The organism is Pedobacter planticolens, from assembly GCF_014172375.1.
GTDB classification, from domain to species: Bacteria; Bacteroidota; Bacteroidia; order Sphingobacteriales; family Sphingobacteriaceae; genus Pedobacter; species Pedobacter planticolens.
Genome location: NZ_WNXD01000001.1, coordinates 1,672,472 through 1,730,142 on the forward strand (window position 1 = coordinate 1,672,472; position 57,671 = coordinate 1,730,142).

Genomic DNA, 57,671 nt, shown 5'->3' on the forward strand with positions numbered 1-57,671 from the left:
AAATAAATTAATGAGCAGAGAACGGTTTATGAATGCTTATTACTTAATTGATGAGCCTTCCCAACAAATCAATTGGAAGATTACAAAAGATACTACAAGTTTTAATGGTGTGCATTGCAAAAAAGCAACCGCTACTTTTAAAGGTAGAAACTGGATTGCTTGGTATGCTCCAGAATTACCATTTCAAAGTGGTCCTTGGAAATTAAATGGACTTCCTGGACTGATTATACAAGCTAATGATGATAAAAAGGAAGTTCAGTTTTTATTTGATGGAATTGATAATCTCAAGAAGGAAAATCTTAGTGCCGAACAGATAGAATTAGCTAAGGTTTATGATAAAAGCTTTTTCTTTAGTACTGAAATCGCACTGCAAAAAGATGCCAAAATAACAGCTAGAGCTGAATTTGATAAAATTATGGATCTCTTTAAAAAAGACCCAAAAGGTTTTATCGCTGCAGCGAGCGGCACACCGAGAGATAAAGTATTTATAGGCGGAAGTATGACAGGTGTCAGTCATACCACTATTAATAATCCAATAGAACTACCTGAAAAGAAATAAATCGGTAATAAGTGAATAGTTAAAATATGTTAAACCGTTTTGCTAATTACGAAATATTCGTAGATTTACGAATAATTAATTGATTTAAACCCAAAAAACATTATGAAAATTTTACTAACCACATTCTTCGCTATTGCAACAACTTCAATTGCATTAGCTCAAAACCCTGATAAAGCTTTATCTAGGGTAAAATACACGTTTACTCATATTCAAGATACCATGCAAAGAGATAAGCCATTTACCGAAAATATGTTATTAGTAATTGGTAAAAATGCCTCTGTTTTTACAAGTTATGATAAAATTAATCGTGAATTAGAAACGCAAAAACAAATTCAAGAACAAGTTAAAAACCAAGCTGGAAGTGGTCAAATGAGTATTAAAATTACTGGTCAAGGTCCTAGAGCTTCTTCCCTACCAGATTATTTCTTTTTCGCTAAAGAAAATAAATTTTTCACCCAAGAGCGGATTTTCAATAACTACCTAATTGAAGAAGTGGCACCTCAAATAAACTGGAAACTTACTAAAGATACAAATAGCTTTTCTGGTGTAAAATGCCAAATGGCCACTACTTATTTTAAAGGCAGAAATTGGATTGCTTGGTACGCTCCAGAGCTTCCGTTTCAAAGCGGACCATGGAAATTAAATGGCTTACCAGGATTAATTATTGAAGCTTATGATGAAACCAAAACCGTTCAGTTCCAATTTGCGGGGATGGATAATGTGGTTCCAGAAGAAACAAAAGCTACAGAAAAAAGTGATGGAATTAAAATTGTTGGTCCAAATGGTTCGGTGAACGCAGTAAATGTGATGGGTATAGGTGGTGGCACTGCGTATTTAGGAAACGAAGTAAAACTTCCCGCAGATGCGATTAGAACAACAAGAAAAGAGCTAGATAAACTTAAAGAAGCTAGAGATAAAGACCCACAAGGTTTTATGAATGCTCAAATGGCAGCACAAGGCGTGCAAATGGGTGTATCTAGAAGTGTTAGAGTTGCTTCTGGTGGTCCAACCGCTAACAAAATAGTCATCAATAATCCGATAGAGTTGCCTGAGAAAGAGAAATAGTCATTAGTTCATAAGTTAAAAAACACACAAATGAAAAAGTACTATTTAATTACTTTGCTCTGCTTTTTAGTGGGCATTTCATCCGCCTATGCGCAAAAGCAACTAAAAGGGAAAGTAAAGGATGCAAAAGGCACACCCATCGAATCAGCAAGCATCAATTTAAAAGATGCAACAGGTAATATTTTAAGTTTTACGAGAACGAATGAAAAAGGCGAGTATATTTTATCTTTTTCTGAAGAGAATAAAGATTTGACAATTGAGGCCACCACCATAGGCTATACAAAAAAAGTGGTCGAGATTACAGAACTCAGTAAAAGTTATGATTTAACATTACAAGAAAGTGCGACTAACCTTAAAACTGTAGTGGTTAAAAACAAACCAACGCTCACCGTAAATGGCGATACGTTAAACTACAAAACATCAGATTTTGCCGATAAACAAGATAGAAGTATTGGCGATGTGCTTAGAAAAATGCCAGGTATTACGGTAGAAGAAAGCGGTAAAGTGAGCTATAATGGAAAACCTATTTCGGCTTTATACATTGATGGCGATAATGTTTTAGATGACAAATATTCAATTGGAACTAAGAGTATTCCTCATGGAGCAGTAGATAAAGTTCAGGTGATAGAAAAAGATCAGCCTATTAAAATGTTGCGCAAAAATAACACGAGCGAAGATGTAGCTTTAAATTTAGTGATTAAAGATGAGGCGAAAATTAAAGTATTGGGAGATGTAAGAGCTGGTGCAGGAACTCCGAATAGATTTGATGCAAACGCCAATGCGATGATGTTTAAAAAGAAAGCAAAATTCATCAATAACATAAAAGGAAATAATATTGGCATTGATCCAGGATTGGATTTAACCTCTTTTAACTTTGAAGATTATCTTAAAAGATTAGATAATGATAAACCAAGTGGTTTTTTATCTGCTGGAGCTGCTGGTGTACCTACCCTGCCTCAAAAACGAACACTATTTAATAAAGCAGGTTTAGCTAATTTAAATAACCTGTATAAATTTAATGAGGATTTTCAGATAAGAGCCAATGTATCTTATTTGTATGATCAGAGAGATCAACAGTACAGCAAATTTTCTGAAACATATTTATCTGGTCAGACGATTACCTATAATGAGCTTCAAGAAAATGCAATTAATCCACAAAAATTACAGACTAAGTTTAATGTGCTCGCAAATGCTGACAACTATTATTTCAATGATAATTTAATAGTTAATTATGGTACAACTAAAACAAATTCTGGTGTTGTAACTAATGGCATTGGCGCAAATCAATCCTTAAAGCAAGAAACTTTTGACATTTCTAATGAATTGAACTATAGGAAAAAGCTTAAATCTGAAAATACATTTAACTTTTATTCCTATATCAGTAAATCAACACAACCAGAAGTTCTAAACATTAACCCTGGTTTAAATGAAGACATTTTAAATAATGGAAATCCTTATGCAGGATTAAATCAGTATGTTAAACTACCTACTTTGTACGCCAATAATTACACCTCATTTGCATTTGTAAGCAGTAAATTTACTCAAACGTATAAATTAGGATTCAATGTTCAGCAACAGCAATTAAATTCAGAGTTGTATCGTGTTCAAAATGATCAGACCACAGAATTAGTTTCATCGCAAATGACCAATGATTTAGATTGGCTTAAAACCAAATTATATACCGATGCGAATTATGAATATAACTCAGGGAAATTTAAAACAAGTCTAAGTTTGCCTATTAGTTATAACATGATTAATTATGAAGATAAAGCGAAAGGCTTGGATAAAAATTTAAACAAGTTTTTTGTAAATCCATCTTTAAACGTAAAATATCAAACCGGAATAGAGAATTATATTACTGCCAATTATTCTTTTAGTAACGATTTAGGTGGAATTGATGATGTGTATCGCGGTACCATTTTAAAAAATTACAGGTCGCTTTTCGCAAATGACGCACCTATTTCAGAGCGAAAATCGCAATCTGTTGGCGCAGGTTTTAGCTTCAGAAAAGCTATGCAGATGTTTTTCTTTAATTTAAATGCTAGTTATTCAACATCAACGGTAAATACAATTTCTTCTTATACCATTAGCAATAATATACAGCAACGTATTGTTTTGCCTTATGCTAATGATGTTAGTAGTTTATCATTTGGCGCAAATGCCAGCAAATACCTTTTCAATATTAGAAGTACAATTAACGCTGGTGTTGGTTTTAGCCAAAGTACATTTGAACAATTGCAAAACAATGAATTGCTCCCGTTCACATCACAAAACACAAATTATAAGGCTGGTATTGATTCTAAAATAAATAATTTCCTCAATTGGTCTTACAATGCAACTTATTCTGTAAGTACCAATAAAACTTCGAAAGTAGATGCAATTAAAAACAATAATCAACAATTGAGACAACAATCTTCGATTACTGCAACAGCTTTTAAAAGTGTATTTATGACTTTATCTGCTGAACATATTTTTACACATCAGTCTACACAACCAGACTTAAAATACTTATTTGCAGATTTTAACATGAGGTATAAATTCCAAAAGTTAAAAACAGATTTAGAATTTGGCATTACCAATTTGGCTAACATTAAGAAGTTTGAGGCCAATTACCTTTCTGCAAACTCTTTCTCATCAGGCACTTATTATATTCCTGGAAGGGTTGCAATGATGAAAGCGACATTTAGTTTCTAAAAAATTAGCCTGGATGGGCGAAATAGTTAATAGTTAATAAATCACACAAACAATGAAAGCCCAGATACTGTAAAGTTGATGGGCTTTTTTATGATGATTAAGGGCTTTTAAAAGATTACTTTATTACGCTGCTTCTACCTACAACAGTAACTTCAGCCATTTTATCTTCCTGCTTTTTTATAGTTACATTTTTAATCTGGTTTGGATCGATTTTACTTAAATCCTTTTCATCAATCCTTTTACCATCTAAAACAAACATTAATCTAACATTTGACCTAATCGTATCTCCTTTTTGTCCATCTCTACCCCTAAAAAAGGTTTTTTGCATATCTCCAGCTGGATTATTTCTAGGAATACCATAACCCATTACCGTAACTGTCTCTGAATTTGACGGATTAGCTTCAACATTATTTAGAACAACTTTATGTCCTTGAACAGTTCCTTTAAGTCTTATTTTAATATCATCAAACGAAGCAGGAATACCCTCTTTCAAAGCAACTCCTTCAACCACCTTTCTAATATCAATTTCTGGTCTAGCGCTTGTAGAATCTGTATCGATAAAAATGGTTTTCACAATGAAAAGATTAGTTTTCTTAATCGTGTCAATAGCTATATTTAACGGCTTCCTTTTCGTTATTTTCTTTTTATCTACACTTTTCTGAGCAACTACTTTTAATTCAGGTTTTGCTTTCTCAATTAGATTAGCATTTATTAAAACTCTTTCAAGAGGCATTAAATGCTGTTTAACTTCTTTCTTCGAGATTGTAAATGCTAGTGTTGTAATTAAAAGCACAGGTAAAATAAACGCATATATCGCCAATTTTTTGGGCGATGAACGTTTGGCATTCATCATTTTAATTCTCTTTTTTAAATCAGATAAATTAAAGTTATTAACCAAAGCTACACTCGGTTGCAAGCTCCCAACTCCTAATAAACTATACTGATATGTTTTTTTATCAATTCCTTTTTTTACAATTCTTGCATCAGTAATAAATTCGATGTTCTCTTTAATGGCTTTTTTCATCAACCAAACACCAGGATTAAACCAATAAAAAACCACGCTGATTTCTGCTAAAATGATATCCAACGTGTGCCATTCTTTCACATGGATTTGCTCATGTTCCAAAATGGTATCTAATTCATCTTTCGAATGTATTTCTGGATTTACATACACAGTTTGCCAAAAAGAAAATGGACTAACTTCTCCATTCAAAATTCTAACTGGAAGATTTTTAACCGAACCTGGTTTTGATTTTTGATGTACACGATAAAGTGAAACAAATTGAGCAATTAACCGCAAAGCCATAAACACAACGCCAACATAAAATAGAAGGAGTATAACTTTCCAATAATCTATAATTACATTATTCTGGATTAATGCATTCATATCCACCTTAGGTACTAAAGCAGCCATATTTGGATTAATCTGTTCTTGTCTATTGAAAAAATCAGTAAGATTTATAAATGGATATACTGTTGAAAAGACTATCCCTAAAACCAAAAAAATACGATTTATGGTATAAAACGTAAGTCGGCGTAAAACAAGATAATAAGCTGCAGCAAAAAGCAAGAGCACCAAATTAATTTTCAATAAAATCAACAATAACTGCGGCATAGCAATCTATTTATCTGGGTTTTCTATCAAATTGATAATTTCTTTCAGTTCTTCTGCACTAATCTTTTTATCCTTAGCAAAAAACGCAACAAGTTCTTTATATGAACTCTGGAAATAGCTATCTACAAAACCAGTCATAAAACGCTTTTTATAATCGGTTTCTTTAACTTTTGCGCTATAACGATAAGCATTTGCAAATTTTTCGCTTTTCAAAAAACCTTTGCGCTCTAAATTTTTAATAGTTGATGCTAATGTAGTATACGGAGGTTTTGGATCTGATAAAGCATCCATAAAGTCTTTTATAAATCCTTTTCCAACTTGCCAAACTGCAAGCATTGCCTCTTCCTCTTGTAATGTTAACTTATCCATATTTACGATTATATCGTAAACTTACGAAATAAATATTCATTATTTCTACATAAAGCTGTTAAAAATCATGAAGGGCTATTAACCTTTTAAATGAACTTTTAATCCATTCTCTATTCAATAATGAATGATTAGCTTTAAACACTATGATTATAGGGTATAAACTATATAATTGTCCCTGTAAGCACCCTGTTAACACCCTGTTATTACCTTGTTTAAATATTATTAAATATCAACAAAAACTGAACAAAATATCATAAAATACTGCCAACATTTAGATTGGATATTATTTCATATAAACTGTTCGGATTTGCTTTAAGAATTTTATTTTGAATAGCGATCTTCAACCTCATCAATGGTTTGTTTGATCATTTTTTGAAGTTGATCAGCACGATCTGCAACAGCTATGTTTTCATCATAGTCTGTCATGAAAATTATTTTTTTAGTTCTCTTTTCGTAGTTAAAAACGATTTCGTAACGCAATACTTTTTTGCTTTTTAAATCTTCGTTTTTATTTGCAATCACATCTGGTAAACTCCAAATATCCAATTCATTTGCTTTACTATGAATAAAAATTACATTATTGGCATGTAGTTTAACTGATCTTTTAATCAGTTTATCCATATTATCTAAATACTGATATTGGCTTGTTGCAGAATTATAACTGTTTGCTAAAGTATCTCCTACTCCCCATTTATAAGTTATGGATATAAAACTTGATGCTGGGTATGGGCCTTGTTTTAAATTAATTAGATAATAACCCCCAACACCAGCAATAACAATAACAGCTATTGTAGTTATTAGAGATAAATTCTTTCTAAAGTTAAATGCCATGTTAAAACATTAAGGAATTAAGAAAAATTAAGACTTAACTAGCTTAACTTCTTAATGGTAAAAAATTATTTTTTCTGTCTTTCTTCAGCATCAGTAATGCTTTGCTCAATGATTTTTTGCATTTGCACAGCAGCATTTTTCATTCGTACATTACCTTCAAAATCTGATAGATAGGTAACTTCTTTAGACTTCGTCTGATAATTGAATTTCATGAAATAACGTAGTGCTTTAGAGTTTTTCACATCATTTTCATCATTGGCTACAATATCTGGCAAGTTCCAAAAACCTTGTTCATCAGCATTGCTATCTAAATATTTTTTATCTCTAGCGTTAAGCTCAATATGTTTAACAATTAACGAATCTTTATCGTTTAAATATTTGTATTCGCCTGTGGCAGAATTATAAGAGTTATCTAACTTGTTACCAACTCCCCATTTATATTCTACCGATACAAACTCTTTAGCCTTAAATGGCGCATTGCGGATGATTGGCGCATAATACACGATGCAATAAATTAAAAATGGAACTACAACTGTTAAAAATAAAAATATCTTTTTCCCTCTACTCGTCATGTCTATAAATATATTTTCGAATTAATCTAATGGTCCGGTCAATTCGCCTTCCCACTTACTCACTACTGCGGTTGCAATGCTATTTCCAACAACGTTAGTTGCCGATCTACCCATATCTAACAAAGGATCGATACCAATTAATAACGCCAAACCTGCTTCTGGAATATTAAATGTGGCAATTGTACCGGCAATTACAACTAATGACGCACGTGGCACACCAGCAATACCTTTACTGGTCAACATTAAAATCAACAACATGGTTAACTGCTTATCTAACGGTAAATGTATACCGTAACATTGAGCAATAAATATCGAAGCAAATGTCATGTACAACATCGAACCATCAAGGTTGAAAGAATATCCCAATGGTAAAACGAAGCTTACAATTTTGTCTTTACAACCAAAACGCTCCAATTGCAACATTGTTCTTGGGTAAGCAGCCTCACTACTTGCAGTACTAAAAGCTAGCATTACAGGCTCTTTCATCCTATTCATCAGGTTAAATATTCTATTTTTCAAGATGAGATAACCTATTAAAATAAGTAGTAGCCATAAAATGAGCATTCCGGAATAAAACTCTCCAATAAATAAAGCGTAGGTAGATAAAACACTAATTCCTTGCTTTGCTACTATGGCGGCCATTGCTCCAAATACGGCAAATGGTGCAAAATTCATTACATAACCTGTAACTTTTAAAATAATATGCGCTACTGAATCAAAGAATTCAATTACTACTTTACCTTTTTCGCCTATGGCAGCAGTTGCTACACCAAAGAATAAAGAGAAAATTACAATCTGTAAAATCTCATTCGTCGCCATTGATTCTGCAAAGCTTTTTGGTACAATATGAGCGATGAAGTCTTTTACAGATAATGCCGTAGCTTTAATTCCTGTATCGGTATGACTACTTGGCAAAGGAAGGTTCATGGCTTCGCCCGGTTTCCAAAGGTTTACCAAAAGCATTCCTAGCAACAATGACATTAATGAGGCACTTATAAACCATAACATTGTTTTTCCGCCGATGCGACCAACAGCCTTAATATCACCTACTTTAGCTACGCCTACAACCAAAGTTGTAAATACTAAAGGCGCTACAATCATTTTTATTAAACGAAGAAAAATATCACTTAATAACGTAAATGGTTCAAGTTTTTTCTCTCTTACCGTTTCATTTTCCTTGCGAATTTTAACTTGATCTGCTTTTTGGGCTTTCAATACTGCATACTGACTTACCGTAGTATCGGTAAGGTTACCCATCTGAATTTCAATCTTTTTTACTTGTGCATCTGCACCAACAATTGCATTATTATTTTCGTTAAAATTATTTACATTTAAGTAATAACCTACTGCCACACCCAATATAAGTGCGATAAAAATAAAGAGCGTGAGTTTGTTTTTATTAGACATTGGTTAGATTTAGCTATTTTTCAAAGCGTAAAACTACAATAATAAAATTATTCTCTAAACAATGTTGATAAAGCATTAGTTATTTTACATATTTGAGCCGTAACAAAACTATAGTCTAAACATCTAACCATAGATTATCAAAAGCAAATAAGTGAGCCAAAAAGACGTATTATTTAAAGAAATTTTCGACAAGAACTCCAAGAAGATTTTTCACTTATGCTATGGTTATACAGGCGATAAAGATTCTGCTAACGACCTTTTACAGGAAACTTTTTTAAAGGTTTGGCAAAATCTAGATAAGTTTAGAAACAAATCATTAATCTCTACTTGGATTTATCGCATAGCCGTTAACACTTGTTTGACCTATTTGCGATCAGAAAAAAGACAAGCTAAAGATGAACTTACAGAAAATATTATAGAGAACAGGGTTGAAGAGTTTTCTGAAAAGAACGAACAAGTCGCTTTGCTTTATAAATCAATTTCAAAATTAGAAGAAAATGATCGTTTAATTATTACCATGGTATTGGATGAATTACCATACAATGAAATTGCAGATATTTCTGGTATTAGTGAAGGAAATTTAAGAGTGAAAATTCATCGTATTAAACAAAAATTGACCGAATTATACAATCAGCATGCAAGAATTTGATCAGATAGAAGCGCTTTGGGCTAAGCATACGGTTGATGTAACTATATCTGCCGATGAAATGTTGAAGCAGGCTAAAAAAGAAGTAAGTAGTATGCGTACCAAATCGTTATTGAATATAGCGGGTATGATATTTTCTTTTCTAGCGGTTGCTGCATTATGGCTATTTTTCGATTTCCAATCATGGACAACACATGCAGGAATTAGCATTATTATTATTGCTGTTGCTGTTTACACCGTAATTTTATACAACAATTATCGCATCATTTCTAAAAGCGATTTCACTGTAAATCCAAATGAATTTATCGCAAAGCTGAAACTATATCAATTAAATCGCTTTAGCCTTTACAACCGTTTATATTGGTTTTATGCCATTGCACTTTCTTTAGGTATGGTACTTTATTTCTTCGAAATTTTAGGTCACATGGATTTATGGGTGCAAATTTTATTTGTAGTCGTTAGTTTTGGCTGGATGATTTTCTGTTCTACTTTAGTTCGAAAAGCTGTAATTAAAAAGGATAAGGAAAGAATTGACTTATTAATTGAAAAATTTGAGCGCATAAGCGGACAGTTTCACGAGCACGAATAATTTATTGGCACGGCTTTCGTTCTATACAATCAAATGAAGAACGTTACATCCATCTATTTTAAAACCCTATTGTTTGCTATAGTAGTACTTTTTAGCAGTTTTAAAACACTGCAAGAAGAAATTTATCCAGAGCAAATTGATTGGGATACTCACTTTAAAGCACAACCTGATAAACATTCTGCTTTTGCCGCAGAAACCGCTACCACTTGGCATTACAGCTATAATGCAACTGTTAGAGACAACAATCTTCACATTGATTTCAAGTTTTCTGCTGGTGTTGTTCCTGAAAAATCTTGGGTAAAACCAGATCGAATTAGCGACAGAAGAGTTAGCAGGCAATTATTAAATCATGAGCAAGGTCATGTTTACATCAACTTTTTATTGCTGAAAGAAGGTGAAATTCAAATTCGAAATCAAAAATATACACCGAATAATTACAAAAGATTAATTCAATCTACAGCAAACAAGGTGAGCGATTATTATAACAGTTTACAAAATCGTTATGATGATGAAACTAAACATGGCTCTGATTTAGAGGCTCAAAGCAGATGGGATGATTATATTAGATCAGAAATGAATAAATATGAAAGATAGTTATAAGTTATAGGTTGTGAGTACAGTACTGGGCATTAGCTGTAAACATCCAAACTTGTAACCCGAAACTCACAACCCGTAACAATCTATTCTTTCACTTCACTTGTAGAAAAACTATTTCCTCTTAATTGATATTGAATTGTTTTAATTACTGTTGTTGTTTTGCCACTATCTGTAGTTATAACGGGCACAGAGCGAAATAAATCTCCATTTTTAATAAAGAATTTATCATTGCCTTGGTAGCCCTTTTTAATATCACTATTTAATCCAGGGAAACTGATTTTATCGAAACTATTACCTGCAAATTCATAAACATTTAAGTCATTTACATTTTTTCTCGCTACATACTGAATATACAATTCCGGATTGCCATCATTGTCCAAATCCATATTCCAGGCATCTGTAATAATTCCTTTTCGCTCCAATGAAATTGATTTGTAGTTATTTTTGATAGAATCAGACATTAACAATAAATATCCACCTAAAGTATCAACTCCTTTGCCCCAACTTACCACTTCAAAATGATAACCGGGTTTAATTTCTATGCTTTTATAAAATGGAAAAGGGTTTACAGATTTGGGTACAGCTGCTGTTTTAGCAATAGTTGTTGGTTTATCATCATTTGTACATGCTGCAATGAATAAAATACTGGCTAATGCAAAAAACCCTAATTTAATACCTTTCATCTTTTATGATTTCTACTTTAACATTAAGGAATTAAGGTGATTAAGATTCACTTAAAGTTTCTTAACTCCTTAATGTTTGATTATTATGTTTATTATAAATTATTTAGTTTTTACTTCTGGAGCGCCGTTATTCAATGTTGTTTCGGTAACAACACTTCTTTTTCCACTTGGTGTAATTACAACTGTTTTAAGGGTTTTCTTTTGACCTTGAGGAACAATTACTTTGAATGATCCAGTATATTCTGTAGCAGTTTCTGATGGACGATATCCATCTAATGTGTAAAATATTTTAGAGCCAGCCATTGGCGCTTTTAAATCAATCGTTATACTTTCTCCATTAACTACTTTCTCAGGCTGACCGATTGGTGTAGGAACCCAATAATTAGTACTTGTTTTATCTATACGAGCTAAATGCAACGGCACTCTTTCTTCAGTAAAATTCTTTACATCTTTTCTTGCAACTTGGCTCCAAGCAATTTCTGATAATGAAAATATTCTTGGCAAAATCATGTATTCTACTTTCGCAGGAGTTTCCATATATTCTGTCCAAATATTTGCTTGTACACCAATAATATGTTTTTGTTGTTCTTCAGTTAATACTTTTGGAACTGGATCATAAGCATACGATTTTGTATACGGAGCCATACCGCCAATTGTTAACGGTTCATCTGTCGAAGTAGATTGTTTATGATCGAAATATAAACCTGCAGAACCTGGGGTCATAATTACATCATGGTTTTGTTTTGCCGCATCTATTCCGCCTTGCTCACCTCTCCAAGACATTACAGTCGCATTTGGCGCTAAACCACCTTCTAAAATTTCATCCCATCCAATAATAGAACGACCTTTTGAGTTTAAATATTTCTCTATTCTTTGAATGAAATAACTTTGTAAACCATGCTCATCTTTTAAGTTATTATCCTTAATAAATTGTTGACAAAATGGAGATTGTTTCCAATATTCTTTAGGAGATTCATCTCCACCAATGTGGATATATTTTGATGGGAATAGAACCAATACTTCATCCAATACATTTTCTAAAAACTTAAACGTATTTTCAGTTGGCACGAAAACATCATCAAAAACACCCCAAGTTTGCTGTACTTGTTTTCCTTTTCTATCACCACTCCAAGGTGCATTCTCACCTACCCATGTATCTCTATCTGGGAAACAACTTAATTCTGGATACGCCGCAATAGCTGCCGAAGCATGACCTGGCATTTCTATTTCTGGCACTACATTAATAAATTTTGATGCAGCATAAGCCACCACTTGTTTCACTTCTTCTTGAGTGTAATAACCTTTATAAACTTCGTTGTCTGTACCAACGCCAGGATGATGACCAATAATAGTCCCATTTCTAACGCTTCCTACACTAACTAATTTAGGATATTTTTTAATCTCAATTCTCCAACCTTGATCTTCTGTTAAATGCCAATGAAAATTGTTCAATTTATATTGAGCCATTAGGTCGATATATTTTTTAACGAATGAAACTGGAAAGAAATGACGACCTACATCTAAGTGCATTCCACGATAGCTAAAGCGTGGATAATCGTTAATTTCTGCAGCTTGAATACTGATTTTATCCTGGTTTTTTTCTGGCATTAATTGCATTAAAGATTGCACAGCATAAAATAAACCTGCGCCAGTTCCGGTAACTTTAATTTGATTTGTAGAAATATTTATTGAATAACCTTCCGCTGGTAATTTTTCTGCACCTACTGATGTTAATACGATTGATTTTTGTCCTGCAGTTGCAGATTTTGCTTCTCTTAATGCAAAACCTCCTTTAGTTACAATAAAAGAGTTGAGTAAATCTGCAGTTTTCGCATTTGCTGTTTCATTACTAACTAAAGTTACTGTTTTGTCTAATTGAAAAGTTCCAGTGTTTTTTTTGATGGAAACAGGTGCTGGAATAATACCCATATTTGCGTCGGTTTGCGCAAAACTTTGGATAGCTGTAAATGTGGCTACTAAAAGTAAAGAAATTCGTTTCATGTTCATTTTATGTGTTTGTGTGCCTAAGATATAAAATTTAGCCAAAAATGCGATGATAATTTTTACCATTTAAGACTGAAAAGCTTCCGTATAATCCATAAAAAAAGCGTTCCAATATTGAAACGCTTATATTTTCTTAATATGATTAAAAACTATTAAGACACTACAGCATGTTCTTTAGCCGCCAAATAACGTTCTGCATCTAAAGCAGCCATACAACCAGAACCCGCAGCCGTAACAGCCTGACGGTAATAATGATCTTGCACATCACCACTGGCAAATACGCCTTCTATATTGGTTTTAGAAGTTCCGGGAATGGTTTTCAAATAGCCAGTATCATCCATATCTAACCAACCTTTAAAAATATCTGTATTTGGTTTGTGTCCAATAGCCACAAAAAATCCTTCAACATCTATAATTTTCGATTCTTTTGTTTGGTGATTAAACACACAAACACCCGTTACATTTTTACCATTACCCATAATTTCAGTAGTTTCTGTATTGTAAATCACTTCGATATTTGGGGTATTTAGTACGCGGTGAACCATTGCTTTTGAAGCACGGAACTCATCTCTACGTACCAACATGTACACTTTTTTACACAATTTAGCTAAATATGTAGCTTCTTCTGCTGCAGTATCTCCAGCACCAACAATGGCAACATCTTGACCTTTAAAAAAGAAACCATCGCACACTGCACAGGCAGAAACACCAAATCCATTATATTTTTGTTCGCTTGGCAAGCCCAACCATTTTGCAGTTGCACCAGTAGCAATAATTACAGTATCTGCGGTAATCGTTTTTACTTCATCAACCACAACTTTATGTGGCAAAGCCGAAAAATCTACTGAACTTACATAACCGAAACGGATTTGAGTTCCGAAACGTTCTGCTTGTTTTCTGAAATCTTCCATCATTTCTGGGCCCATAATCCCATCAGGATAACCCGGGAAATTATCTACATCGGTAGTTTGAGTTAACTGACCACCCATTTCCATTCCAGTGTACATTACAGGTTTTAAATCGGCACGGGCGGCATAAATTGCAGCTGTATACCCTGCTGGACCAGACCCGATAATTAAACATTTTACGTGTTCTATTTCTTGTTCTTGCGACATCTTTTTATCTTAATAGTGCAAATTTAAGCTTTAAATTGGAAAGGGCAAAGCTGAATAGCAAGCCGAAAGTAAAAAGAATTATGCTGTAGTCGATTGTAAATTATTTGCCTTTATTGGCTTTAAGAATTCTTATAAAATTACCACCTAAAATTTTTGTTACCTCATTTGGTTTATACCCTCTTTTAAGCAAAGCTGATGTTATTTTGGGGTAATCAGCTACACTATTTATACCTAATGGAAATGATTCGGCTCCATCAAAATCGGCTCCTAAACCAACATGATCAATTCCAATCATTTTAACAATATAATCGATGTGATCAATTAACAATTCAATAGATGGGCGAGTTGCATCTGCATCCACTTTGTGCAAAGAAATTAAGGTATCAATTGCGTTGCTACGACCGTATTTTGCACTCAGCGTTTTTAACTCGCTATCGTATTTATTAAAAAATACTTTCTGTTTTGTATTAAAAGTCGAATCTAAAAATCCACTATAGAAATTAAGTGAAATTACACCGCCATTTTTACCAACCGCTTTAATTTGCTCATCGTTTAAATTTCTAGCAACAGGATTTAAAGCATAAACACAACTGTGTGATACCAATACAGGTTTTTTAGATTCTTTAATAGCATCAAAAAAGGTTTTAACACCAACATGAGAAAGATCTACTAACACACCTAATTCATTTAATTTATGTACAACTTGTTTACCGAAATCATTTAGTCCTGCGTTTTCTGGTTTCACTTTTCCTGAAGTTTCTTCCGCAGCAGAACTTGCCCAAGATGTACTATTATTCCAAGTGAGTGTAAGATAAATCATTCCCCTTTGGGTTAATTTTTCTAAATTATCCAGGCTGTTTTCAATCATGTGACCACCCTCTACTCCTATCATTGCGGCCATTTTTTTAGCGGCAACTGCTTGTTCTAATTCGGTAGCATTTCTGGCTAAAGCAATTTGATTAGGATATCTCTTTATCAAACTGAATAAGGAATCTATTTCCTGATTGGCAACAGCATAACCACCTTTTTCATCGCACCAAATAGAAAAAACTTGCACATCAAGCCCACCTTCTTTAGCTCTAACTAAGTCAAAATTTCCTGTTTTTTGTAATTTCCCAATATCAATTCCAGATTTTATTTGATTGAACAAGATATCGCCATGCGTATCTACTACAATTGCTTTTTGATGAATAGAAGTTGAATTTTGTGCAAAACTGCTTGATACAACAAACAAAAGGAGGAAAGAGAGGTAATATTTTTTCATTATTTGCTAATTATTTGTCTGTTTTTTCTTTTTGATTTGTTCCTTTATTAAAACACTAGATTTTAATACTCCTAACTCATACATATCTTTTCGAGTCCCTTTCAAAGAAATCCATTCTCCGTCTTTTTTACCATTCACATAATTTCCACCTTCTTCAATATTTCCAAACTTATCAAAGGTTTTAAATTCTCCATTTGGTTCTCCATTATCAAAGTTTTGTGTACTTAAAACATTCCCATCGGGATAAAAAACAATCCATTTTCCTTGTTCAACTCCATGTACAAAATTTCCTTGTTGACTTAAAAATCTCGTTTTTCCTTTTAGTTTAAAACTCGTTTTGTGCGAACTATTAAAAGTTTGAACATCCATGTAAAAATTAAAATTTCCATGCGGAGTACTTAGGCTTTCATCTTCATAGGAGCCCGTTTGCAGCAAATTGTCATATAAATCATACCGTTTAAAGGTCCATACATTTTCAGAGCTTACCTTTCCATAAATCGCATAAGAAGTTGCTTTATTTCTATCTGTAGTAACCTGATTACCATATAAATATATTGGTGCAACTTGTGCTTTTACACTCAAGAAAGCAAAAAAAGAAATAATAATAACTATAAATTGTTTCATGTGTTATATCAAAATTAAGCTTAAGTCTGTATAATACCAACGTTAAAAGCTTTTTTAATTGGCGATTGATTCGCAGCTTCAATACCCATCGAAATCACTTTTCGGGTTTCTAAAGGATCAATCACACCATCTACCCATAAACGAGAAGCTGCGTAATATGGTGTGGTTTGGCTATCGTATCTGTCTGTAATTTCTTTCAGTAATTCCGCTTCTTTTTCAGGAGTAATAATTTCTCCTTTTGCTTTTAAAGATGCTTCTTGAATTTGCAATAATACTTTTGCCGCTTGTGAACCTCCCATTACAGCAATTTTAGCGCTTGGCCAAGCGTAAATCAAACGAGGATCATACGCTTTTCCGCACATGGCATAATTACCAGCACCATAAGAGTTTCCAATTACGATAGTAAATTTAGGCACAACAGAATTTGCAACAGCATTTACCATTTTAGCGCCATCTTTTATAATTCCGCCTTGCTCAGAGCGACTACCCACCATAAAACCGGTTACATCTTGTAAAAAAACCAAAGGAATTTTCTTTTGGTTACAGTTCATAATAAATCGACTGGCTTTATCTGCACTGTCCGAATAAATAACGCCACCAAACTGCATTTCTCCTTTTTTAGATTTTACCACTTTACGCTGATTGGCCACAATACCAACTGCCCAGCCATCAATTCTTGCCAAACCGCAAATAATACTTTGTCCAAATAAAGCTTTGTATTCTTCTAGTTCAGAATTATCTACCAAACGGTAGATAATATCTCTCATATCATAAGGTTTTTCTCTATTTTCAGGTAAAATACTATATAATTCTTGTTCATTTAGCTTTGGCATAGCCGATTTAATCCGATCAAAACCAGCATTTTCTGGAGCACCCAACATGCTCATTATCTTACGAATGCTATCTAAACAAGCTTTATCATTTGGATGTTTGTAATCGGTAACGCCTGATATTTCGCAATGTGTTGTAGCACCGCCCAAAGTTTCATTATCAATATCTTCGCCTATGGCCGATTTAACTAAATAGGAACCTGCTAAAAACACAGAGCCAGTTCCTTCTACAATCATCGCTTCATCGCTCATGATTGGTAAATATGCGCCACCAGCAACGCAAGAACCCATTATTGCAGATATTTGAACAATTCCATCAGCAGACATCAGGGCATTGTTTCTAAACATTCTACCAAAATGTTCTTTATCAGGAAAAATTTCATCTTGCATAGGCAAATAAACGCCCGCACTATCTACCAAATAAATAACTGGCAAACGGTTTTCCATTGCAATTTCTTGCGCTCGTAGATTTTTCTTCGCCGTCATAGGGAACCAAGCTCCAGCTTTTACCGTAGCATCATTTGCCACTATCAAACATTGTCTGCCAGAAACATATCCAATTCCTGTTACCACTCCCGCACTTGGGCAACCACCTTGTTCGACATACATTCCATCCGCAGCAAATGCACCCAACTCTAAAAATTCAGTACCCTCATCTCTTAAATAATCAATTCGTTCTCTGGCTAAAAGCTTGCCTTTTTGCTTTTGTTTTGCCGCATTTTTCTCTCCCCCACCAGCATATATTTTTTTCAGCCTAGTTTTAAGTTCATAAACTAATTGCTTGTTTACATCTTCATTTTTATTGAATTCTATGTTCATGCTAGCAAGTTAAATTATAAATTTTTAAAACTAAAACCCGTAATGGTATTTAGTTCTGCATTAGTACCTAATATGCTAAATTAACTTTTTAAACGTTCTTCATAGCATGCGATATTTAACACTAATCTTCTGTTTATTTTGTTGGCAGTTTAGTGCTGCACAAACCTTCACCTACCCAAAACTTACTGCGCAAGGAAATGACATTAACTCCTTAACTCCTACTAACTGGAATGTAATCGATACCGCATTTGGCGATTTAAATAATGATAAACTAGAGGATTTGGTGTTAGTGCTTGAATTTAATAACTCAATTATTGAGAAAAGAGCGTATGGCGATGGAGAAACAGAGTTGATAAAAGAATTTCAAAAACCGAGAATTTTAGCTGTTTATTTTAAGGATACGCGTTCGGGTAAATATAAATTTGCTTTACAAAACAACAATTTCATTCTTCGTTCGCAAGAAGGTGGTGAACTTGGTGAACCTTTTAAAAATCTTACAATTCAAAATAACAGTTTAAATTTAGCTTTTGAAGGTGGTAGTAATTGGCGTTGGAAATTAAATTATCAGTTTAAATACCAAAATAAAGATTGGGTATTAATTCAGGCCAACAATATTTATTATAATATCACATCTGGTGAGATGACAGATAAACTCTATGATTTTGTGAATAGAAAAATGAAGCTAATCACTGGAAATATATTTGCAAGAAATAATGCAAATGAAGTAAGTGAAGAAACAATTAACTATTCTCAATTGCGAACCTTAAACAATTTTAAAAAACCCTGGACCTGGGAAATTACAAAGGATAACTTTTTATAGTCCAGAGTTTAAAGTCCATAGTCATGAGTCTATTTTATAAATTTAGATTACTCAGGACTTAAGACTAACGACTCAAAACTAAGTTAAGTTCCTATCTCTAAACCAAACATCATCTGGCGCAGCCGTAAAGTTTTGCATTTTATCTACTAAAACCTCAGCGCTAGTTTCGTTAAATACCAAATCTCTATTAATTTGCTTTACAAAACGACTTTGCACCATTACATCAAGCTGTAAAAACAACGGATCATAAAAACCATTCACATTTAACACCCCAATTGGTTTCGCATGTAAGCCTAACTGCAACCAAGTTAATACTTCAAAAAACTCTTCTAATGTTCCAAATCCTCCTGGAAGAATAATAAATCCATCAGCTAAATCGGCCATTTTTTGCTTCCGCTGATGCATGTTTTCGGTAATCACCATTTCCGTTAAACCTTTATGACCAACTTCTTTATCCATCAAAAATTGAGGGATTACACCAATCGCTTTGCCATTGCGTTTTAAAATTTCATTTGCAATTATACCCATTACACCTACACTGCCGCCACCAAAAACTAACGTGATATTTTGCGAAGCCATTATTTCGGCTAAATCTTCAATTGCTTTTCTTAAAACTGGGTCGCCATTAAAATTGGAGCCGCAATAAACACAAAGTGATTTCATTTTTTGCATAGATATTTATTTTGGTGTAAAACTACAAAATTGATTGCTTTGTTATCATCTGTAAAAAAAGAAAGAGCGGCCAAAAGACCGCTCTAACTAACCAAATATAATCCGAGACTAGAATTATGTCGTTAACAAACCACCAAAGGCGATGGCCGTATATTTTATAAATTAATAACCTTAAAACGTGTAACGCAATGTAGCTCCATAAGTTCTTGGATCGCCAAGCACACCTGCATATAAACCAGAGTTACCAGCTGCAGCTTGCAATTGTTCGTAGTAATTTTTATTAGCAATATTCCTGCTCCAAACAAATGCTGAGAATTTTTCTGATTTAAATCCTAATCTTGCATTCAATAACGAATAACCATCAACATTTAGCACTTTTGAAGGTGTTGGGTTTGAAGAATAATCTGAACGATAACTCGCATCTCCAGCAATAAAATACCGACCAATTTTAGTAGCCAAACTCCCCGGAATGCTAAACTCTGCACCTCCAGAAACATTCCATTTAGATATACCTGGTAATCTACCTCCAGAAGCATCTTTAAAAGCAACCTGCGTTGCTACACCATTTATAAGTTCAGTATGTCCTGTTTCTTCTAAAGGTAGTGGCGCATTTGTGAATTTTACATATTTACCATCCAAATAAGCTACAGCAGCATTTAAAGTTAAAAATCGTTCTAACTGATAGCTTCCATCAACTTCTAAACCTTTTACTTTAACTTTTTCAGCATTAGCTAAATAACCTCTATTTACGCCTAATTGTGGAGATTGTACATTAGTTTGATAATCTTTAATATCTGTATTAAATGCTGTTACATTTACCAGTAAACCTTTAACAGGTTTTGTTTTAACACCTAACTCATAATGTTCAACATATTCTGGTTTTACTACAGCCAAAGACAAATCTGCCTGCCCAGTTGAAGTGGTTGGTAGCCCCCCTACGTTAACGCCAACCGGTTTATAAGCAGTAGAGAAAGTTCCATAAGCATTTAACTTAGGATTAGGGCGATAAGACAAAGTGATGTTACCAGACAAGTTGTTGTTATCTGTATTGATATTGAATTGTTGATTGGCATAAACAGCGGCTTTAAGAGCAAGCAACGCAGGATCTGTAGTTTGCAAACCGCCGTAAGTAGCACGGTTATAATCAACATCTTTTTTATCATAAGTATATCTTAAACCAGGTAAAATATGCAAATGATTTAAAAACTCCCAGTCAACTTGTGCAAAAACAGCCGCACTTAATGATTTAATGGTTGAATTGGTTTTAATACCGAATCCATCTAATAAACCAGGAGTTGAATATAATGCTTGTGCACCCGTAGCGCTAGTTTGCACAAATCTCCACTGATCTTTACCTACTTCTTCTGTTTGGTCTAATCCTTGTAAATTCTGGCCAAGGGCGAATACACCAATTACGCCGCTCAATTTCTCTGTTATATTTCCAGAATATCTAAATTCTTGAGAATACTGGTCGTGGCGAGAGTTACCTTGAGATTTTGTTAGTGCTGATAATTCAGAAAAATCTCTATCGTTTGTAGGATCCCAGTTCCAGAATCTCCAAGCCGTAGTAGAAGTAAGCGTTCCATTACCAATTTTATAATCAACATTTACAGATACACCACCAATAGATTGATTATGTCTCCAAGGCGTATTGGTATTTATTTCTCTAGAAAATGGATCTATTTTAGGTTGTTGATAACCTAAATCAGAAACTATTCTGGCATATTGGCGATAAGCACTTCTTTCTGTAGTAGTTACACCCGCGATTACTAATGGATAACCAGCTGGATGTTGAATACTTACATCGCCACTTAATAAAATTTGCAATTTATCTGATGGCGTAAAATACAACTGACCTTTAAAGCCAAGGTTATTTTGCCCACTATATTTACGTTCTTCCCTAGTATTCCAAATTGTACCATCTCTTTGAGTGCCAGAGATTGATAATTTTGCCGCAAGATTTTTTGCTACGCCCCCAGAAATCGATGTTTTTGCTTGTATAAAATTATAGTTTCCAACACTCAGTTCTGCTTTTGCAGTTGGTATTTGAGTGGGTTTGGTTGTGGTAATGTTAAATGCACCAGCAGTGGTGTTTTTCCCAAACAATGTTCCTTGAGGACCGCGTATCACTTCTATTTGTTCAATATCTAAAAAATCTGTAGAAGTAGACGCTGGACGTGCGTGATAAACTCCATCAACATAAAAACCTACTCCGGGATCAATACCATCATTAGTTAAGCCAAATGTAGAACCTAAACCTCTGATATTAAGCGTTGTGTTTCTAGCGTTTGAGGCATATAATTGTACAGAAGGAACTAATTCTTTTAGACGATTCACGTTAAAAGCTCCTGCATTTTCTGCCGCCTGTCCACCGATTACGGTAATCGCAATGGGTACATCTTGTAAAACCTCTGAGCGTCTTCTTGACGTTACCACAATTTGATCTAGTAAAGCATCTTCAACTAGCGTTAACTCTATGATTGTGCTATCAACTTTTAAAATCTGAAAATCTTGAGGTTTATAGCCAACTGAACTCACTTGAAGGTAAAATGGAAGTTCTTGTTTTGAGTTAATATTAAATATACCATTTTCGTCTGCGCTTACCGCGATATTGGTACCTCTTATTTTTACAGTTGCGTTTGGTACAGGAGCTCCATTGGTGCGTTTGACCACACCTCTTATTGGACTTTGGGCATAAATAGTAACTGGAATAGAGAGTAAAATTAAAATAAGAATTGATAAGTAATTGTGCTTCATTGTATGTTATTTAATTATAAAATTGAGGATTAATTCAAATAGTCTACTAAATCTATAGAATATATCGACAAATGTATTTTAAATATTTTACTTACCAAATTTTATTTGGAATTTATTTTAAAATATTTTGCTGACGGAATAAAATATGGCTTTCACTATTGAAGTATGAGCTAATTTTTAACCCTTAAGAAGTTAAGTATCGTTAAGGTTATGGGTTTAGCAGCTTTCGTATTTTGCACTATTTTAGGTTCGCTAAACGGATCAAGAGAAAATAAGTGTTTCGTTTAGATTTTGATTGTTAGGACATCCCTGTTGGAAGAAAATGGACAGTATTTAGCCATTTATTTATCATTTTGTGACCTGTTCAAGACATAAGACACCGTCATCTTTGCTCAATTAAGCTTCTTATTCGCTTTGTAAATGCGACATAAAAGAATGCTGTAAAATTAATATTTACTAGATGGTTTATAGGGGGTTTACAGGGACTTAGTAGGGACTTAATAGGGGGTTGGCTCGGATATATCCGAGCCAACCCCCTACTAAGTCCGAAGCAAGTGCGAATAAAATAGGAGCTAATAGTTAAGCTGTTACGAACATGGTATTATCCTAATATTAAGCGTAGCTGAATTATAGGCGAAAAGACAGAAAGCAAGGGTTAAATTGGCACAGTTCAAAGTATCTTTCAGGCAATTAGTAAAAAGTAATAAATGAGGGATTTTGAGACAACTGGCACTTCACAAAAAAGATTGAAATAAAAAGCGGGGCTATCGTAACCGATGCCCCGCTGTAATTGCTTTTCAAATAAAGAAAATCTTATCTTGTATAATTTGGTGCTTCTTTTGTAATTGTAATATCGTGAGGATGACTTTCTCTCATACCAGCAGCCGTAATTTGAACAAATTGTGCTTCTTGTAATTTTTCAATAGTACCAGCACCACAGTAACCCATGCTGGCACGTAAACCGCCAACATATTGATACATTACCTCGGCTAAAGTTCCTTTAAATGGTACGCGGCCAACAATTCCTTCTGGGACCAGTTTTTTAATATCATCTTCAACATCTTGGAAATAACGGTCTTTTGAACCTTGTTCCATCGCTTCGATAGAACCCATTCCACGATAAGATTTGAATTTACGTCCTTCATAAATGATCGTTTCACCTGGAGATTCTTCTACTCCAGCAAATAATGAACCTGCCATTACCGTACTTGCACCTGCCGCAATTGCTTTAGAAATATCGCCAGTATGTTTAATTCCGCCATCGGCAATAACAGGAACTCCGGTTCCTTTTAATGCTTTAGCACATTCGAAAACTGCATATAATTGCGGAACACCTACACCAGCAATAATTCTGGTAGTACAAATAGAACCTGGACCAATACCAACTTTAACAGCATCAGCTCCTGCATCTGCTAAAAATTTGGCTGCAGCACCAGTAGCAATATTACCAACAATCACCTGCAAATCAGGGTATTTCGCTTTAACTTCTTTTAATTTATCAACTACACCTTTTGAGTGACCATGTGCGGTATCAATTGTAATCACATCCACTCCAGCTTTTACCAAAGCATCTACACGTTGTATGGTGTCTGCTGTAACTCCGACTGCAGCACCTACGCGTAAACGACCTCTTTCATCTTTACATGCAGCTGGATAGTTTTTTACTTTTTGAATATCCTTAAAAGTGATTAATCCACATAAATAACCTTCTGCGTTTACAACTGGTAATTTTTCTATTTTATAGTTTTGTAGAATTTCTTCTGCTTGAATTAAATTAGTTCCCTCTGGCGCAATGATTAAATTTTCTTTAGTCATTACATCTGCAATTGGCTTATTCATGTCTTTTTGAAAACGCAGATCACGATTGGTAATAATTCCAACCAATTTATTATCTACACTTACCACAGGAATACCTCCTATCTTATGCTCTTTCATAATTTTAAAAGCATCGGCAACAATAGCACTCTCTAATAGCGTAACAGGGTCTTGAATCATACCACTTTCAGAACGTTTAACTTTACGTACTTCTTCGGCCTGTCTTTCAATCGTCATATTTTTATGCAGCATTCCGATACCACCATTTTGTGCAATGGCAATAGCTAATTCTGCTTCTGTAACGGTATCCATAGCTGCAGAAACCAAGGGTACATTTAATTTGATTTTTTTGGTCAAAAAAGTGCTTGTATTCACTTCACGGGGCAAAATTTCTGAATATGCAGGCACTAACAATACGTCATCGTACGTTAAACCAGTAGCAATAAATTTTTGGGGATCGAGTTGCATAGCAAATAAATTAGGAGTTATTATTTGCCAGGCAAAGATACAACATAATCATCAATATAAAAATTTCATTACGTTTTGTTGTGCCTAAAAAGAATTGAGCATCTTTAGTGATTAAACTATATTCTAATGAAAAAACTGATTTTCTTCCTTATTCTTTCCATTTTTAGCCTTCCTATTTTTGCCCAAAATTTTAAATATGCTTTTGTAAGCGATACCCATATTGGTAGCGCAAATGCGGATGAAGATTTAAGAAGAACTGTTGCTGATATCAACAATCAACCTGAGTTAGAATTTATCATCATTACTGGAGATATTACTGAAATGGGTACTAATGAGGAATTGAAATTGGCTAAAGAAATCTTATCAGGATTAAAGAAACCATATTACATTATGCCAGGCAATCATGATACTGGTTGGTCGGAATCTGGTGGAGTTAGTTTCATTAAAGAATTTGGTTACGATAAATTTACGTTCGATTATAAAGGTTATCGTTTTATAGGTTGCGCTTCTGGACCTTATGTACGCATGTCTGATGGTCACATTCCAAGAGATGCCACTGTTTGGTTGGATAGTATTTTGAAGAAAACACCTAAAGATATGCCGATCATTTTTGCCAACCACTACCCTATTGATAACAGTTTAGATAATTGGTATGAGGTTACTGACCGATTAAAAACTAGAAATGTACAATATATTATTTGTGGTCATGGACACAATAACCATCAATATAATTTTGAAGGGATTTTTGGTACAATGGGGCGTTCTAACTTAAGAGCAAAAGATAGTATTGGCGGATACAATGTGGTAAACATGACAAAAGACACTGTTTATTTTTCGCTTAAAAAACCAACTCAAGAGTTATTAGCACCTTGGCGAAAAATCCCTTTGAAAACTTTTGTTCATCAAACTTTAAAAGCCTACGAAAGGCCGAGTTACGACATTAATAAAAAATATAGCGACGTTAAAGAGTTATGGACTTATCATTCGAGTGCAAATGTGGTAAATACGCCTGCTTATAGCAATAGCCTAGTAATTTTTGGAAATAGTTTAGGTTTAGTTGAGGCTTTAAACAGAACAACTGGAAAAAAAGTGTGGACTTATCAAACTAAAGGCGCAATTTATTCATCACCTGTGGTTAAAAACCAATTGGTTATTTTAGGCTCTGGCGATGGATATATATATGCATTAAACATCGCCAATGGCAAATTAGTTTGGAAAGTTGAAACTCCAAATTCGGTCTTAGGATCGCCAATAATTGATGGTGATGTAGTTTTTATTGGAGGAAGCGATCATAGTTTTAGAGCTTTAGACATTAAAACAGGAAAAGTAATTTGGAAATTTGATGGTGTTGAAGGTGCTATTGTTGATAAACCATTAATTTATCAAGGCAAAGTTATTTTTGGCGCTTGGGGAAGGCATTTGTATGCATTAGATCTTAAATCGGGTAGTTTAGTTTGGAAATGGGATAATGGGAATGGAAATAGAATGTTTTCGCCAGCTATGGTTACGCCAGTTGCGACGAATGGGGTTGTTTATATTGCAGCACCAGATCGTTTTTTAACGGCAATAGATGCAAATAATGGTCAAACTTTATGGCGAAATAAAGAAGCTACAGTTAGAGAATCAATTGGTTTATCTGCCGATAGCAGTACAGTTTACGGAAAAACCATGCAAGATGAAATTGTTGGTTATAAAACTCAATCAACAGACCCCGGTATAGCTTGGAGATTAAATGCAGGTTTTGGGTATGAACACATACCATCAATGTTAATTGAAAAAGATGGAAAAGTATTTTATGGAACTAAAAATGGAGTGGTGTATGCTTTTGATCCAAAAACTAAACAAAATTTATGGGCGCATAAAATTGATAACTCAATGATTAATACCATAAATGTAATCGATGGAAAAAACATTTTAGTGAGTACAATGGATGGAAAAGTAACGATTTTACAGAGCAAGGAATAAGCTTTTTTATATAACTTTTTTGATACATTATTTAACTGAACATATTTACTAGGTTTTAAAGAAACTTATAAATATGTTTATATTATTGTACTAAGATAATCGTATTCATGAAAATTAAAGCTCTCCTACTCCTCTTAGGGATTTCTGCATGCCATTTAATCGGCTATGCCCAAAAAAAAGAATTTAAATTCGGAAAAATCACCCCTGAAGAATTTCAAATTAAAGCTTCTGGCAAGGATTCTGCCGCAGCAGCTATTAAAATATTCGACGTAGGTAATTGCTATTTCGAAATAAGCCCAAGTAGTGGTGGTTTCGTTTATGTTTATGAAAGACATATCCGCTATAAAGTTTTAAATAAAAATGGATATGATTTAGCAAACTATAAAATTGGTTTATATAAAGGAAGTAATTCTGCTAAAGAAGATCTTTATGGCATGGATGCAGCTACCTACAACATGGTTGATGGTAAAATGGTAACGAGTAAACTCAATAGAGATGCAAAATTTACTGAAGAATTTAATAAGAAGTATACTTACAAAAAATTTGCATTGCCAAATGTAAAGGAGGGTTCTATTCTAGAATTCAAGTACACTATTAAATCAGATTTCATTTTTAATCTTCGTGGTTGGAGTTTCCAAAGTGATATACCTACACTTTATACAGAATACAATGTTAAAATTCCACAATATCTTACTTATAAAACGAATTTTAGTGGTTATTTAAGCGTTAACCGTACAAAACATGAAAGTGTAAATGCAACTTATGTTAATGGATTAAACTCTACTGCAACTTATGATCAATATGTGTTAGAAAATGTACCCGCTTTAAAAGATGAAGCTTATATCACAACTCTAGATGATTATCGCCCAATGCTTGATTTTGAATTACAAGGGACTCAATTTCCAAGTGAACCATATAAAGATTACAATGGCAATTGGACAAAAATCATTTCTGGCTTAGTAGAAGATGAAAATTTTGGTCAGTTTGTTAACAAAAACTCTTATGCAAAATCTGTGCTTCCTACGATTTTGAAAGGAGAAAAAGATACGTTAGCTGTAACAAAACTTATTTTTGATTACATAAAAAACAATGTAAAGTGGAACGATGAGCATAGTATTTACGCTAGCGGAACTAACCCTAAAACTGTTTTTGAAAAGAAATCTGGAAATTCTGCTGATATCAATTTAAGCTTAATCAGTTTGTTAAAAGAAGCAAAAATTAATGCATACGCAGTATTAATTAGCACTAGGGATAACGGTGCTCATCCTGGATTTCCAGTAATTTCTAAATTTAATAATGTTGTAGCTTGTGTTATAATTAACAACAAAAATGTGTTAATAGATGCAACTGATAAAGATTTACAATTAGGAATGATTTCTTACGACAATTTGAATCATCAAGGTTTTTTGATGGACTTAAGCACAACAAAAGGTAGTTGGATTCCAATTGAACCTACTTTCACAAACGAAAAAAACTTTAATTATGTTTTGGCACTCGATAAAGAAAATAAATTAACTGGAAAAATAATTCAATATTCTAAAGGATATGCAGCATTAAACTTAAGAGATAAGTACAGAACTACAAATAATGAAACCGAATTTCTAAAAAATTATAAAAAAGATAAACCAGGCTTAGAATTATCAAATTATAAAATCGATAATCTTGATAATTTGGATGAAATGCTAACCGAATCAATGGATGTTGTGATTGAAGATAACGTAGAAGAAGCTGGTAATTTGGTATACTTTACCCCTTTGTTATTTGAACGCACCAAAGAGAATATGTTTAAACATGAAGAAAGACTTTTCCCTGTAGACTTTGCTTATCCTATTAAAGAAAATTACCGCATTACCGTAACTTTTCCAGAAGAATATGAAGTAGAAAAATTACCAAAAGGCGGCATTTTTAAATTACCAGATAATAAAGGAGTATTTAGTATTCAGTTTTTAGGTGAAGGGAAAACATTAATGGTTAAAAGTACTATAGACATCACAAAATCATTTTATACTCCTGAAGATTATTTTGATTTAAAGGAGTTATTTAAATCTATCGTACAAAAACAAGCCGAACAAATTGTATTTAAAAAGAAAGCCGAATGAGGAAGCTAATTTTCTTAACTTTTTTAGCCGTTATTAATTCTTATAGTTATGCACAAACTACTTATGATGCTGCTAAAATACCCGAAAACTTAACAAAAGATGCCATAGCGGTGGTGCGCAATGAAGAGCAGTTTTTTGACTACAAAAGTATTGGCTCTGGACAAGTAGATTATAAAGTAGCCATTACCATTTTAAGTAAAGCTGGTGATGATTATGCAGAAATGGCAGAGCCTTATGATAAATTCTCCAGTATTTATAACATCAAAGCTACTTTGTATGATGCAACTGGAAAAAAAGTTAAAGAATACAAATCATCTGATGTTAAAGACCAAAGTCTAATTTCTGATTATTCGATATTTGAAGATAATCGCATTAAACTATTAAAATTTTACAGCACAGCTTACCCCTACACCATCGAATATAGTTATAGTCAAGATTTTAAAGGAATATTATCAATGCCTTCTTGGCGTGCTATCAAAGGGTATAATATTTCAACAGAAAAATCAGTTTATACCATTCAAAAAAATCCAACACTAGCTTTAAAATTTTTAACAAGCAAGAATTTAAAAACAGATTCTACCAAAGTGGGAGATAAAACCCAATACAAATGGTCTACCACAAATACACCAGCTATTGAAAGTGAACCACTAAGCATTGGTTTAGAAAACAGTGTAGATTGGGTAAAAGTATCTCCAACACAATTTGAATACGATAACACAACTGGAAACTTTGATACTTGGAAAAATTTTGGGGCATGGATATCTAAACTAAATGAAAATGCAAATGTTTTACCTCCAGCTACAAAAACTCAAATCCAAAGTTTAATTAAGGATGCAAAAACGCCTAAAGAAAAAATGAGGATTTTATATAATCATTTGCAACAAAATACACGTTATGTAAGTGTACAATTAGGTATTGGAGGTTTTAAACCAATTTTAGCAGAAAAGGTAGCGCAAGTAAATTATGGCGACTGCAAGGCGTTATCTAACTATATGAAAGCTTTATTAAATGAAGCCGGAATTAAATCTAACCTTATTGTAATTGGTAACGGAATGCCTGGTTTAAATCCAAATTACTCGAGCATGGGGCAAGCAAACCACATGATTTTATGCGTTCCTTTAGAAAAAGACACTACATTTTTAGAATGTACAAGCCAATATAGCCCAATGGGATTTATTGGTTACGACAACTCTGATAGAAATGTTTTAATGATAACCGAAGATGGTGGAAAATTAGTACACACCCCTATTTACAATGCAAAAGATAATTATCAGGTTAGAAAAACAAAGATAAATTTTAAAGAGGATGGCACAGCAGATATCGACATAAAATCAGCTTACGGAAATGCTCAATTTGAAGATAACATGAGAATGTTGTTGATAGAACCTGTTGAGCAACGCAAAAGAATTAATGAAACCAATGGTATTCCAGGAGCCGAATTAATTTCTTTTAAGTTTAATCAGGCAGATAAAGCTTTACCAATAATGACTGAGGAAATCAATTTTAAAAGTAATCAACTGTTAACTCAAGGAGGTGATAAAGCATTTTTAACGCTTAACCTTATCAATAGAAAGGAAAGTGTTCCTGCTAAAATAGAAAACCGTAAAACCTATTTTGCAGTATCTTTTAGCTATCAAGATGATGATGAAATTAGTTACACTTTACCAAAAGGTTATGCTGTCGAATTTCTTCCAAAAGACATTACACTCACCTCAGAGTTTGGAACTTACACTGCCAAGTTTATCACAAAAGACAATACCATAACCTATACGCGTACACAAACAATGACGGCAAAAAAGTTTCCGCCAGAAAAATACAATGAGTTTGTAGATTTCAACAAAAAAATATATCAAGCAGATAAACAAAAAGCCGTTTTAACGAAAACTTTATAAACATGATTACCGAAAACCAATATTTTGAGAACAATGTTAAATCTTTAGGTTACCATACTTCCGAAGGAAAATCTACCGTAGGTGTAATTAACCCTGGTGAATATGAATTTGGTACATCAAACAAAGAAATTATGCATGTTATTGAAGGCGAATTAATTGCATTACTCCCTAATACTACCGAATGGCAAAGCATTAAAGCTGGGCAATCTTTTGAAGTTGAGAAAAACTCATCCTTTAAAGTAAAAGCCAATGCGCAAACTGCTTATTTATGTCAGTATAGATAAAAATTACTAGTTGGTGGGAGCGCCAACCTTGGCATTAATTAAACAGTTTTATGAACGTTTCGTCATTGCGAGTCTCCGATTTTTCATCGGGACGAAGCAATCTTTCCTGCAAAACAGATTGCTTCGTCATTCTTCCTCGCAAGGACGATTTGACTATATAATATCCCTTAAATCTTACTCTTCCTCGCAATGTTGCCTTAATTGCTTCGGTCCTTGAGGCCAAATAAAAGCGGTCGTTTGTTTTTTCCAACCCATACTTTTATAAAAAGGATCGGCGCCTGGAGCAGCACTTAAATTCACAAAGTGATAATCAACTAACTGATTATTCAATGTAGTCACCAAGTATTTTCCAAGTCCCTGCCCCTGAAAATCTGGGTCTACTACAATATCTGCAAGCATGGCGTAATAGCGCCCATCGCCTACTACTCTACCAAAAGCAATAATCTGTTCGCCTTTAAAAACAAAAAGAGTAGTAGAACTATTTCTAAATGCAGCAGCTATTTCTTCCGCTTTGCGATGCTTCCATTCTATTTTATAAAATAGTGAAATCACATAGTCCCAATCTATTTTAGCAAGATCTGGGTTAATTATATAAGTGTATTCTGGGTTTTCTGTTAGATTGTTCATTAATTCAAATTAGTTATTCTATCGTTTTACGATAGAACAGGTTTTAATTATCGGTCGGTATTCGTCATTCCCGTGAAAATGGGAATCGTAATGCATAAAACAAGCCATTTACCCTTTCTATTGCTTTACGATACCCAATCGAGTTGGGTATGACGCTAAATAGAACGGAGTCAAAAATCAATTATTTCTTACCAACAACAACTCTCGTCATTGCATTCCAATTTAAATACGTATTAGCAATAGCTTTTAATTCTTCGGCGCTAATGGTTTTCACAGTGTGGATGTATTTACTGTAATAATCGTAATCTAAGCCAGAGAAGTAAATGTTTTTAAACTTATCAGCATGAGAAAAAGCATTTTCTAAGCTACCCAACATAGAACCCAACATAAAATTCCGAACTAAATCTAATTCTTCCTCACCTACCAACTCCGTTTTTAAAATATTAATTTCCTTTTCTATTTCTTGCAACGCATTTGCACATACTTCCGTTCCAACTTCAGTAGCAATAAAAAAGTAACCAGCATCTTTTAAAGAAGCTATGCCCGAACCAATTCCGTAGGTATACCCTTTATCTTCACGAATGTTTGCCATCAAGCGAGAGCCAAAATAACCACCTAACAAGCAATTTAATATCTGCAATGCAGGAAAATCTTGATGTTTACGATTAATACTCAAATTACCCATTCGTATAGCCGATTGAACAGCATCTGCTTTTTCTATATAAATTTCGCCACCCTCAACTGGTGCATAGGTAAGTTCATTAACGGTTGATGGTTCATTATTCTCCCATTCTTGACCGAAAAACTGATTAAGCAAATCAAATTCTTTAGCTTCAAATTTACCAGCGGCGATAATTGTACAATTTGCAGGTTTAAAAGCAGCTTTAAAGTAAGTCAAAAGATCATCCCTTTTTAAGGCATCGTAATCTGCCATAGAAATATCAGAACCATAAGCTGTATCTCCAAAAATGGTATTGGCAAATGTTTTACGAGCAATAAAATCGTTCTTTTGCAAATTTACCTGCAACTTCTGTTTCTGATTTTGGATAAAAATATCCAACTCTTGTTGCGGGAAAACACTCTCATTTAAAATTGATTTAACAATTGGCAACACCGCAACCAAATGTTTATTTAAACTAAAAAGTGTAATTGTAGTTTGATCTGCACCATATTCTGTTTGCAAAAAAGCACCATAATAATCTACTTTCTCAGCAATCTCTTTAGCAGATAACGTTTTAGTACCGTTATTTATTAAACTATTTACAGTTACCGCCTGCAATGGTTTATTCTGATTGTAGTTTACGTTTTCAAATATAAATTCGATACGAACTAACTCTTGCTGACCAACATTTACAGTAAAAACCTGAATACCATTAGCCAGTTGTTGCTTTGTTGGAGCAATAAAATTAATATCATTAACCTGTTTTGAGGCAGGCGCTAGTGTACGATTAAGCATTGGCTAAATAATATAAAGTAGATGATTTTTCTTTAACAAAAGTTGTTGTTGCAACCTCTTTAATCTGCGCTGCAGTAACGGCCAAATATTTATCTATTTCTGTATTTAGTGTTGCTGCATCACCCAATAACTCATAATAAGCCAAGTTCATTGCTTTGTCTAACAAATTCATTTCGGCAAATACCATAATAGATTCCGATTTGTTTTTCACCTTAGTCAACTCATCATCGCTCACTAAATCGGTGGTTAGTTTATTCAGTTCTTCCCAAATAGCCTTTTCAGCAACTTCTTTATCAATTCCAGTAACCAATTTTCCTTCTACAACAAACAAACCTTCGTCTAAACTGCTAGATAAATACGCATTAATATCGCTAAATAATTGCTGTTCTTTTAGCAAACTATTGTACAAACGAGATGATTGTCCTTGAGATAAAATATCCGACATCAAATCATAAGTCTGATACGTTGCATCTATTCTGGCTGGCATTTTAAAAGCGATATAAATTGCGTTTAAAGGCACATTTGCAGTAACAGTTAAGGTTCTCGCCTCAGTTTGTGGTAATTCTTTAGGTAAGTTTCTAGTATATTTATCTCCTGCCGGGATAGGCTCAAACCATTTTTCGGCTAGTTTTTTAACCTCCTCAGTCTTAACATTTCCACCAACTACTAAAACAGCATTTTGCGGGTTATAATGCTTTTTGAAAAACGCTTTCACATCTTCCATCTTTGCATTTTCTATTTGCGCTAAATCCTGACCAATTGTAGCCCATTGATAGGGATGTGTTTTATACGCTAACGGACGTAATTTTAACCAAACATCGCCATAAGGCTGATTAAGGTAACGTTGTTTAAACTCTTCCATTACCACATTTCGTTGCGTATCCAAACTCTTTTCAGAAAAAGCAAGGCTCAACATTCTATCGCTTTCTAGCCAAAAAGCAGTTTCGATATTTGTTGCAGGCAACGTAATGTAATAGTTCGTAATGTCGTTACTGGTAAAAGCGTTATTCTCGCCACCAACACGTTGCAAAGGTTCATCGTAACTCGGAATATTTACCGAACCACCAAACATTAAATGCTCAAATAAATGTGCAAAACCTGTTTTATTATGCTCCTCATCTCGTGCACCAACATCATACAAAATATTTAAAACGGCCATTGGCGTAGTTGGGTCTTCGTGTACCAAAACCTTTAAACCATTAGCGAGCGTAAAACGATTAAAATCTACCATATCATTTTTTAGAGGTGTAAAGATATAGAAAAGTCCGAAAGTTGATTGTCCGAAAGTCCGAGGTTTAGGTAAAAGAAATTAAAATTACATATTAGTTAGAAAGTCCGACATTAGAAAGTCCGTTTACAACTTCCGAACTCAAAACTTTCTGACTTACGGACTAGAAAACTTTCCGACTAAAAAAATTATCTTTGTACCATGAATACTGCCGAATTATTACAGAGGGCTCTAAAATTCGACTTTTTAACCAAAGAAGAAGGCGTTTTTTTATACCATAATGCAGAAACTGCCGAACTAGGTTATGTAGCTAACGAATTACGAAAAATTCAAGTGCCAAGCGGCAAAGTTACTTGGCAAATAGATCGCAATGTAAACACCACCAACGTTTGTATTGCCAACTGCAAATTCTGTAATTTCTTCCGCCGTCCTGGTCACGATGAAAGTTATATTACCGACATTGAAACCTATAAAATTAAAATTGAAGAGACTTTTCGCTTAGGCGGAGATCAGCTTTTATTACAAGGCGGACATCACCCAGACTTAGGCCTATCATTTTATGCCAACCTTTTTAAAGAACTAAAAGAATTATATCCCGATTTAAAATTACACGCTTTAGGTCCACCAGAAATTGCTCACGTTGCTAAACTAGAAGGAATTTCACACACTGAAGTTTTAAAAGAATTAAAGGCAAATGGTATGGATAGCTTACCTGGCGCTGGTGCAGAAATTTTAAATGATAGAGTTCGTAGGTTAATTTCTAAGGGTAAATGTGGCGGACAAGAATGGTTAGATGTAATGAGAGCAGCCCATCAGTTAGATATAACTACTTCTGCAACCATGATGTTTGGTCATGTAGAAACTATTGAAGAACGTTTTGAACATTTAGTTTGGATTAGAGAAGTACAAAGCGAAAAACCCGAACATGCAAAAGGATTTTTAGCATTCATTCCTTGGCCATTTCAAGATGACGGCACTTTATTAAAACGTTTACGTGGCATTAGCAACAACGTATCAGGCGATGAATATATAAGAATGTTAGCACTAAGTAGAATAATGTTACCTAACATAAAAAACATACAAGCAAGTTGGCTAACTGTTGGTAAAGCCGTTGCACAATTGTGTTTACACGCAGGTGCAAATGATTTCGGCTCTATCATGATAGAAGAAAACGTAGTATCTGCGGCAGGTGCACCACATCGTTTTACAGCAAATGGTATACAAACTGCTATTAAAGAAGCGGGTTTTGAACCACAACTTCGTGGTCAACAATATAACTACCGCGATTTACCCGCTCATTTAGAAGAACAAGTAATTACTTATTAACCTATAATTAATCTTCAAATGCGCTCATTATGTTAAAAAAATCTATTTTATCCCTATTCATTATTGTTTCAAGCATTCAAGTTAATGCACAAAAAGACTGGTTTAAACTGAAAATATCTGATAAAGTAAGTGTAAACTTCCCAGTCGAACCAACAAAACAGAATGAGAATGCTTTTGTAGTTAAAGATAAGGATGGATTAATATTTGTAGTTACCATTGTCGACCTACTAAAAGCTACTGGTATGAGCTTAGAACAATTTAATTCGGAAGTAGAAACACAAACATTTGTTGATGGTTTCATGGAAGGATTAATCCCAACTATGCCAAAATACACCTTTAAGGACACCAAAGTCATCAAGGTTAAAGGTTTTACAACCTACCAAATAATTGGAAGGAATGAAGCAAGTAAAAGTACGGTATATATAAATTCGGTTTTCGTAGATGGAATTGGACATTCATTAGCTTGTTTAGTTGCAGATGGCAAGGACACCAAAAACAAGGATATCTTCTTAAACGAAATTTATATTAATGGTAAATAAGAGTTAAGCTTTTATTTTATTCTATTTTATTAATAAACGTCCTTGCTTCGTACCTCGCAAGGACGGCCGCCTTACAACCTTTCCCAAACCACAACCCACCGCCAAGTACGAGGACCGGCCTTGTAGCATCCCGAAGGAGAAAGCATTAAAACTTGTGCAAAAACGTTCAAAAACCACCGTCCAAAACAATGAGCCAGTTCGATCCTTCATCGAACCTGCTGCTTGTTGCCTTAAAAGTTTTGATCGCTTAATCCGAGAACCACGATTGCTCTTGAGGACAAAAAACAATATATGCTACCGAAAAAATGATACTAAGCCTTGATTTTTGTTAAACTTTTTATCAAGAAAAAGTTTAGAGCCATCGGTGGCGGTGAACCGAAGACAAAAAAGATTGCTTCGTCGTTTCTCTCCTCGCAATGACGAAAATCTTATAATCAAAAAACATTTAAATTATGTTAAATCATAACCACCCCCTACCATAAAACGATTTTTTTAGTTATAATTGAAAAGATTTAACAAGCGTTAGGAAATTGATAATCTGTTGGGATAAAACTGCCGTTAAATTTTAAAACCAAACACTTATCAATCAAATATGCCCCTAAAGCAAATCATCCCTCTTTTTCTCTTCATATTATGCTACACCCAAGTTTTTTCTCAAGCTAAGGTAGATAGCACCGATATGGTTACCCTCCGTATCGACCCTCAAAGTGCAAGAGGTGCCGCAGTTTCACAAGTTTTTGATGAAGTAAAATTTATCCCTTTAGAAACCACCAAAGAAAGCCTGTTTGGAAACATTGCACAACTTAAAATAGCTGGTAATAAGTATATTATTTATGATTACGACACCAGATCTATCCTACTCTTTAGTGATGAAGGAAAGTACATTAGCAAAATTGATGCTACCAAACTTCAAACTGATAAAGAGGATAAAGAAAAAGCACAGTCTTACGGTTTCAGAACCGTAAATGAAGAAGGTAAAGACTATATCATAATCTTCACCGGCAACAATGTTCAATATTTCACCATGGATGGTAAGTTTATTAAAAAAGTAAAAAACTATAGCTATTCAGACGAGATTGCGATGTCCAATGGTAATATCCTTGCAAAGTTAGGCATGTATATTAAAAAGGGCAAAGACAGTACTTTTTACAAGTTAAACATCATTAATAAAATTAAAAAAGACACCGTTGGTTATTTTAAATTTGACACTAAACTATACGAAACGGATGATTGGTATGGTGATGGTGGAATTAGTCAGTATGCTCCCAATGAGGCATTTTGGAGCACTTTTTACGATTACAACTTATTTAAAATAACACCAGAAAAGGTTTCATTAGCCTATAAATTCATTCTTCCCGCCATTAATACTTTACCTAAAGATTTTCTAACCAATCCTATCTATGTAAAGAAAAGGTTCGATTATTTCGAAAAAAATAAAAAGATCATACATGGTCTAGGGAAAAGCTATTTATTAGGGGATAATCTCTACTTAAGGTTTTCGAACATTTTCTGGGATAAGGACCAAAAGAAAAATCTAATCTATAATATCAAAACAAGCGAATTACTTTCATTTCAAGATTTAGAACCTGATAGTCTTTCTTCTTTTTTACCAATTACGGATTCTGGCTTTGGCTATGATTTTGAAAATCGTGGATTTTTGGCATTTGAAGATGGAAAGTTTTATACCAGCTATTCTTCATTAGCTATGTTTGCCTTTAAAGAACGAAGTGCAGATAAGGCAGTAAAATATCCTCCACTTTTAGAAAATTACTTTAAAACTGGCAACAGAAAAAGTAACCCAGTATTAGTAGTCTTCAAACCAAAAACCAAGTAATCTATGCGCTTTCTCCTCGTTTTAGCTATAGGTATATTATGCCTATTTACTTCTTCATCTTACGCACAACAACCTGCTGCTGCACCTACAACAGGAACTATCAAAGGCATAGTTCGCGATACAGTTCACAATTATGTTTTAAAGTCTGCCACTGTTTCTCTTTACCGTGCCGATAGTTCTGTTTTAAACTATCAACTAAGTAATAATTATGGTGAATTTAAATTTACAAATGTGCCAATTGGACAAATACTACGAATTGATATTAGTAATGTAGGATATCAAACATTCCGTCAAAAAATAACAATTCCGAAAGGCCAAAGTATGCTCGATTTAAAAACTTTGGTAATAAACCCTCGAACTGATACTTTGAAAGAAGTAGTAATCAACATACCCCCCATTACTTACAACAACGACACTTTAGAAATAAACGCAGCTGCATTTAAGTTAGACTCCAATGCAACGGTAGAAGATTTGCTTAAAAAAGTACCAAACATTACCGTTTGGGGCGATGGTATTATTACAGTTAATGGTAAAGAAGTTAAAAGTTTATTGGTAAATGGCAAACAATTTTTTGATGGAGATAATAAAGTAACGCTACAAAATATACCAAAAAATGCATTAGAGAAAATTCAGATATTTAATAACGCCGATCGTAATAATCCTTTAGATAGTAACCTAGTAGCTAACTTAAAATTAAAGAAAGGAAAAGACAGGTCTTACTTTGGCAAGATTGGCTTTGGATACGGAACCAATAACCATTACCAAATTGATGGCAACATTAATTTAACCACACCAAAATTACAACTCTCGGTTATTGGTGCTACAAACGATGTAAATAAAACACCAAATGATATTAATACTTTGGTTAGAAACAGCACCTTCAAAGGTGTAGGTACAAGTATAGAATATCAACCAGATTTTAGGCAAACAGGTATTAATAAAGGAACAGTAGCAGGTGCCAAAATGAACTATAATTTTACACCCGACAGCAAGGAATGGAATAACAAAAGTTCATTAAGTGCAGATTATTATTTTAAGAATATAGAATCAAATAACACTGGTAAAAATCAGAGCATAACCACATTATCAACTAATAACAAGCTATTTTCTTTTTCAGAAAATGCATCTGTTAACAATAGCGAAAGTCACCGTTTAAATTCACAGTTCAATTACTATAAAAAAAATCATCAACTTGATATTAGCGAAACTTTTAATACAGATAACAGTAGCAGCATACAAACCAACATTAGAAATGCTTCTGATAACAATAACCAAATTACCAGTACAAATAACGGAAGCAGTACAAATAACTCAGATAATCAGAATTTTAATTTAAGGGCAAATTATAGTTATAACAATTATAACAACTGGAAACAGAGATTTAAAGGCATAGATGTGGGTTATAATCTATCTATGAACAATAGAAATACCGATAGAAATGAAATTACCGCTTTTAGAGATTTGTTAACCCCAACATTAAATAGAGATTTTAATAGAAACTATCAAACCAATGTTAAAAGCTTTAATCAAAACATCAATCTAACTCTACGCGACTTAAAGTCGTTGTTTTTTGGAAATAAAAACTTATCAAATTTTAATGCAGAATTATCAGCAAAGCTAGATTTGGACAATAATAAAAACAACAATCAAGTTCAAGATTTAAATGGAAGCACTTACCAAGCAAATAATTATCTCTCAAACAACTTACAAACCAATCAAACAGTATTTACACCTGGGGTTTCCATATCCAAAAACTTTAGCAAGAATTTAAGCAATCGGTATAATAAAAGCTTAAGGATAAAATTAACCGCCGCACAACAATTGAGTTATCAAGACAATAAATCAATAAAGGGTTTTCAAAACATCAATAGAAATTATAACAATTTCGTACCAAATGCTAGCATTTCCTATTCTAATTACCAATACGGAACTCATCAAACAAGCATTTCACTAAACTACAATACACAAATTACTATCCCTACCGTTAATCAATTAGCACCCCTAACAGACAGTACCAATTTATATAATTTGCAAAGAGGAAACATCAACCTTGTTGAAGCAAAAACCAAGTCTTTAAATTTAAACTTGTATCGTTATGATATGCGGAATAAAAATACGCTCAATTTTAATGCAAACGCTTCAATTGGTTTAATTGAAGATGCAATTATTGATAGTTCATTCATCGATGCCAGAAATAGAAGAAATAATTATTTGGCAAACGCTAATGGCAGCAAGTACGCTCGCCTTTATGGAGATATACGCAAATCGTTAAAGTTTAAATCAGCCGAATTGAAATTTGGATATACCACTAACTTTAACATTAATCGTACACCAAACTATTTAAATGGAGTTTTTAACTTCTCTACCAATACCTCAACTGAAAATAAAATCTCTACTAACTTTACTTTTAAGGATAAATTCGCTTTAGAAGGGACACAAAGTATTGCAACAAGTTCGTCAAAGCAGCAAACATTAAATACTACTTACAAAAACACAACACTTACCTCTGGTTTAAGTGCCAACTATAATTTTACCAAGAAATTTTCTTTAAACAGTAATATAAGCTTCAATAACAATAATCCATCAGTTGGTGAAACCATAAACTTTACAATTTGGAATGCAGAAGCAAATTATCGTTTTACAAAAGGTAATAATGCAGAAATTAAGTTGTCAGCTTTAGATTTATTGAAACAAAATAGAGCAATATTTAACTACGCAGGAACTAATACATTTACTACATCTACCAGAAACGTATTGCAACAATATTTTATGGTAACACTTTCTTACTACCCACGCAAGTTTGGCAAAGCTACGCCTGTAAAAAAGTAGCCTTGTAACTGTTTTAGCTCACCGCCACTAAGGCTCTCGTCATTGCGAGTCCCAATTTTTCATTGGGCGAAGCAATCTTTCTCGCCTAGATTATTACCTATCGGCTAGTGTCTCACCAACCGAAACTTTCTAACACATAATTATTAGAAAATCAGGTACAGTAACACCTATTAAAGGTAGCCCTGCTTTCCATTACAATCTTTTTGTATGAGCACTTCGCCGTCATTTCGAGCCCAGCCGAGAAACCTTTAGACAGTGCAATTCAACAACAGGTATTCGCAACACAAAAAGTATTTCCACTCCAATCAGGTTTAATAAACTCAAAACAGTACTATAAATAACACCTGAAAGCAGAAACCCATCATCCGCTAAAAGAGTTATGCCACCTGCAAAAAGAATTATACCACTGTAAAAAGGAATTACACCACTGTAAAAAGGAATTACACCACTGTAAAAAAGAATTATACAGCTGTAAAAAAGAATTATCCCACTGTAAAAAAGAATTATACAACTGTAAAAAGGAATAATACAACTGTAAAAAGGAATAATACAACTGTAAAAAAGAATTATACAGCTGTAAAAAGGAATAACACCACTGTAAATTAAACACTATTAATTTCCATCATAAACTCCCCTCTCCTTGGGAGAGGGGTTGGAGCCTGCTCCGATTTTACATCGGAGGGTGAGGAATAAAAAAAGGGAAGAAAGCAACTCGCCTCCCTCCCTCTTACCTAAACAAAATATAACCTATGAAAGTTTTTTACCAGGTTGCAAGAATAAGTTTGCAATGGTAATAACCGAAGCTCTATCTAGTGGTTCATCAAAACACTCAACAGCGGCTGCTTTAGTTACACCAGTATTACCATTAATGCCTACAATATTTACTCCTGCTTGTACAGTTGTGTCTTCGCCAGCATAAACTGCATCTACTTGTGGTACGCCAGAATCATTAGCCTGACCAGCCGAACCAAGGCTTACCCATGGTTTATAAACAGTAGTACCACCCGAAAGTGTTGTACGCATTGCTCTAATATGCGCCGCATGTCTAGCCTCTACCGAATGTATTTGCAATGCTGTTGTTAGTACTGGATTACCCACTAACACACCCGCCTGACCTTTATAGGCTCTTACACCTGTATCTTCAAAACCTTGCGCAACTGCTAAAAAAGTACCATAATCGGTAAATACAGTTGGGAAAGTTCCACCCGCAGTATAATCAGTATCTGAGTAAGGTATTGCAGGTCTTGCTGCTGCACCTAATGCACCTTTTAACAAATTAACGTGAGCTAACTCATGGTCGCGAATAAGTGTAATTGCTGCCAATGGAGCACCTGCTGGTATTGGAGTTGCTGGCGTACCAGCTAATGCGTGGTTATAAAAATTGTATTCTAAATACTCTAAAGCTAGAGCGAAATTTAATACATCTGTAACTGCCTGTGGCGTAGATTGTCCATATGCTTTTTGAAATACAGAGCCTAAAGCCAGTGGCATTGCTGCCAAAGCTACTTTTTTACCCATGTTAAAAAAGTCTTTCATAGCGGCTCTACGCGGGTTTAACCTTTCATAGATCTCACCGTCAACTTTTTCTATTTCTTCTAATATATTTACGATATTCATGATTTCTAGTTTTAAGATTAAAGATTAATTACGTTAATTTTCGTTTTAATGTATTTACCCGCAGCAGCAAGTACAACATCTGGCGCTAAAGCCATATCCAATCCGGTTGATGAACTAACCTGAGGAGCAGTAGCGAATGTTCCATTTGAAATTAAATCGCGAATATATGCAGCATGACGTGCTTCTACCGAAACGATTTTGCCTGCGGCTAAAAGATAAGTTGTACTTTTTAAACGTACACCTGCACCATTGTAAGCACCAACTCCTAAATCTTCAAAAGCCATTGCTGCTGCTAAAACACTAGTACGATCTGTAAAATTAATACTCGAAAAATCTACCGATAAGCTACCAATAGCAGCTGTACCTAATGCATTTTTAAAAAATTCTCTGTGCGCAACTTCATGGTATTGGATATCTTGAAAGTAAGCTTTTTCTGCCGCACTAAAACCTGAGGGCGGCGCAGAAGCTACTTGTACATAAAATGCTGCTTCTAATTGCTCTAAAGCATAAGCATAATTTAATACACCAAAATCGTCTTTAAAATCTAGTGTTACACCTGTCATTGAGTTATTAACCCTGTCTTTTCTGCAGCCTGCAGCTGTTAAAGCTACAACTGCTGCGCCTGCTCCTGCATATTGCAAAAAAGAACGGCGCTGTAATTTAGCATCCAAAATGCCGCTTTCACTTAGCACTACATCTTGTTCGTTTAAATTTTCCATAAGAATGATTTTTAATTTAAGGTTCGGTTAAAAGGTTTTCTATCCGTTACTTACGAAACTTAAACACCTTTGGATTTTGAGAGGAAAGAAATATTTTCTATTGCCTCTATTTTTTGATAAATTGAGCCCTATTAAATAGAAATGCCGTGTTAAATGCAATTATAGTAGATGATGAAGAATTTGCCCGTTCGTCGCTTTATTTTCTTTTACAAGAAAACTGCGAGAACGTAAACATTGTGGGTATTGCAAAATCTGTAAACGAAGCTCGTAATTTACTAGCTCAGCATACGGTAGAACTTATTTTTTTAGATATTGCCATGCCTGGCGAAAATGGTTTCGGGTTAATTCCTCAAGCGCAAAACGCAAACGCTACCGTAATATTTACAACTGCATACGATCAATATGCCTTAAAAGCAATCAAAGCAAATGCACTAGATTATTTGCTTAAACCTATAGATATAGATGAATTAAAAGAAGCAGTAAGCAAAGCTGATAAATACATTAAGTTAAATAAAGGCGAAAACAATAGAAACGAAAGCCTCAAAAACTTAGCGAATGATTTAAGCGATAAAACATCTATCAAAAAAATAACCTTACCCAGCGGACAAGGTTACAGATTAGTAGATATTGATGATATTATTCATATTGCAGCCGACAGTAATTATTCTGTATTTCATTTATTAAACCTCGAAAAAATTGCAGTTTCTAAAATACTAAAAGACTACGAAGAGATTTTACCAGATAGTACATTTGTCCGCATTCATAAATCTAGCATTGTAAATCTTAAATACATTAAAGAGTACAACTCTAAAAATGGTTTACAGGTAGTTTTAGCTAACGGCGAATTGATAAATGTTTCGCGGAGAAGAGCTAGTGATTTTTTTGAGAAGATTAAAGCATATACCAATTTTCAAAGTGAGAAGTAAATATTTATATCTGCTTTGCTGGCTATTGGCATTACTTTTTGTACCCCTACTAAAAAGTAATGCACAAACTGCATACTTGCCTCATTACACTACAAAAGATGGTTTACCTAGTAATAATTGTTATTATACTTTGCAAGACAGCAAAGGTTACATTTGGGTGGCTACCGATGCTGGTGTAAGTAGGTTTGATGGTACTATGTTCGAGAATTTTTCTGTAGATGATGGTTTACCAGATAATCAGGTTTTACAATTAAGAGAAGATAGCAAAGGAAGAATTTGGTTTTTAACACTAAATGGTCAGCTGAGCTATTTTTACAATGGCAAAATATATAACCCTGATAATGACAAACAACTTAAACATCTGAATTTTAATGCGGTTATTGTATCTTTTTTTGAGGATAGTAAGGGCAAGATTTGGTTTGGAACCAATAAAAATATTATCGGGGTTTGGGATGGGAAATCGTTAATTAAATACACTTCTCCCAATATCGAAAAACAGTATGGCAATGCTTTTATACATGAAGATAAGCAGGGCAATATTTGGGCGTATAGTACAACTGCGGTATTTCTTTACATCAGAAATAATTTTGTTTTAGTGGAAGATAAATTCTTGCCTCTGTCTTATAAAACGTTGTTTGATAAACGTGATAAATCTGTTTACTTTTTAGATAAGACTGGGTTAAATATTAAAACAGGATCAGTAAATAAGCTGGTATTAAAAACCGACCCAGGCCTACTTAGCAATAGCCCTGGTTATATTTATGTTGATGATAAATCCCTTTGGTTAAGTAATAATAGTGGTGTTTATGTAATGGGGTTTGATGGAACTGTTGAACAATTACTTAAAAACGTTGATGTAAACCAAGTAATAAAGGATAGCAACCAAAACATGTGGTTTACCACCAAAAACGGAATTTACAGATTGCCCGATGCGAAAGAACGTGTATATATATTTGATAAAGAAAACGGACTGACCAGCAATGTGGTTAAAAGTATTGCAAAAGATGCAAACGGAAGGCTGTGGATGGGCATGAACAATGCCAGCATCAACATTTTAAACAGACAAAACAAGGCAGTAGAGAAAATTAATTTCCCAGATTTACAACGATACAGCACTATTAAACAATTAGCTTTCGATGATAAAAATAAAACTACCTACTTCGCCTCTGATTATGGTTTGGGTTCATTATCATCGTTATATCCTGCAAAAACTAACATCAAGTATTTAAAAGAAACTAACAATTCGGTTTTTGTTGTTAAAAATTTCAGTTTAGATACTACTGCTAAATTGGCTTTAGCGTTATCATCAGGAGTTGTAATTATTAGCGATAGAGTGAATAAATTTGAATTTTCTGCTTTAAATTATAAAGAGAAGCAAGATTATTTTAAAGATCGCTCCTACCGTGTTTACTATGATGACTTGCAGGGATTATGGTTTTCTAACGTAAGCGGCCTATCCGAATTTAACGCTGGTAAATTAACTAAGTACTACGAAATCTATCCAATATTATCTAAAAGGATAAATGATATCAAGCAATTAAAAAGCAGAACTTATGCTATGGCCACCGATGGGTATGGTATTGTTATTTTAAAAGATGGAGCTATAATTAAGCTGCTTAGACAGAGAGATGGACTTAACAACAACATTATTAATAAACTCTTTGTAAAGAATAATTATTTGTGGGCAATTAGTAATACGGGTATAAATCGTATTTCACTGGCGGATAATAAATTCACCGTTAATTCCTTTGATTATGCAAATGATCTCTTATCAGATGATTTGAATGATTTATACATCGATACAGATACTGCTTATTTTGCAACCAATAATGGTTTGGTTTATTTTACGCACAATCAGAAATCGCAGCAAACTAAAGCGCCTAAAACATACATTTCTTCAATCATCGTTAACAATGAAGCTTTAGATTTAAGTTCATCAAGCTTTGTATTAAAACCAGATGAGCACACCATCACCTTTAATTACAGCGCCATTGATTTTAAAAATCGGAAAATTAGCTACCGCTATCGTTTAAAAGAAAACGCCAATTGGTCTGAAACTAAAAACAGACGATTAGAATTATCATCCCTAGAACCAGGAAATTATTCTTTTGAAATAAGTGCAAAAAGTCAGGATAGTGAATGGAGTACTCCTGCTAAAATCCACTTTGTTTTAGAAAAACACTTCTGGCAAACCTGGTGGTTTATAATTATTCTATTAATTGTTGGCGCTTATCTTTTATATGTAATCACGGTAAGAATTACTAAAAGACAAAAAAATAAAGAGCAAGAACAGCTGCTAAATAAAAATAAAATATTAATGTTAGAGCAAAGGGCATTACAAGCAATGATGAACCCTCATTTTGTGTTTAATGTGATGAATTCTATCCAACATTACATCAACACTAAAAATACTTCCTCGGCAAATAAAGTATTAACAGGTTTTGCCAAATTGATACGGAAGAATTTAGAAATCTGTACCAAAAGTTATATTAACCTAGAAGAAGAAATTGAGTATTTAAATCTGTATTTAAGTTTAGAGAAAAATCGTTTTGGCGATAAATTTAGTTACAACATAGCAGTTGATGAAAAGATTGATAAGGAAGAAACATTAATTCCGTCGATGCTTTTACAACCTTATATTGAAAACGCAATTTGGCATGGCATTATGCCAAAAGAAGATGGTGGTGAGGTAAAAATAAATATCGACCAAAAAGATGAAGACTATTTGTGGATTAAAATAATAGATAATGGCATAGGTATTAAAAATTCATTATCCACAAAAAACAGTGCACATAAAAGTAAAGGAATGGATTTAACACAAGAGCGAATAAACTTGTTAAATAAAATTGAAGCAAAACCTATACAACTTTATATAGAACAGAACGGAAATAGTGGCACAACAATCACAATTTTAGTCCCTTTACGATAAACTTTACCGTTTACTCAATTATTACTACCACTTACTAAATATAATTTATTCGTTTTATAATTAGCATTAAACTTGTTGTAAGATATTCAACAAACAAGAAATTGTTTGTTATAAAAACGTTCTTATAGGATTGACAAAAGATATTTTTTAACCTAACCTAAAACTATATCTCAATTCAGGTTTCATTTGTGTGTTAAAAGCGTCCCAATTAAATTGAGACGCTTTTTTTGTTTAATATCATTCCCAAATCACACTATTTAGTATAACTACCTGCGTTTCAGCACTAGAAAAAAATTAAAAAAACTTTCGGAAAAAATCTTTTTATTTTAATTTTGAATTAAATAAAATTTCTAAAAAATAGGTTTCTTTCTATTTAAAAAGATTTTATGTAATTTAGAAGTACCATTAAAACTTTCCTACTACTTAATTTTTTGTGTTATGAAAACGCCAAAAAAACCAATTCAGAAAAACCCCGTAAGCAAGCCGATGTCTAGCAAGAAAGAATCAGACGATGAGGACGATGATGATATCCAAGATAATGAAACCTTAGATGAGGAAGAAGATGACTTTGATGTGCCTTTAGACGACCTAGATACATTTGAAAGTTTTGATGATGACGATGATGACGACGACGATAGATATTAATCAGATCTAAAACTCTATATTTAAAAGCATCCTATTTAGGGTGCTTTTTATTTTAACCTACCTCCAAAAATGAAGATTGTACCTGTTAAGGATAAAGAAAGTCAGAAAGAATTTTTAAATGTTGTAAACTCTATTTATAAAGACGATTCGAGTTTTATACGCCCATTAGATCAAGATATTGAGAAAATTTTTGATGAAAAGAAGAATCCTTTTTTTAAACATGGACAATGTACAAGATGGATTTTAAAAGATAACAACAACCAAACCATTGGTAGAGTTGCTGCATTCATAAACGATAAGAAAGCTTACAATTACGAACAGCCAACTGGCGGAATGGGTTTTTTTGAATGCATTGATAACAAAGAAGCTGCCTTTTTATTATTTGATACCGCTAAAAAATGGTTACAAGAAAAAGGCATGAAGGTAATGGAGGGTCCAATTAATTTTGGAGAAAACGATTCCTTCTGGGGATTATTAGTAGAAGGATTTACGCAGCCTTCCTACGGCATGAACTACCATCTTCCCTATTACCATAAGTTTTTTACCGATTACGGCTTTGAAACGGCATATGAACAATTAACCAACCACATTAATCTTAAAGTTCCTTTTCCCGCTAGGTTTACAAAAATTGCAAATTGGGTAGCCGCAAAACCAGATTATACATTCGAGCATTTCAAAAAGAGCAACGCTGATAAATACATTAACGATTTAATGGATATTTATAATGATGGCTGGCAAGATTTTGAAAACTTTGTTCCTATTAAAAAGGAAACTTTAACAGAAAGCTTTAAACAAATGGAAGTAATTATGGATGAAAAGCTAATTTGGTTTGCGTATGCCAATGGAGATCCTGCTTCGTTTGTGGTAATTATTCCAGATGCTAACCAAATGATTAAAGGTTTAAATGGAAAATTAGGTTTAGTAGAAAAATTAAAGTTTGCCTATAAACGTTGGGTTGGTGTTACTCGTATGCGTGCCATTGTGATGGGAACTAAAACTTCGTATCAGAAATTGGGATTAGAATCAGCGTTGTTTATTAAGCTAGGTGAATATGTATTGCCTAAAAATCAATATTCAGAATTAGAATTATCTTGGGTTGGCGATTTTAATGAAAAAATGATTGCTATTCATCAAGCAACAGGTGCTACTTTTGGAAAACGACACTTAACCATGCGGAAATCTTTTTGATGCAGGTGCGCTTCTATATTCTTCATAAAGATCAATTATCTTTTTCTGAAGTTTAGTAATCTCTTGTTCTTTCATAGCAAGTCTATCTTTTAACACAGTTACCTCAACAAAGGTTCCTGGTTGTAAATTATTTCCTTCTCTAGATATAATCTCTATACAGGAAACTTGAAATAATCGAGATATTTGATCTAATCTAGAAACATTAATATCAGTAACACCTGTTTCTATTTTCGAAAATGCTGGAGTTGAAATTTTTAAAAACTTTGCCACTTCTGCTTGGCTCCATCCATTTTTTTGGCGTAGTAGTCTAATGTTTGTCCCAATGATATTCATCTGATCATTTTTTGGTGTATCCGTCTGTTTCTTACGTCTAGACATTCAACTCTAGTGCCAATTTAACCAAATCCATACCGCCAAAATTACCTGAGCTCATGAGCAGCAAATTTGTATTCTCAAAATTAAGACTTCTTAAATAACTTTCCAATTGCTCAGCTTCACTAAAAAATACAATGTTTTTATCATTAAAAGATGTTTGAACATCATTCTCACTCACAGGTTCCATCTTTTTATGTTTAAAGGTTTTTTCATCAATATATACGATAGCAATATCCGCCTTTTTCATGGTATTATGATACTGTTGTAAAAACTCTTTAGTTAAGCTACTAAACGTATGTAACTCAATACAAGCTACTAGTTTTCTATTGGTAAATTGTGCCTTTACAGCATCAATAGTAGCCTTTAACTTAGATGGCGAATGTGCAAAATCTTTATAAACGCTTGTTTCTTTCGTATGATTTAATAGCTCCAATCTTTTAGCTGCACCAGTAAAAGAAGAGATAGCTTTCTGAAAATCGTCTTCATTTATACCCAACTGTTCTACTACCAATCTAGCAGCATTTAAGTTCATTAAATTATGATCACCAAACACTTGTAATGGGGTGTGTTGAGGCAAAAGATATGTTACACCATCTATTACTTCGTGATTTGGAATAGTGTATGAAATTTTATCAATAGTTGCGTTAGAGTTAACAACAACCTTGCGTAATTCTAAATCATTTTTACAATAAATTAATTTCCCATCCTCAACTATCGTATTAATAAATTTATTAAACTGGGAAATATAATCCTCAAATGTTGGAAAAACGTTGATATGATCCCATGCAATGCCACTAATTACCCCAATATTTGCTTTATACAAATGGAATTTTGGTCTACGATCTATTGGAGATGCCAAATACTCATCACCTTCAATGATAATAACGGGAGCCGAATCTGTTATTTTAACCATCGTTTCAAACCCTGCTAATTGAGCGCCGACTAAATAATCAAAATCTCTATTATAGTAGTTAAGCACATGCAAAATCATAGAAGTAATGGTAGTTTTACCATGACTACCTCCTATTACAACCCTTAATTTATATTTAGATTGCTCATAAATATATTCTGGGTAGGAATATATTTTCAGCCCCATTTCTTGTGCTTTTATTAATTCTGGATTATCTAAACGAGCATGCATACCTAAAATTACCGCATCTAAATCTGCTGTAATATTGCTTTCAAACCAGCCATTTTCTTTAGGTAAAAGACCATAATTTGCCAATCTTGTGCTCGATGGTTCAAAAATCACATCATCAGAGCCTGTAACTCTAAACCCTTTTTTATGTAAAGCAATGGCTAAGTTGTGCATAGCACTTCCACCAATGGCAATAAAATGTATACGCATATAATTAATTTTGAAGGATTGAGTTTTGAATGAACAGATAAACACCTGCATATTCAATCATTCAAAATTCTATCCTAATATTTTCCTATCCTTTTAAAAATTGTGCAGCAACCCAATCGCCTATTTTTTTATGATCAACATAGGTAAGATTAAATTTAGCACAATGTGCCTTAATCATATCCAAATCTGGATCTTCATAAAATCCGCTAAAGAATATAGTTCCTTTTTCTTTTAAAACTGAAGCATAGCTCGAAATCTGATCCAATAAGATATTTCTATTGATATTGGCCAAAATTATATCAAAATCGACAGATGGAATAGTTTCTTTACTTCCGCAAAGCGATGTTAAATTAGTGATTTCATTTAATGTTGCATTTTCAATCGCACTGCGATAACAAACCTCATCATTATCTATCGCTACTATTTCTTTTGCTCCTCTTTTCGATGCCAAAATACCTAATATTCCAGTTCCAGCGCCCATATCTAATACGACTTTATCCTGCATATCAGCTTCTAAAATATAAAGCATCATCATGGTGGTAGTTTGGTGATGACCAGTACCAAAAGCCATTTTTGGATCGATTACAATCTCGTATTTGTATTGAGGATGATGTTCATGAAAAGTAGCTCTAACGTAACAATCTTCATTAATAATGAGCGGACTAAAATTCTTTTCCCATTCTTCATTCCAGTTTTGAGGTTCTATCGCAATTACTTCATATGTATACTGCAATTCATCACCAAAACCTATTAAAACCTCATTTAATGCTGTTTCCTTAAATTGATTTGCGATAATAAAAGCATCAAAACCATTTGCTGTATCCTCAAAAGTATCAAAACCAATTTCTGCTAATTCTGCAATTAAAATATCATGTTGATATTCTTGAATATCCTTAAAATTAAAGGCTACCTTTTTATATTCCATTATGAATTGAAGGTTTTAACAATATCTACAAAATCACGAGATTTTAATGATGCACCACCAATTAAACCACCATCAATATCATGCTGTGCAAATAATTCGGCTGCATTTTTCGGGTTACAACTTCCACCATATAAAATTGAAGTATCATCAGCAATGTTCATTCCGTATTTCGCATCAATTTTTGCTCTAATAAATGCATGGATATCTTGCGCTTGTTCTGGTGTAGCAGTTAAACCCGTACCAATTGCCCAAACTGGTTCGTATGCTAAAACAACTTTAGAAAAATCTTCGGCACTTAAACCAAATACTCCATTTTCTAATTGCGATTCTAAAACATGGTAGTAACTTCCATTATTTCTTTCATCTAAAGTTTCACCGATACAAAACAAAGGTGTTAAATTATTTTGCAGGGCGATAATAGTTTTTTCGGCCAATAAAGCATCTGATTCTGCAAAATATTGTCTGCGTTCTGAGTGGCCAATAATTACATATTCGCAACCTGTAGATTTCACCATTTTAGCAGAAATCTCACCAGTATAAGCGCCACTTTCGTTTTGGTGGCAGTTTTGTGCGCCAATCTTTACCACACCAGCAGCTAATTGCGATAAGCTATTTAAATGAATATAGGGTGAGCAAATTACAGCAATTTGATCGCCTTTTTTCTCATCTCTAACCATATTTACAATTTCCGAAAATAAGGATATGCCTTCGCTATAATCCAAATTCATTTTCCAGTTGCCGGCAACTATTTTCTTTCTCATAATTTTTTATTTTTTCACCCCCAAGTAATCTTAGAAAGGTTTTGCTATTTTACTTTTTCTATTTCAATTTTTTCAACAATCAAGAAATCTATGTGTACCTTAATAGTTATTCTTTCAATTATATTTTATCCAACCTTAAATTATTCTACTGATCTCCAAATTATCACTACCCAAAAGAGCGTTGGGCTGAAAGAACGGCGAGCGTGCGCCAGCCTTGCGGGAAGAAGCATCGTTCTTTCTTGATTTTTTGGTTACTTTTTCATCAAGGAAAAAGTAACTTGATCTACGGCGATCAAGCGCCGATAACAAAATTTCAAATAAGCATTAGTTTCAACAAAAATTTTAATTCTATTAAAAGTGTCTATATTTCTTTGTCAATTCAAAAACGTGCGACAAAATTGCTGTTTCTGTTGCACCTAATATTGTATCTCTTCTTTCGTAAACCTTTATGGCAGTTTCTAGCATTTTATTTAAGCCATACACTTCAAATCCATGTGCACCACCCCAAGCAAAATCCGGTATAAAATTACGCGGAAATCCTGCCCCAAAAATATTGGCACTTACACCAGCCACAGTTCCCGTATTAAACATGGTATTAATAGCACATTTTGCATGATCGGCCATAATTAACCCACAAAATTGCATACCTGTTTTACGAAAGCTTTCTTTCTCATAATCCCAAAGGCGAACATCAGCATAATTATTTTTCAGATTTGAGTTATTGCTATCTGCGCCGATATTACACCATTGCCCTAAAACTGCATTTCCTAAATAACCTTCGTGTCCTTTTGATGAAAAACCCCAAATTACTGCATTATTGATCTCGCCACCTACTCTGCTATGTGGACCAATAGTCGTTTGTCCGTATATTTTCGCTCCCATTTTAACAGACGAGTCTTCACCTAGTGAAAATGAGCCTCTAATATGACATCCTTCCCAAACCTCTGAATTTTTACCTAAATAAATTGGACCTTGTAAACTATTAAATGTAGAACATTCGGCACTTGCGCCTTCTTCTACAAAAATGTTATCACCTAAAAAAGTGTTGGTATTACTTAGCGTAGCTGATGCTTTCCCTTTGGTTAATAAAGCGAAATCCTTAACCAATTCTGTATGATTATTTCTGAATATATCTTCTGGAAATTGGACTTGGATAAAATTAGCTGAATAGCTTACTACTTTTAATTTGTTTAAAGCATCGTTAAAGTTTACTTTTTCTTGATAAGCAATAACTGATTCACCATTAACCAAAACTTCATCAGCTTTTAGGCTTAAAATAGCTTCAATTAATTGCTCATCTGGACAAACCGAGCCATTAATAAATAGGTTTGCAGTTTTTGAGGGATATTTTACGCTCAGGTAATCCTGCGTTACATAGCCAAAATCGGCATTTAAGTGCTTTGCCCATTTTTCAGCAATGGTCAAAATACCAATTCTTAAATCAGCTACAGGTCTTGTAAATGTTAGCGGTCGGAGCGAAAGCCAAGATTTATCATCAAATAAATTGATTGTCATAAGCAACAAAAATAAAAAAAGTCCCGAGCAATGCATCGGGACTTTCAAAATATTTAGTTTATCGCTAAAATTATTTCTTAGCGTAACGAGTTTTAAATTTATCGATACGACCTGCAGTATCAACCAATTTCATTTTACCAGTATAAAAAGGGTGTGAAGTGTGAGAAATCTCCAATTTATATAAAGGATACTCATTACCATCTTCCCATTTAATAGTTTCTTTAGTTTCAACACAAGACTTAGTCAAGAACTGATATTCGTTAGACATATCTTTGAATACTACAAATCTGTAGTTTGATGGATGCAAATCTTTTTTCATAATTATTTTTTTTATGGTTATGAAACTATCGTAAGCATTTTACTGCTTTTTGTGAGCAATATGCTCACGGTAGTCTCAATGTCTTATTTATTTCGTCTAATTTTAGAGGATGCAAATATCCTAAATTTATTTTTTAAAAACAACTCCAAATCAAATTTATTTATAACCTTTTAGTTTCATCTTTTTCTTACCCTATTTTAAACCTATATTTATTTCTCAAAATCTAGCATAATGAACAGAAGAAATTTTATCAAAAATAGTTCTACCGTTGGTATAGCTGCATCTTTTAGTATTCCAGCTGCAGCCATGTTGCCATCTTCTTTTACTGAAGAAAAAACAGCTTTTAATGATGATTTTGATTTCAATGAAAGTACAATTAATGATTTACAGACTTTGATGGCAAAAGGCACAATATCTTCCAAATCATTAACAAAAACATACCTTAAACGCATTGATAAAATTGATAAGAACGGACCAAAACTAAATGCAGTAATCGAAATAAACCCAGATGCTTTAGCAATTGCTACCAAATTAGATGAGGAAAGGAAAGCAGGTAAAGTAAGAGGGCCATTGCATGGTATTCCTGTATTGATAAAAGATAACATAAACACTGCCGACAAAATGCAGACTACCGCAGGTGCACTAGCATTAGTTGGAAATATAGCTACTGAAGACGCTTTTATTGTTAAAAAGCTACGTGAAGCTGGTGCTGTAATTTTAGGCAAAACAAACCTAAGTGAGTGGGCAAATTTCAGATCTACACGATCTTGCAGTGGTTGGAGTAGTCGAGGCGGGCAAACCAAAAACCCATATATTTTAGATAGAAGCCCGAGTGGTTCGAGCGCAGGATCTGGATCATCAGTATCAGCAAATCTTTGTGTTGTAGCTATTGGCACCGAAACCAACGGTTCTATTATCGCACCATCTTCTTATAATGGAATTGTAGGTTTTAAGCCTACCGTGGGTTTATTAAGCAGAAGCGGAATAATTCCAATTTCATCAACTCAAGATACTGCTGGTCCAATGGCAAGAACAGTTACCGATGCCGCCATTTTATTAACAGCCTTAACTGGCGTTGATTCAAATGATGAAGTGACAAAAAATAGCACAGGTAAAACGTATTCAGATTATACCCAATTTCTAAAAACCGATAGTTTAAAAGGAAAAAAGATTGGGGTTGAAAAATCCTTTTTAAGTGGCCATGAGGGTGTTGTTGCCTTATATAAAACTGCCATCGAAAAATTTAAAGAGCTTGGCGCTCAAATTATAGAAGTAGAATTATTAAAAGAACTCAGACCAGTTGGCGCTGGAGGTGGTACAGTTTTGCAATGCGAATTTAAAGATGGCGTAAATAAATATCTGGCTAAAGCCAATACCAATGTGAAAACATTAACAGAAGTAATTGCATTTAACAAATTGAATGAAAGTACTGCAATGCCTTATTTTAAACAGGAAACATTGGAAAGCAGTGATAAAGCAGCCGATTTAAATAGTCCAACTTATAAAGATGCATTAGAGAAAGTGATATCTTCACGTAAACTAATTAATGATTTAATGGGGAAAAACCAACTAGATGCCATTATAGGTACAAGTTTCGGCATTCCTTCCGGAATCGATTTATTTAATGGAGATTACAGCAATGGTTTTTACTTCTGCTCTCCTGCGGCGTGGGCTGGTTTTCCTCATATTACAGTACCAATGGGCAAAATTTATGAGCTTCCGATAGGTTTATCTATTATGGCTAGCGCTTATCAAGAACCTGTAGTATTAAGTATTGGATATGCATTTGAACAGGCTACAAAACATAGATCAGCGCCAAAGTTTTTAAAATCCTCTAATTTTTCATCAGGGATATAACATTTAATTAATTATCCGCCTGAATACTTTTTCCAAGTTTCAATTTTTGCTTTTTGTCGGGCAATATAAGCTTGCGCAATTACTTCTGCAGAACTTGCATTCGTAGTGTTTTCCAGCAATATTTTCAATTTATCCTGATCTACATCAGCTTTATATAAAATTTGCACTAATTTCTGAAAATCCTCATCAATAAGATAAGCAAATGCATTCACCATCACCTCCAAAAGCTGATCTTCTTTTAAATTCTCTGGCAAATCAAAATCTTTATTGATAATTTTCAGTAACGATGTGATATCGCTCATAGCACTAATTTATTTTCTTCTCAAATCTAAATATTCATCCAATACAATGACACTAATGAGCCATTAAATCCATTTAATTTCCTGACAAATCTCTATTAAAACTCCATTAGTTTCTTTAGGATGTACAAAACAAATCATTTTATTATCTGCTCCTTTCTTTGGCTGGTCGTTAAGCAACACAAAACCTTCATTCCTTAAGCGTTCCATTTCTTCTAAAATATCGTCAACAGCAAATGCAATATGATGAATTCCCTCCCCTTTTTTCTCGATAAACTTAGCAATAGCACTATCTGGCGATGTCGCTGCTAACAATTCTATTTTATTATCGCCAGTTTTAAAAAAGGCTGTATTCACTGCTTCCGATTCAACTAACTCTGTTTTATAACAATCAGTATTGAGCAATTTTTGATAAATGTCTATTGAATTAGTCAGGTTTTTTACAGCAATGCCAATGTGTTCTATCTTATTCATATCGATTATGGTTATGGGAATGTAAAAATGCATGTTTTAACTATAGCTTCATAGCTATTATTTATAATTGTTCGTAAACTTTTTTTGTATCTTTGTGTATTAATAAGAATAATTAAAAATAATGGAACTTCCGATTTACTTAGATAATAATGCTACCACCCCACTCGACCCTAGAGTGCTTGAGGCGATGTTGCCGTATTTTACGACAAAATTTGGTAATGCCGCTAGCCGTAACCATCCGTTTGGTTGGGTAGCCGAAGAAGGTGTTGATTATGCTCGTGAGCAAGTAGCAAAATTAATTGGTTGTACTGAAAAAGAAATCATCTTTACCTCTGGTGCTACAGAAGCTGATAATTTAGGTATTAAAGGCGTTTTTGAAATGTACCATGAAAAAGGTAATCATATTATAACTGCAACTACAGAACATAAAGCTGTTTTAGATACCTGTAAACATTTAGAAAAATTAGGCGCTAAGATTACTTATTTAAAAGTAAAAGAAGATGGCTTAATTGATTTACAAGAATTAGAAGCTGCAATGACGCCTGAAACCATTTTAGTTACTATTATGTATGGTAATAATGAAATTGGTGTGGTGCAACCTATTAAAGAAATTGCTGCAATTGCACACAAACATGGCGCTTTGTTTTTTACTGATGCTACACAAGCAGTTGGTAAAATTCCAGTAAATGTAATTGAAGATGGTATTGATTTGATGGCATTTAGTGCGCATAAAATGTACGGACCAAAAGGCGTTGGCGCTTTATATGTACGTCGTAAAAATCCAAGAGTTAAAGTTACTTCACAAATGGATGGTGGCGGTCACGAACGTGGCATGCGCTCTGGAACATTAAACGTACCTGGTATTGTTGGTTTAGGTAAA

At 33.7% G+C, this 57,671-nt stretch carries 48 protein-coding genes (2 of these 48 running past the window's edge); 21 read left to right on the forward strand and 27 right to left on the reverse strand.

All coding sequences use genetic code 11. From position 1 onward, the window contains the following. The 3 genes from GM921_RS06810 to GM921_RS06820 all read left to right on the forward strand — a co-directional run. Window positions 1-559 carry the 3' portion of a GLPGLI family protein gene (locus GM921_RS06810; RefSeq protein WP_182921843.1) on the forward strand. The gene continues 293 nt to the left of window position 1, outside the view, so 559 of the gene's 852 nt are visible here — the last part of the coding sequence; its start codon lies off the left edge, out of view; its stop codon occupies window positions 557-559. Between the two features lie 102 nt (window positions 560-661). After that, window positions 662-1,624 (forward strand): GLPGLI family protein, encoded by a 963-nt coding sequence (locus tag GM921_RS06815; RefSeq protein WP_182921844.1) that lies wholly within the window; start codon window positions 662-664, stop codon window positions 1,622-1,624. A gap of 30 nt (window positions 1,625-1,654) precedes the next feature. Continuing rightward, window positions 1,655-4,318, forward strand: coding sequence for a carboxypeptidase regulatory-like domain-containing protein (locus GM921_RS06820; RefSeq protein WP_182921845.1), 2,664 nt, complete (start codon window positions 1,655-1,657; stop codon window positions 4,316-4,318). 115 nt (window positions 4,319-4,433) lie between these two features. Here GM921_RS06820 and GM921_RS06825 read toward each other — a convergent pair whose 3' ends face one another. From GM921_RS06825 to GM921_RS06845, 5 genes are all read right to left on the reverse strand, one after another. Beyond that, on the reverse strand, window positions 4,434-5,933 hold the full coding sequence (locus GM921_RS06825) for a M56 family metallopeptidase (RefSeq protein ID WP_182921846.1): 1,500 nt from the start codon (window positions 5,931-5,933) through the stop codon (window positions 4,434-4,436). A 6-nt stretch (window positions 5,934-5,939) separates the two neighbouring features. Next, complete coding sequence (locus GM921_RS06830) at window positions 5,940-6,302, reverse strand: BlaI/MecI/CopY family transcriptional regulator (RefSeq protein ID WP_182921847.1); 363 nt, start codon at window positions 6,300-6,302, stop codon at window positions 5,940-5,942. A 321-nt stretch (window positions 6,303-6,623) separates the two neighbouring features. After that, a complete protein-coding gene (locus GM921_RS06835) occupies window positions 6,624-7,133 on the reverse strand; it encodes a hypothetical protein (protein ID WP_182921848.1) in 510 nt (169 codons plus the stop codon). A gap of 65 nt (window positions 7,134-7,198) precedes the next feature. Further along, window positions 7,199-7,705, reverse strand: coding sequence for a hypothetical protein (locus tag GM921_RS06840; protein ID WP_182921849.1), 507 nt, complete (start codon window positions 7,703-7,705; stop codon window positions 7,199-7,201). A gap of 21 nt (window positions 7,706-7,726) precedes the next feature. Continuing rightward, window positions 7,727-9,112 carry a dicarboxylate/amino acid:cation symporter gene (locus tag GM921_RS06845; protein WP_182921850.1) on the reverse strand — a complete coding sequence of 462 codons (1,386 nt, stop codon included), beginning with the start codon at window positions 9,110-9,112 and terminating at the stop codon, window positions 7,727-7,729. 151 nt (window positions 9,113-9,263) lie between these two features. Here GM921_RS06845 and GM921_RS06850 point away from each other — a divergent pair, with 151 nt between their 5' ends. The 3 genes from GM921_RS06850 to GM921_RS06860 are packed head-to-tail and all read left to right on the forward strand — an operon-like array spanning window position 9,264 to window position 10,941. Next, window positions 9,264-9,761, forward strand: a complete 498-nt coding sequence (locus GM921_RS06850; protein WP_182921851.1) for an RNA polymerase sigma factor — start codon at window positions 9,264-9,266, stop codon at window positions 9,759-9,761. After that, window positions 9,748-10,347 (forward strand): hypothetical protein, encoded by a 600-nt coding sequence (locus GM921_RS06855; protein WP_182921852.1) that lies wholly within the window; start codon window positions 9,748-9,750, stop codon window positions 10,345-10,347. The genes GM921_RS06850 and GM921_RS06855 overlap by 14 nt, the downstream gene beginning before the upstream one ends. Before the next feature lie 33 nt (window positions 10,348-10,380). Then, window positions 10,381-10,941, forward strand: coding sequence for a DUF922 domain-containing protein (locus GM921_RS06860; protein ID WP_182921853.1), 561 nt, complete (start codon window positions 10,381-10,383; stop codon window positions 10,939-10,941). Window positions 10,942-11,027: 86 nt separating this feature from the next. Here the strand turns inward: GM921_RS06860 and GM921_RS06865 are convergent, their stop codons facing one another. The 6 genes from GM921_RS06865 to GM921_RS06890 all read right to left on the reverse strand — a co-directional run bounded on the left by GM921_RS06865 (window position 11,028) and on the right by GM921_RS06890 (window position 18,283). Then, window positions 11,028-11,627 (reverse strand): hypothetical protein, encoded by a 600-nt coding sequence (locus GM921_RS06865; RefSeq protein ID WP_182921854.1) that lies wholly within the window; start codon window positions 11,625-11,627, stop codon window positions 11,028-11,030. A gap of 99 nt (window positions 11,628-11,726) precedes the next feature. Continuing rightward, window positions 11,727-13,628, reverse strand: a complete 1,902-nt coding sequence (locus tag GM921_RS06870) for a beta-N-acetylhexosaminidase (protein WP_182921855.1) — start codon at window positions 13,626-13,628, stop codon at window positions 11,727-11,729. Between the two features lie 155 nt (window positions 13,629-13,783). Next, window positions 13,784-14,746 carry a thioredoxin-disulfide reductase gene (gene trxB / locus GM921_RS06875; protein ID WP_182921856.1) on the reverse strand — a complete coding sequence of 321 codons (963 nt, stop codon included), beginning with the start codon at window positions 14,744-14,746 and terminating at the stop codon, window positions 13,784-13,786. 100 nt (window positions 14,747-14,846) lie between these two features. Beyond that, window positions 14,847-16,010, reverse strand: a complete 1,164-nt coding sequence (locus tag GM921_RS06880) for a dipeptidase (protein ID WP_182921857.1) — start codon at window positions 16,008-16,010, stop codon at window positions 14,847-14,849. A gap of 6 nt (window positions 16,011-16,016) precedes the next feature. Then, window positions 16,017-16,634 carry a toxin-antitoxin system YwqK family antitoxin gene (locus tag GM921_RS06885; RefSeq protein ID WP_182921858.1) on the reverse strand — a complete coding sequence of 206 codons (618 nt, stop codon included), beginning with the start codon at window positions 16,632-16,634 and terminating at the stop codon, window positions 16,017-16,019. A 20-nt stretch (window positions 16,635-16,654) separates the two neighbouring features. Next, window positions 16,655-18,283, reverse strand: coding sequence for an acyl-CoA carboxylase subunit beta (locus GM921_RS06890; RefSeq protein WP_182921859.1), 1,629 nt, complete (start codon window positions 18,281-18,283; stop codon window positions 16,655-16,657). A gap of 106 nt (window positions 18,284-18,389) precedes the next feature. On the opposite strand from GM921_RS06890, the gene GM921_RS06895 reads away from it, so the two are divergent. Then, window positions 18,390-19,103: a hypothetical protein gene (locus tag GM921_RS06895; RefSeq protein WP_182921860.1), complete on the forward strand. Its 714-nt coding sequence runs from the start codon at window positions 18,390-18,392 to the stop codon at window positions 19,101-19,103. Between the two features lie 78 nt (window positions 19,104-19,181). Here GM921_RS06895 and GM921_RS06900 read toward each other — a convergent pair whose 3' ends face one another. From GM921_RS06900 to guaB, 3 genes are all read right to left on the reverse strand, one after another. Next, window positions 19,182-19,766 carry an LOG family protein gene (locus tag GM921_RS06900; protein WP_182921861.1) on the reverse strand — a complete coding sequence of 195 codons (585 nt, stop codon included), beginning with the start codon at window positions 19,764-19,766 and terminating at the stop codon, window positions 19,182-19,184. Window positions 19,767-19,946: 180 nt separating this feature from the next. Continuing rightward, the gene (locus GM921_RS06905; RefSeq protein WP_182921862.1) at window positions 19,947-22,532 is read right to left on the reverse strand and encodes a TonB-dependent receptor; all 2,586 of its coding nucleotides are present in this window, start codon (window positions 22,530-22,532) and stop codon (window positions 19,947-19,949) included. An 813-nt stretch (window positions 22,533-23,345) separates the two neighbouring features. Beyond that, window positions 23,346-24,815, reverse strand: a complete 1,470-nt coding sequence (guaB, locus tag GM921_RS06910) for an IMP dehydrogenase (RefSeq protein WP_182921863.1) — start codon at window positions 24,813-24,815, stop codon at window positions 23,346-23,348. Between the two features lie 126 nt (window positions 24,816-24,941). Between guaB and GM921_RS06915 the strand changes: the two genes are divergently transcribed. The 4 genes from GM921_RS06915 to ppnP all read left to right on the forward strand — a co-directional run bounded on the left by GM921_RS06915 (window position 24,942) and on the right by ppnP (window position 31,055). Beyond that, window positions 24,942-26,780, forward strand: a complete 1,839-nt coding sequence (locus GM921_RS06915) for an outer membrane protein assembly factor BamB family protein (protein ID WP_182921864.1) — start codon at window positions 24,942-24,944, stop codon at window positions 26,778-26,780. A gap of 107 nt (window positions 26,781-26,887) precedes the next feature. After that, window positions 26,888-28,879 (forward strand): DUF3858 domain-containing protein, encoded by a 1,992-nt coding sequence (locus GM921_RS06920; protein WP_182921865.1) that lies wholly within the window; start codon window positions 26,888-26,890, stop codon window positions 28,877-28,879. Next, on the forward strand, window positions 28,876-30,771 hold the full coding sequence (locus GM921_RS06925; protein WP_182921866.1) for a DUF3857 domain-containing protein: 1,896 nt from the start codon (window positions 28,876-28,878) through the stop codon (window positions 30,769-30,771). Before GM921_RS06920 ends, GM921_RS06925 begins: the two co-directional genes overlap by 4 nt. Before the next feature lie 2 nt (window positions 30,772-30,773). Further along, window positions 30,774-31,055 (forward strand): pyrimidine/purine nucleoside phosphorylase, encoded by a 282-nt coding sequence (gene ppnP / locus GM921_RS06930; RefSeq protein WP_182921867.1) that lies wholly within the window; start codon window positions 30,774-30,776, stop codon window positions 31,053-31,055. A 174-nt stretch (window positions 31,056-31,229) separates the two neighbouring features. On the opposite strand, the gene GM921_RS06935 is transcribed toward ppnP, so the two are convergent. The 3 genes from GM921_RS06935 to GM921_RS06945 form a co-directional block, all read right to left on the reverse strand. Next, the gene (locus GM921_RS06935) at window positions 31,230-31,682 is read right to left on the reverse strand and encodes a GNAT family N-acetyltransferase (protein WP_182921868.1); all 453 of its coding nucleotides are present in this window, start codon (window positions 31,680-31,682) and stop codon (window positions 31,230-31,232) included. Window positions 31,683-31,863: 181 nt separating this feature from the next. Continuing rightward, window positions 31,864-33,138, reverse strand: a complete 1,275-nt coding sequence (locus GM921_RS06940) for a M16 family metallopeptidase (RefSeq protein WP_182921869.1) — start codon at window positions 33,136-33,138, stop codon at window positions 31,864-31,866. Further along, window positions 33,131-34,369 carry a M16 family metallopeptidase gene (locus GM921_RS06945; RefSeq protein WP_182921870.1) on the reverse strand — a complete coding sequence of 413 codons (1,239 nt, stop codon included), beginning with the start codon at window positions 34,367-34,369 and terminating at the stop codon, window positions 33,131-33,133. Before GM921_RS06945 ends, GM921_RS06940 begins: the two co-directional genes overlap by 8 nt. A gap of 198 nt (window positions 34,370-34,567) precedes the next feature. Here GM921_RS06945 and GM921_RS06950 point away from each other — a divergent pair, with 198 nt between their 5' ends. From GM921_RS06950 to GM921_RS06965, 4 genes are all read left to right on the forward strand, one after another. Then, window positions 34,568-35,692, forward strand: coding sequence for a CofH family radical SAM protein (locus GM921_RS06950; RefSeq protein ID WP_182921871.1), 1,125 nt, complete (start codon window positions 34,568-34,570; stop codon window positions 35,690-35,692). Between the two features lie 29 nt (window positions 35,693-35,721). Further along, window positions 35,722-36,231: a hypothetical protein gene (locus GM921_RS06955; protein ID WP_182921872.1), complete on the forward strand. Its 510-nt coding sequence runs from the start codon at window positions 35,722-35,724 to the stop codon at window positions 36,229-36,231. A 592-nt stretch (window positions 36,232-36,823) separates the two neighbouring features. Beyond that, window positions 36,824-38,065, forward strand: a complete 1,242-nt coding sequence (locus GM921_RS06960; RefSeq protein WP_182921873.1) for a 6-bladed beta-propeller — start codon at window positions 36,824-36,826, stop codon at window positions 38,063-38,065. A gap of 3 nt (window positions 38,066-38,068) precedes the next feature. Next, window positions 38,069-40,894 carry a TonB-dependent receptor gene (locus GM921_RS06965; protein WP_182921874.1) on the forward strand — a complete coding sequence of 942 codons (2,826 nt, stop codon included), beginning with the start codon at window positions 38,069-38,071 and terminating at the stop codon, window positions 40,892-40,894. A 747-nt stretch (window positions 40,895-41,641) separates the two neighbouring features. On the opposite strand, the gene GM921_RS06970 is transcribed toward GM921_RS06965, so the two are convergent. Then, window positions 41,642-42,511 (reverse strand): ferritin-like domain-containing protein, encoded by an 870-nt coding sequence (locus GM921_RS06970; protein WP_182921875.1) that lies wholly within the window; start codon window positions 42,509-42,511, stop codon window positions 41,642-41,644. A 17-nt stretch (window positions 42,512-42,528) separates the two neighbouring features. Beyond that, window positions 42,529-43,230, reverse strand: coding sequence for a ferritin-like domain-containing protein (locus tag GM921_RS06975; protein WP_182921876.1), 702 nt, complete (start codon window positions 43,228-43,230; stop codon window positions 42,529-42,531). Window positions 43,231-43,376: 146 nt separating this feature from the next. Between GM921_RS06975 and GM921_RS17545 the strand changes: the two genes are divergently transcribed. The 4 genes from GM921_RS17545 to GM921_RS06995 all read left to right on the forward strand — a co-directional run bounded on the left by GM921_RS17545 (window position 43,377) and on the right by GM921_RS06995 (window position 48,918). After that, window positions 43,377-44,156 (forward strand): LytR/AlgR family response regulator transcription factor, encoded by a 780-nt coding sequence (locus GM921_RS17545; RefSeq protein WP_182921877.1) that lies wholly within the window; start codon window positions 43,377-43,379, stop codon window positions 44,154-44,156. Then, entirely contained in the window at window positions 44,146-47,085 is a 2,940-nt protein-coding gene (locus GM921_RS06985) for a sensor histidine kinase (protein ID WP_317170968.1), read from the forward strand. The genes GM921_RS17545 and GM921_RS06985 overlap by 11 nt, the downstream gene beginning before the upstream one ends. A gap of 438 nt (window positions 47,086-47,523) precedes the next feature. Continuing rightward, a complete protein-coding gene (locus tag GM921_RS06990) occupies window positions 47,524-47,730 on the forward strand; it encodes a hypothetical protein (RefSeq protein WP_182921879.1) in 207 nt (68 codons plus the stop codon). A gap of 69 nt (window positions 47,731-47,799) precedes the next feature. Beyond that, a complete protein-coding gene (locus GM921_RS06995) occupies window positions 47,800-48,918 on the forward strand; it encodes a GNAT family N-acetyltransferase (RefSeq protein WP_182921880.1) in 1,119 nt (372 codons plus the stop codon). Here GM921_RS06995 and GM921_RS07000 read toward each other — a convergent pair. From GM921_RS07000 to GM921_RS07025, 6 genes are all read right to left on the reverse strand, one after another. After that, complete coding sequence (locus tag GM921_RS07000) at window positions 48,895-49,251, reverse strand: helix-turn-helix domain-containing protein (protein WP_182922252.1); 357 nt, start codon at window positions 49,249-49,251, stop codon at window positions 48,895-48,897. The two genes, GM921_RS06995 and GM921_RS07000, sit on opposite strands and share 24 nt — an antisense overlap. Window positions 49,252-49,288: 37 nt before the next feature. Next, window positions 49,289-50,641, reverse strand: a complete 1,353-nt coding sequence (locus GM921_RS07005; RefSeq protein WP_182921881.1) for a UDP-N-acetylmuramate--L-alanine ligase — start codon at window positions 50,639-50,641, stop codon at window positions 49,289-49,291. A gap of 85 nt (window positions 50,642-50,726) precedes the next feature. Then, on the reverse strand, window positions 50,727-51,566 hold the full coding sequence (gene prmA, locus GM921_RS07010) for a 50S ribosomal protein L11 methyltransferase (RefSeq protein ID WP_182921882.1): 840 nt from the start codon (window positions 51,564-51,566) through the stop codon (window positions 50,727-50,729). Beyond that, on the reverse strand, window positions 51,566-52,327 hold the full coding sequence (gene tpiA / locus GM921_RS07015) for a triose-phosphate isomerase (protein ID WP_182921883.1): 762 nt from the start codon (window positions 52,325-52,327) through the stop codon (window positions 51,566-51,568). Before tpiA ends, prmA begins: the two co-directional genes overlap by 1 nt. 351 nt (window positions 52,328-52,678) lie before the next feature. Further along, window positions 52,679-53,842, reverse strand: a complete 1,164-nt coding sequence (locus GM921_RS07020; RefSeq protein ID WP_182921884.1) for a putative sugar nucleotidyl transferase — start codon at window positions 53,840-53,842, stop codon at window positions 52,679-52,681. Between the two features lie 70 nt (window positions 53,843-53,912). Continuing rightward, window positions 53,913-54,161, reverse strand: coding sequence for a type B 50S ribosomal protein L31 (locus GM921_RS07025; RefSeq protein ID WP_055133715.1), 249 nt, complete (start codon window positions 54,159-54,161; stop codon window positions 53,913-53,915). Window positions 54,162-54,392: 231 nt separating this feature from the next. On the opposite strand from GM921_RS07025, the gene GM921_RS07030 reads away from it, so the two are divergent. Continuing rightward, window positions 54,393-56,018, forward strand: a complete 1,626-nt coding sequence (locus GM921_RS07030) for an amidase (protein WP_182921885.1) — start codon at window positions 54,393-54,395, stop codon at window positions 56,016-56,018. Between the two features lie 11 nt (window positions 56,019-56,029). Here GM921_RS07030 and GM921_RS07035 read toward each other — a convergent pair whose 3' ends face one another. Together GM921_RS07035 and mce are read right to left on the reverse strand one after the other, a co-directional pair. Continuing rightward, window positions 56,030-56,320 (reverse strand): hypothetical protein, encoded by a 291-nt coding sequence (locus GM921_RS07035; protein ID WP_182921886.1) that lies wholly within the window; start codon window positions 56,318-56,320, stop codon window positions 56,030-56,032. A 63-nt stretch (window positions 56,321-56,383) separates the two neighbouring features. Beyond that, window positions 56,384-56,791, reverse strand: coding sequence for a methylmalonyl-CoA epimerase (gene mce / locus GM921_RS07040; protein WP_182921887.1), 408 nt, complete (start codon window positions 56,789-56,791; stop codon window positions 56,384-56,386). A 121-nt stretch (window positions 56,792-56,912) separates the two neighbouring features. On the opposite strand from mce, the gene GM921_RS07045 reads away from it, so the two are divergent. Further along, window positions 56,913-57,671, forward strand: partial view of an IscS subfamily cysteine desulfurase gene (locus tag GM921_RS07045; RefSeq protein ID WP_182921888.1) — the 5' portion only. 453 nt of this gene lie beyond the right edge of the window; the window shows 759 of its 1,212 coding nt (coding positions 1-759); its start codon is at window positions 56,913-56,915; its stop codon lies off the right edge, out of view.

Bases quoted from the DNA above. Each gene is read 5' to 3' on its own strand.
- GM921_RS06855 (WP_182921852.1), top strand. From the start codon at position 9,748: ATGCAAGAATTTGATCAGATAGAAGCGCTTTGGGCTAAGCATACGGTT.
- GM921_RS06890 (WP_182921859.1), bottom strand. From the start codon at position 18,283: ATGAACATAGAATTCAATAAAAATGAAGATGTAAACAAGCAATTAGTT.
- GM921_RS06870 (WP_182921855.1), bottom strand. From the start codon at position 13,628: ATGAAACGAATTTCTTTACTTTTAGTAGCCACATTTACAGCTATCCAA.
- GM921_RS06975 (WP_182921876.1), bottom strand. From the start codon at position 43,230: ATGGAAAATTTAAACGAACAAGATGTAGTGCTAAGTGAAAGCGGCATT.
- mce (WP_182921887.1), bottom strand. From the start codon at position 56,791: ATGAATAAGATAGAACACATTGGCATTGCTGTAAAAAACCTGACTAAT.
- GM921_RS06860 (WP_182921853.1), top strand. From the start codon at position 10,381: ATGAAGAACGTTACATCCATCTATTTTAAAACCCTATTGTTTGCTATA.
- GM921_RS06990 (WP_182921879.1), top strand. From the start codon at position 47,524: ATGAAAACGCCAAAAAAACCAATTCAGAAAAACCCCGTAAGCAAGCCG.
- ppnP (WP_182921867.1), top strand. From the start codon at position 30,774: ATGATTACCGAAAACCAATATTTTGAGAACAATGTTAAATCTTTAGGT.
- GM921_RS06835 (WP_182921848.1), bottom strand. From the start codon at position 7,133: ATGGCATTTAACTTTAGAAAGAATTTATCTCTAATAACTACAATAGCT.
- GM921_RS06970 (WP_182921875.1), bottom strand. From the start codon at position 42,511: ATGAATATCGTAAATATATTAGAAGAAATAGAAAAAGTTGACGGTGAG.
- GM921_RS06965 (WP_182921874.1), top strand. From the start codon at position 38,069: ATGCGCTTTCTCCTCGTTTTAGCTATAGGTATATTATGCCTATTTACT.
- GM921_RS06960 (WP_182921873.1), top strand. From the start codon at position 36,824: ATGCCCCTAAAGCAAATCATCCCTCTTTTTCTCTTCATATTATGCTAC.
- GM921_RS06935 (WP_182921868.1), bottom strand. From the start codon at position 31,682: ATGAACAATCTAACAGAAAACCCAGAATACACTTATATAATTAACCCA.
- GM921_RS06885 (WP_182921858.1), bottom strand. From the start codon at position 16,634: ATGAAACAATTTATAGTTATTATTATTTCTTTTTTTGCTTTCTTGAGT.
- GM921_RS06865 (WP_182921854.1), bottom strand. From the start codon at position 11,627: ATGAAAGGTATTAAATTAGGGTTTTTTGCATTAGCCAGTATTTTATTC.
- trxB (WP_182921856.1), bottom strand. From the start codon at position 14,746: ATGTCGCAAGAACAAGAAATAGAACACGTAAAATGTTTAATTATCGGG.
- GM921_RS07030 (WP_182921885.1), top strand. From the start codon at position 54,393: ATGAACAGAAGAAATTTTATCAAAAATAGTTCTACCGTTGGTATAGCT.
- tpiA (WP_182921883.1), bottom strand. From the start codon at position 52,327: ATGAGAAAGAAAATAGTTGCCGGCAACTGGAAAATGAATTTGGATTAT.
- GM921_RS06940 (WP_182921869.1), bottom strand. From the start codon at position 33,138: ATGCTTAATCGTACACTAGCGCCTGCCTCAAAACAGGTTAATGATATT.
- GM921_RS07000 (WP_182922252.1), bottom strand. From the start codon at position 49,251: ATGAATATCATTGGGACAAACATTAGACTACTACGCCAAAAAAATGGA.
- GM921_RS07005 (WP_182921881.1), bottom strand. From the start codon at position 50,641: ATGCGTATACATTTTATTGCCATTGGTGGAAGTGCTATGCACAACTTA.
- GM921_RS07020 (WP_182921884.1), bottom strand. From the start codon at position 53,842: ATGACAATCAATTTATTTGATGATAAATCTTGGCTTTCGCTCCGACCG.
- GM921_RS06815 (WP_182921844.1), top strand. From the start codon at position 662: ATGAAAATTTTACTAACCACATTCTTCGCTATTGCAACAACTTCAATT.
- GM921_RS06950 (WP_182921871.1), top strand. From the start codon at position 34,568: ATGAATACTGCCGAATTATTACAGAGGGCTCTAAAATTCGACTTTTTA.
- GM921_RS06905 (WP_182921862.1), bottom strand. From the start codon at position 22,532: ATGAAGCACAATTACTTATCAATTCTTATTTTAATTTTACTCTCTATT.
- GM921_RS06920 (WP_182921865.1), top strand. From the start codon at position 26,888: ATGAAAATTAAAGCTCTCCTACTCCTCTTAGGGATTTCTGCATGCCAT.
- guaB (WP_182921863.1), bottom strand. From the start codon at position 24,815: ATGCAACTCGATCCCCAAAAATTTATTGCTACTGGTTTAACGTACGAT.
- GM921_RS06925 (WP_182921866.1), top strand. From the start codon at position 28,876: ATGAGGAAGCTAATTTTCTTAACTTTTTTAGCCGTTATTAATTCTTAT.
- GM921_RS06830 (WP_182921847.1), bottom strand. From the start codon at position 6,302: ATGGATAAGTTAACATTACAAGAGGAAGAGGCAATGCTTGCAGTTTGG.
- GM921_RS06945 (WP_182921870.1), bottom strand. From the start codon at position 34,369: ATGGTAGATTTTAATCGTTTTACGCTCGCTAATGGTTTAAAGGTTTTG.
- GM921_RS07035 (WP_182921886.1), bottom strand. From the start codon at position 56,320: ATGAGCGATATCACATCGTTACTGAAAATTATCAATAAAGATTTTGAT.
- GM921_RS06915 (WP_182921864.1), top strand. From the start codon at position 24,942: ATGAAAAAACTGATTTTCTTCCTTATTCTTTCCATTTTTAGCCTTCCT.
- GM921_RS06955 (WP_182921872.1), top strand. From the start codon at position 35,722: ATGTTAAAAAAATCTATTTTATCCCTATTCATTATTGTTTCAAGCATT.
- GM921_RS06840 (WP_182921849.1), bottom strand. From the start codon at position 7,705: ATGACGAGTAGAGGGAAAAAGATATTTTTATTTTTAACAGTTGTAGTT.
- GM921_RS07025 (WP_055133715.1), bottom strand. From the start codon at position 54,161: ATGAAAAAAGATTTGCATCCATCAAACTACAGATTTGTAGTATTCAAA.
- GM921_RS06825 (WP_182921846.1), bottom strand. From the start codon at position 5,933: ATGCCGCAGTTATTGTTGATTTTATTGAAAATTAATTTGGTGCTCTTG.
- GM921_RS06880 (WP_182921857.1), bottom strand. From the start codon at position 16,010: ATGAAAAAATATTACCTCTCTTTCCTCCTTTTGTTTGTTGTATCAAGC.
- GM921_RS06845 (WP_182921850.1), bottom strand. From the start codon at position 9,112: ATGTCTAATAAAAACAAACTCACGCTCTTTATTTTTATCGCACTTATA.
- GM921_RS06995 (WP_182921880.1), top strand. From the start codon at position 47,800: ATGAAGATTGTACCTGTTAAGGATAAAGAAAGTCAGAAAGAATTTTTA.
- GM921_RS06895 (WP_182921860.1), top strand. From the start codon at position 18,390: ATGCGATATTTAACACTAATCTTCTGTTTATTTTGTTGGCAGTTTAGT.
- prmA (WP_182921882.1), bottom strand. From the start codon at position 51,566: ATGGAATATAAAAAGGTAGCCTTTAATTTTAAGGATATTCAAGAATAT.
- GM921_RS06820 (WP_182921845.1), top strand. From the start codon at position 1,655: ATGAAAAAGTACTATTTAATTACTTTGCTCTGCTTTTTAGTGGGCATT.
- GM921_RS06900 (WP_182921861.1), bottom strand. From the start codon at position 19,766: ATGAAATCACTTTGTGTTTATTGCGGCTCCAATTTTAATGGCGACCCA.